Consider the following 57,671-nt stretch of genomic DNA (forward strand, 5'->3'; position numbering starts at 1 on the left):
CTGTCTCCACCCGAGACTCAGTGAAATTGAACTTGCCGTGAAGATGCGGTGTACCCGTGGCAAGACGGAAAGACCCCGTGAACCTTTACTATAGCTTGACAGTGAACATTGAGCCTTAATGTGTAGGATAGGTGGGAGACTAAGAAGTGTGTACGCCAGTATGCATGGAGTCGACCTTGAAATACCACCCTTTAATGTTTGATGTTCTAACCTATACTTCTGAATCGAGGTAAGGGACACTGTCTGGTGGGTAGTTTGACTGGGGCGGTCTCCTCCCAAAGAGTAACGGAGGAGCACGAAGGTTAGCTAATCCTGGTCGGACATCAGGAGGTTAGTGCAATGGCAAAAGCTAGCTTGACTGCGAGAGTGACGGCTCGAGCAGGTACGAAAGTAGGTCATAGTGATCCGGTGGTTCTGAATGGAAGGGCCATCGCTCAACGGATAAAAGGTACTCCGGGGATAACAGGCTGATACCGCCCAAGAGTTCATATCGACGGCGGTGTTTGGCACCTCGATGTCGGCTCATCACATCCTGGGGCTGAAGTAGGTCCCAAGGGTACGGCTGTTCGCCGTTTAAAGTGGTACGCGAGCTGGGTTTAGAACGTCGTGAGACAGTTCGGTCCCTATCTGCCATGGGCGTAGGAAAATTGAGAGGGTTTGCTTCTAGTACGAGAGGACCGAAGTGAACGCACCGCTGGTGTTCGGGTTGTGATGCCAATTGCATTGCTCGGTAGCTACGTGCGGAATAGATAAGTGCTGAAAGCATCTAAGCACGAAACTAGCCTCGAGATGAGTTTTCCCTGAAGAGATTCAGTAAGGTCCGTTTGAGACTAAGACGTAGATAGGTCAGGTGTGTAAGTGTAGTGATACATTGAGCTAACTGATACTAATGAACCGAGAGTCTTAACCTTACAACTCGGAGTTGTTTTGGGTTGCGCAAGTTGAGAGATTAAGAAATCATCGAAAGATGGTTAAAGATTAATAAAACAGTTTGTTCCGGATTGAGCGATTGATGTAAAGATGAGATAATGTACATCAATTGAAAAAGAGAAGACAGAATATGTCTGGCGGTAATAGCGCGGTGGTCCCACCTGACCCCATGCCGAACTCAGAAGTGAAACGCCGTAGTGCCGATGGTAGTGTGGGTATTACCCATGTGAGAGTAGGGTGCCGCCAGACTTTTAATTTATAAACACACCAAAAAATACGGTGGAGCGGTAGTTCAGTTGGTTAGAATACCTGCCTGTCACGCAGGGGGTCGCGGGTTCGAGCCCCGTCCGTTCCGCCACCTTATCTAGGGGCGTAGTTCAATTGGTAGAGCACCGGTCTCCAAAACCGGGTGTTGGGAGTTCGAGACTCTCCGCCCCTGCCATAAAAATAATAGATTTGTTCTAATTTTAGTCATTTATTCAATTTTATTTATATAAATAAAAAAATTTTGTTTACAGATTAACTTTGTCAATTATAATTCCCGCCCAACAACTTTTATAATCTAGAGGATATAACATGGCTGAAAGTTTTGTAAGTCAACAACGTTTTTTTGATAATAAGAATTATCCAAGAGGATTTTCTCGTCATGGCGATTTTACTATCAAAGAAGCACAGATCTTAGAAAAATATGGTTGTGCTTTTAGAGATCTCGATGCAGAAACTAAAAAGCCAACTACATCAGAAGAGAAATCTTTTGTTGCAGTTTGTAAAGGGAAAAAGGAACCAGTTACAGATTATGAAAAAACATGGATAAAGTACCTTTCTAAAATTAACAAACCAAAACGTTTTCACACGTTATCAGGTGGAAAACCTCAAGTTGACGTGAGTGATGACTTTGTCGATAGTGATGATTAATTTATTAGCCAATATTTTTGTGCATTTGAATTAATAATCTATCCATAGAACGATAACTCAGTGCTTCTGAAATATGTTTTCGTTCTATGTTCTTTGAACAATCTAAGTCGGCGATAGTCCGAGATACTTTTAATATTCTATGCCAAGCTCGAGCAGAAAGTCCTAATTTAATTAAAGCCTGTTCTAAGTACTCATTATCTTCATCAGTTAACAAACAATGAATTTGAATTTCTTTTGGTGATAATTGACTATTTAACTTTTTATTTCTTATCATTTGAATTTTTCTAGCATCCATAACTCTTTTTTTCACTTTATCAGTTGGTTCAGTTACACTAACTTTTTGACTTAGTGTACCTTTAGGTAGTAATGGTACTTCAATTGATATATCAAAACGATCTAAAAATGGACCAGAAAGTCGATTTAAGTAACGTATAATTTGTTGTGGTGTTGTCCTATTATGAGTTCCATGATAATGACCCGTAGGGCTAGGATTCATAGCGGCAATGAGTTGAAACTTTGCTGGAAATTTTATTTTTGCATTTGCCCTAGATATAACAATTTCTCCCGACTCAATGGGTTCTCTTAAGGCATCTAATACTTTACGGTTAAATTCTGGTAATTCATCTAAAAATAACACTCCATTATGTGCTAATGAAATTTCTCCTGGTTTAGGAATTGAGCCGCCACCAACTAAAGCTGCTGCTGATGCACTATGATGCGGGGCTCTAAATGGCCTTTTACGCCAATTTTGAATAGAACCATTAGTGCTAACAAGACTGGTGATTGCTGCACTTTCAAGTGCTTCATCATCTGATAATGATGGTAATAATGAAGTTAACCGAGTGGCTAGCATAGTTTTACCGGTCCCTGGTGGACCAATTAACAATAGATTATGTCCACCTGCAGCGGCAATTTCTAAGGCTCTTTTAGCATGTTCTTGACCAATTATATCTTGTAGGTTAATTATTTGCTCATCATCATCTTTGTATTCTCTGTATTCAACAGTAGGTAAATTAATTTCATTGTATAGATATTGGCATAGTTCTAATAAATTATGCGTAATTAACGTATTATTATGATGGATTAATGATATTTCAGATTGATTTTCTCTAGAAATAATCAATGTACGATTATTTTTTTTAGATGATATAGCAGCAGGAATAGCCCCTTTTACTGCCTTAATCTCCCCAGATAAGGCTAATTCACCTAAAAATTCATATTTAGTTAGATTATCGTTAGGTATTTGTTCGGTTGCTGCAAGAATAGCGATAGCTATAGGCAAATCAAAGCGACTACCTTCTTTAGGAAGATCTGCTGGAGATAAATTAACAGTTATTTTTTTTGCTGGAAATGTAAAGCCACTATTAATAATAGCGCTTCTAACTCGGTCTTTAGATTCTTTAACCGTTGCTTCTGGAAGACCAACCAGAACGAAACCTGGTAATCCATTACTAATATGTACTTCAACATTAATTTGAGGTGCTTGTATTCCAATAGAGGCTCTTGTATAAATAATTGCGAGAGACATAGTTTTGTCTTCATTAGTTTCTGATTTTTAGCACTTTATTAGTAATTAAATAATGTGAACAAACAGAAAACTAAAAATGCGTGTTCCCTCGCAATAAATTTTCTAATTTTACTGATATTTTAATTTTTAGTTCTTAAAAAGAATTTAGAAATAAATAATGATATAAAAAATAAACAAGTATTACTTAATACAACAGAAGGACCTGTTGGAGTATCATAAATTGATGAAAACAGAATCCCACCCAAAATAGATAGCATCCCAATTAATATTGCAAAAAATGCCATTGATTCTGGGTTTTTAGCATAATATTTTGCTGTAGCAGCAGGAATGATTAATAGTGCAGTAATAATTAAAGCTCCAACAAATTTCATAGCAATACCAATTGTTAATGCTAAAAGTATTGTAAGCATAAATTTTGTTAGTGGAACATTAATACCATGGCTAAATGCTAGTTCCTCACTAACAGTGATAAATAAAAATTGATTCCAACGCCATATCAACAGAATTCCAATTATTACTACACAAATTAAAATCTGATAAACATCAAACATTGTTATAGATAAAAGATCACCAAATAGATAACCCATCAAATCAATGCGTATACTATTCATTAAACTCATCACAACTAAACCAAGTGAAAGAGCGCTATGAGCTAAAATACCCAGTAATGTATCAACAGGTAGTTGTTTTTGAGATTCTAACCATAACAGCCCGATAGCTAATATCAGTGTCACTAAAACGATGGCATAGAATAGATTGATATCAAAAAGGAAGCCAAAGGCAACCCCTAATAATGCTGCATGGGATAACGTATCTCCAAAATAAGACATTCTTCGCCAAACAACAAATGTACCCAATGGACCTGTTAAACACGATAAGCATAAACCTGCAAGTAAAGAGGGTAAGAGTAACTCAATCATTATTTTGTTCCTCTTGAATCAGGTAATATAATTTTTCGATTATGATCATTGTGATGCTGGCAACAATCATTATTGTGATGGTGCTTATATAAAGCGATTTGTGATGCGCCGTGAGGTCCAAATAAAGAAACAAATTCTGGATCGTTTGAGACATTAGCCGGTGTTCCTGAACAACAGATATGATGGTTTAAACAAATTACTTCATCTGTTTTTGCCATAACTAAATGTAAATCATGTGAAACCATTACAACACCACAACTAAACTTCGTTTTAGCATCAATAATTAAATCATACAATAGCACTTGTCCATTTACATCTACACCTTGTGTAGGCTCATCTAAAATAAGTAGTTTTGGGCGTTTTGCTAATGCTTGAGCAAGTAGCACTCGCTGTAACTCCCCGCCTGATAATTGATGCATAGATCGGTCAATCAGGTATTGAGCTTTTACTAAAGATAATGTTTGGATGATATCATCATAACTTAATTGTTTATTTAGCTGCATAAACCGTTTGACGGTTATAGGTAAAGTTGGATTCAAATTTATTGATTGAGGAACATAACCGATAGTCAAATCAGAAGCACGTTCAATGGTGCCTGTTGTAGGTGAAATTAATCCTAAAATAACTTTGACGAGTGTTGATTTTCCTGCACCATTTGGACCTAGAATCGTAATAATTTGGCTTAAGTTAATCGTCAATGAAACATCATATAATATTTTTTGTTGATTTATTTTAACCGAAATATTATTTAGAGCCATTAATTGTGTCATGATATCGATAGTCCTTGCCGATCAATATGTTATGTTATATTATAACAATAATGTGGTTTTATTCCATCATATTTTATAAATATTGGATGACAAAGTGAAAAATTTAACTAAAAACATCAGACAAGTTCTACGTTTTCTTGCTCAACTTACGCTAATCGTTATTGGATTAACAAATAATGTTAATGCCACTGTAATTTCCTCAGTAAGGCCGATAGGTTTTATTACGGAAGCAATTGCATCAGGTGTAACAAATACAGATATACTATTGCCGGATGGCGCATCTCCTCATACTTATTCATTGAAACCCTCCGATTTGGCTAAAATTAAGAATGCTGATTTAATAATTTGGGTTGGTGAAGATATGGAAGTTTTTATGCCAACTGTTTTAAAAAATGTTGATGAACACAAGCAGATAGAATTAATGGATGTTTCCGAAATTAAGAGTTTGCTTAAAACCAATCATCACGATGAAGAAATACCTCATGATGATAATGACCATCATCATGGTGAATATGATGAACATATATGGCTTTCGCCAAAAATTGCTAAAATTATTGCAAAATCGATCCATGATAAGCTTATAAAACTGTATCCTAATAAAGTGCAGTTGCTTGATGCAAATCTGAACGAATTCATTACAAATCTATCAGAAACAGAACAAAACATTGCAAAAAAACTAATTAGCGTACAAAATAGAGGGTATTTTGTGTTTCATGATGCATATGGGTACTTTGAATCACAGTTCGGATTAAAAAATCTAGGAAGTTTTACCATAAACCCAGCAGTACAGCCTGGCGTTCAAACTGTCTATGCAATTCAAAAAAAGCTAGCGGAACATCAAGCAGTCTGTGTTTTTAGAGAGCCACAGTTTAGCCCTGCAGTTATAAAGAAGTTAGTAAATGGTACAAATGTTAAAATTGGTGAATTAAATCCATTAGGGACAGGTATCATTGTCGAAAAAGGTGCCTATTCACACTTTTTATTAACATTAACTCAGGAGCTGTTGGATTGTTTAGATAAAAAATAGTTTAGATTATAAGATAGTTAAGGTTAATTTTGGCACAGCAGATTAAATCCCCTAATATTGCAAAAAATAAATTCAAAATTCCCTATTTTTCAGTATTAGGAGCCCTTGTTGTTGTTATTTTTGTAACTATATTGTGGCGACCTTTAAATTTAGATCGTACAGTGTATGTCCCTCTGAATTCTCAAGCTCAAACTACAGTTACAGATACGCCTTCATCTTCACTTATTGTTGGTGATGGACGTATTGATATGCTTAGTGATAAATCTAAAACTGAAAATGTTACAGAGTCATCTGATGTTCCTGAAGATGATATAGCCAAAGATGAGTTAGATGATCTTGCTGAAGAAAAAGATAACACAGTGCAATATACCATTTCACGTGGTGATACATTACACGATATTTTGAATCGTTATAATGTAAATAAAAATGATATTGCACAGTTAACAGGTAAGTATAAACAACTAGCCAATTTGAGAATTGGTCAGCAGGTTAGTTGGACAACCGATGATAATCACAATTTGCTCACTTTTAACTGGACAATATCAACTAATAATGTTCGAATTTTTGAAAAGTCAGGCAATCAATTTATAGAAAGTACTGAAACAGTAGAAGGTGTCTCACAAAATAATGTTATTAAAGGTGAGCTGAAATCCAGTTTTGTAGCTGATGCGCGCAAAGCTGGTTTAACGAGTAATGAAATTGGAATTATTACACGTGCATTGCAGTGGCGTTTAGATTTTCGACGTTTAAAAGTAGGCGACAAATTCGTGGTATACTTATCTCGTGAAATGCATGGAAATCGTTTATCCAATAGTAAATTACTTGGTGTTCGCATTAAAAATGGGTCTAAAGATTATTATGCGATTCTAGCTGATGATGGTAAATACTATGATATTAATGCAGGTAGTTTATCTCAAAGTTTTTTCCGATATCCTTTAGCTAAAAAAGCTCGAGTGTCATCAGGTTTTAATCCTCGTCGGTTAAATCCAGTTACAAGAATAGTTACACCACATAATGGTGTTGATTTTGCAGTATCTAGAGGAACGCCAGTATTATCTGTAGGAAATGGAGAAGTTGTTATTGCAAAATACAGTGGCTCAGCAGGTAACTATGTTGCTATACGCCATGGTAGGCAATATATGACGTCATATATGCATTTAGACAAAATTTTAGTAAAACCAGGCCAACAAGTTAAACAGGGTGACAAAATTGGTTTATCTGGTAATACAGGGCGTTCTACTGGACCACATTTGCATTTTGAATTACATATCAATAATAAACCTGTTAATCCATTAACAGCAAGTTTACCGATTAATGAAGGTTTAACCGGTAAGTCTAAAAAAGCATTTATAGAAAAAGTTAAAAATATTCAGCCACAACTTAGTTTTTAATTGATTTTCTATATTTAACTATATTATTTAAACTAAAATATCTTATTGATAAGAAGCTCAATGCTTCATTAAAAGTTATGTTATTATAAGTTAATTTTATTTAATCTTAATATTGGGTGCAGTTTGAACAGACCAACTAAAAAGAAATCGACTAAAAAAGCTTCAAAAAAAAATAAGAAATCATTGTGGCGTCGACTTTGGTCGTTGCTTTTCAAATTATGTCTTATCTTTGTTGCTGTAACTGTCGTTTATGGGATTTACTTAGATCAACAAATTAAAGAGCGTATAGATGGTAATGTTTGGGAATTACCTGCGGCTGTTTATGGACAGATAGTCGACCTTGAACCAGATAGTGATTATAGTCTTAGCGATGTTGTTACTTTGCTAAAAGGTGCACAGTATCGTCAGCAAGATAGTAAAGCTACTCGACCAGGTGAATTTATTGTTCAAAATGGTGCTGTTGAAATTTACCGTCGTCCATTTACATTTCCTGATGGTGAAGAAAAAGCTTTTCGTGTCAAAATTACTTTCTATGAAAACAGGATAGATCGCATATCTAATTTAGACACAGGTCGTGATTTTGGCTTACTTAAGATTGATCCTAAATTAATAACGATGATGCATTCCCCAAATGGTGAACAACGGCTTTTTGTGCCTTTAAGAGAATTTTCTGACTCGTTAATAAAAACCTTAGTTGCAACTGAAGATAAACGTTTTTATGACCACCATGGTGTAAGTTTATATTCTATTGGTCGAGCCATATATGTTAATTTAACAACAGGCCGAACTGAAGGTGGAAGCACACTAACACAACAAACGGTTAAAAACCTCTTTTTAACTAATGAGAGAAGTATCAGTCGTAAAATACGTGAAGCCTATATGGCTATCATTTTAGATGCTCGATATAGTAAAGAGCGTATCTTAGAACTTTACTTAAATGAAGTCTATTTAGGTCAAGCTGGTAGTGAAGAAATTCATGGTTTCCCATTAGCAAGCCTGTACTATTTTGGTCGCCCAGTTAATGAATTGACATTAGATCAGCAAGCTGTATTAGTAGGTATGGTAAAAGGTGCTTCGTACTATAATCCTTGGACTCAACCGCAACAAGTAATTGAACGTCGTAATGTTGTATTAAAACTTGCTGAGCAACAAGGAATTATTGATGAGGAATTATATAATTTACTTAGCCAACGCCCACTTTCAGTTTTACCAAAAGGTGGAGTGATATCACCGCAACCAGCATTTATGCAAGTTGTTCGTAGTGAGCTTAGAAAACAGTTGGGTGACAAAGCAGACCACCTGTCAGGAATGAAAATTTTCACCACATTCGATCCAGTTGCTCAGGCTGCAGCAGAACAATCGGTTACGGATGAAATAGAAACATTACGTAAATCGACTAATAAAGAATTACAAACAGCAATGGTTATTGTGAGCCGTGAGACAGGTGAAATCCGTTCTATTATTGGTAGCGCTGAGCCACGTTACCCTGGTTATAACAGAGCGTGGTTAACTAGACGAGCAATTGGTTCACTGGCAAAACCGTCAACCTACTTAACTGCATTAGGTCAGCCAGAACGTTATCAGCTTAATACTTGGTTAAATGACAACCCATTATCAATCAAACTTGATAACGGCGGTTATTGGCAACCGAAGAATTTTGATCGGAAGTTTCGCGATAAAGTGATGTTAATTGATGCATTAGCCCTTTCACTTAACGTACCTACAGTTAACTTAGGTATGTCATTAGGTTTAGACGCAACTAAAACGACTTTACAAGCATTGGGGGTACCTGAAGATCGTATCCCTAATTTGCCTTCTCGCTTATTAGGTGCTCTAGAGTTAACACCATTAGAAACAGCACAAATGTTCCAAACTATTTCCAATAATGGCCAACGTGCACCGCTCACAATACTACGGTATGTATTAACTGATAAAGGTGAACTTGTTTATCAAAATTACCCGCAACAAATTCAAGCGGTTTCTCAGCAATCGGCTTATTTAACCACTTACGCTATGCAACAAGTCGTTGAATCAGGAACATCACGTTCATTGAAAGCTAAATATGGATCATTCAATTTAGCTGCCAAGACTGGAACAAGTAATGATTCGCGTGATAGTTGGTTTACTGGTATTGATGGAAAAAATGTTGCAGTCATTTGGATAGGGCTTGATGATCATTCACCTATGAAATTAACAGGCGCTACAGGTGCATTAAAAATATATAGTGAATACTTACAAAATAATCCACCGAAAAAATTACAACTTTCAGTACCACAAAATATCTTTATGGTACCTATTGATAGTAGTGGCCAATGGCAATGCGATGGAGGAGGAGTAAGGACTTTACCTGCATGGACGGTCAATCCGCAAAGTTTATGTGCTGTCAGTTCTCAAACTGAGACAAATCAATCGGCTCCTAGCTGGGTTACTGACATGTTCAATAATTAAATGAGATTATTAAATGCCTGAATTACCAGAAGTAGAAACTAGTCGGCGTGGTATTATACCTTATTTAAAAGGCCAAATTATCAAACAAGTTGTTGTTCGACAACCCAAGCTTCGTTGGCCTATTGATGTGGCTATTTCCGATGCTCAAGGTCAAATAATAATAGATATTACAAGACGTGCTAAATATTTATTATTACAGTTGACGCAAAATTGGATTGTAATTCATTTAGGTATGTCTGGTAGCTTACGCATAGTAAAATCAAACCAAAAACCAGATAAACATGATCATGTTGATTTGGTATTAGAAAATGGTGTGACATTACGTTATACCGACCCAAGGCGTTTTGGGTCGTGGCTTTGGACTAATTCTATTGATGATCTTAAACAATTTAAGCATTTAGGATTAGAACCTCTAAGCGAGGAGTTTTCAGCAAACTATCTTTTCGAAAAAGCGACTAATCGAAATATTCCTATAAAAAGCTGGATTATGGACAACCATATTGTGGTTGGTGTTGGTAATATTTATGCTTCAGAATCATTGTTTATGGCAAAAATTAATCCACACCGGAAAGTAAATAGTTTAACTTTAGAAGAATTTGAACGATTAGTCACAGCAATTAAACAAGTGCTCACCAAATCTATAGAACAAGGTGGTACTACACTTAAAGACTTTGTTCAATCTGATGGTAAACCGGGTTATTTTGTACAAAAGCTCCAAGTATATGGTAGAGAAGGCGAAAAGTGTTTAATTTGTAAATCTGACATAAAGTCTCATCGAATAGGCCAACGCAATACATTCTATTGTGAAAAATGCCAAAAATAGCAAATTTGGAAATATATTCTTATTCATCATTCTTTAATATCTTTAGCCTGATTATATTTAATTTAAATAAAAATTTTTGGCGACTACTTTTAACTCCACCCAAATCAGAATAGTATAGTAAATAAACGACATTAATTGCGAATATAAGAATATTAAATAATTTATATAGAAAAATCTTTTTTACTCAAATAGCTATGGACTTGTTACGCAATTTCGGCTATCTTTCACGCTGATATTTATATTTTGTAAAGAGTGATACCATTTAATAACATTTTATTAATTGTTAAAAGGTTTTATCTTTTTGTATTTAAATACGGTTGTTATACTTATTTTAACTTAAATATATTTCTTTTTGATTAAGGAATTTAAGATGATCAAATTTGCTTCTCGCTTTTTGATAGCTTGTTTTGTTTTTTTATATACAATGATAGCTACTGCTGAAGTTAGAATTATAATCACTGATGGCGTAAGTTCTGCTAAACCAATTGCGGTCATACCATTTAAATGGACAGGTAGTGGCGAACCTCCACAAGTTGTGGATAATATTATTGCTTCTGATTTACGCAATAGTGGTAAATTTAATCCAATTGATGTAGCAGCAATGCCGCAAAAACCAACTACCGCTTCTGAAGTCAATCCTAGTGTTTGGAGCAATATTGGTATTTCTGCCGTTGTCGTCGGAACAATCCAACCTGATGCATCAGGAAAATATCTTATCACCTATCAATTAGTTGATACAGTTGAACGTCCTGGCGCTGTCTTAGTTGAAAATCAGTTTCCTATTGAACAACGTTGGTTACGTTATGCAGCCCATACTGCAAGTGATGAAATCTTTGAAGCGTTAACTGGTATCAAGGGTGCTTTTAGAACACGTATTGCCTACGTCGTTAAAAATAGTAAGGGTCCTTACACACATGAATTACGTGTATCTGACTATGACGGATTTGATCAAGTCACCGTACACCGTTCAAAAGAACCATTAATGTCACCAACATGGTCACCTGATGGCAAAAAAATAGCCTATGTAACTTTTGAAAGTGGTCGTTCTGCATTAGTGTTAAAAACATTAGAAAGTGGTGCAGTTGAAACTATTGCATCTTTTCCACAGCATAATGGTGCACCAGCATTTTCACCAGATGGTAGCAAATTAGCTTTTGCCTTATCAAAAGGTGGTAGCTTAAATTTATATATGATGAATTTAAGAACTAAGAAAATTACACAAATTACCTCTAGCCGCAGTAATGACACTGAACCTTCATGGATGCCTGATAATGAAACTATAGTTTATACATCTGATCAGGCGGGACGTCCTCAACTATATTCAATTAACATTAATAGTGGAGCATCACAACGTATAACTTGGGATAATACGCAGAATCAAAATGCTCGCGTATCTCCTGATGGTAAGTTTATTGCTGTGATTTCTACTAATAATGGTGAGCAACATATTACTCGATATGATCTAGAAACGAATACTTATCAACGATTAACTGATACGTTTTTAGATGAAACACCGAGTATTGCTCCAAATGGCACTATGATTATCTACAGTTCATCGCAAGGTTTAGGTACAATTTTAAATCTTGTTTCAACTGATGGTAATTTTAAAGCAAGGTTACCAGCGACTGATGGACAAGTAAAATTCCCATCGTGGTCACCTTATTTATGAGGAACGACTAAATTTTAAGCAATAATATAATTATTAAAATTGTGTAAATGTGAAGGTCGTTATAATATATACTTCTAATCTTTCTAGTTGGTAACAGGTGTTACTTTGAAGTTGGTTAGAAGTATACAAAATATAAATAATAATTTATTTAAACACAAAGGAGTTAATTCAATGCAATTTTCTAAATTTCTTAAGGTAGCTGCAGTTGCTTTACCATTAATTGCTGTGACAGCATGTTCTTCAAACAGCAGCAGCAAAGCAGGTAACGGTTCTTTATCTAAAGAAGCTCTAGCTCAATTACAAAAATTACAACAAATCAATACAGTTTATTTTGATTATGATAAATACAATGTTAAATCAGAATATTCAACATTATTAAATGCACATTCAATCTTTATGCGTGCAAATTCATTCTTAAATGTTGTTATTGAAGGTCATGCCGATGAACGTGGTACTCCAGAATACAATATCGCGTTAGGTGAACGTCGTGCAGCAGCAGTTAAATCTTACTTACAAAGTAACGGTGTTTCTGGTGAACAACTTTCAATCGTTTCTTATGGTAAAGAAAAACCAGCAGTATTAGGTCACAACGAAGCAGCTTATGCTAAAAACCGTCGTGCAGTAATTACTTACGCTGGATATTAATCCCATCTTATGACGGCTGATTTATCAGCCGTTTTTTATGTTTAAGTTCACGTCGAGTTTATATAATATGTATAAAAAAATACTCACATTGTCCTTATTTTTATTATTTGCTGGATATGGTTGTGCTGCTGGTAGTTCTGATGTGGATAGAACAATACAAGCACAAGGACAGTTGATAATCCAGAATCAACAAAAAATTAATGATCTACAATCTGATGTAGATACACTTCGTGGTCAATTGGAAGAAACTAAGCATCAGCTTAACCAAACAATTGAACGCCAAAAAATGATATTACAGCAAATGACTAATGGGACAGGATTCTCATCAAATCCAAATGATGAAACCCAAGGTGACAGTTCTGATTCAACATCAAGTACTGATGCTGGGGCATCGCCATCATCATCTTCAGGTTTATCTGGATGGTCTACTTCAGGTGATGATAAAGCGGATTATAATTACGTCATGCAATATATTAATGATGACAAACAGAGTGATGACGTAATTATAGCCTTTCAAAATTATCTAAAAGCCTACCCAAAGACAAGTTACCGTGCAAATGTAAATTATTGGCTTGGTCAACTTTGTTATAAAAAAGGAAAAAAAGATAATGCATCATTTTATTACGCAACAGTAGTAAAAGATTTTCCATCTTCTCCAAAAGCAGCAGATAGCCTTTACAAAGTGGGTTTAATTTTACTTGATAAAGGTGATAAAAAGAATGCCAAAACTGTTTTTCAACAAGTCGTAAATAAATACCCTAAAGATAAAAAGACAGTTGATCTAGCAAATAAAAAAATAGCATCGTTATAATAAAGTGTATAAATAACCAGCTATTGAATAAAAATAGCAATAAAAGGGTTGCACCGCCTTATAATTATAAGTATTATAGCAACCCGAAATTGCTTGAAGCGTTAAGTAATAAAGCAGAAAGTAATTCTATCAAAATGGGTTGTTAGCTCAGTCGGTAGAGCAGCGGACTTTTAATCCGTTTGTCGAGCGTTCGAATCGCTCACGACCCACCACTTCCTCTCAAATTTTAAATTCACTTAATCAAACTTAGAAAGCTAATAAATTTATCGATTAATCAGCTTAGCCAATTTTAATAGACCGTAGTTAAAATAAGATAGATTCTTAAACAAATTAGCGCTATTCAATCTAAGTCGAACACTAATTTATTTGATAAAGAGTATTGGCGCTCAAGTAGTATGTATGGTACTTGAGGGCCTTTTATTAACTGCAAGTTATAAATTATACTCCTCAATGAATACTTTTAAGAGGAATAGTATTCCCTCTTTTATTAATCTAAACTTTCGCCGCTAGTTCAATAATTTTCATCGTGACTTCGAATGATTTCAAGAATGATGATAATGGTAAAAACTCAAAACAAGAATGGAAGTTATGTGCGCCAGTAAAATAGTTTGGCGTGGTAAGTCCTCTTGCTGATAGTGCTGAACCATCTGTTCCTCCACGCATGGCGATAGTATTTGGTTTAATACCTAATAATTCAAATGATTGGTAAATCAAATCAATACAACGACGATCATCACCTAAATAATTAGCAATATTGCTATAGATATCAGTAATTTGACATTCAATTTTTGCTTTAGGATATTTACGACTGATAAAACTAACCACATCTTGAATGTAAGTTTTACGAGCTTCATATCGAGTTAAATCAAAATCACGAATGCTCATTTTTAATGTAGTTGTGCTTTGGTTACCAATAATATCATTAAACCAAAAATATCCTTCTTTACCTTCGGTATGTTCAGGTGTTTCAAAGCTATCAAAACAGTTAATAATATCATTCGCGATGCGAATTGGATTGATTAAGACATTTTTTGCTGACATAGGATGAGCAGATACACCCTCAATTTCAAACGTAACCGAGCCAGCATTGAATGTTTCATAAACGACTTCACCCAATTCACAGCAGTCAATGGTATAAGCAAAATCAGGTTTAAAACGTTGCAGATCCAGTTTTTTGGCGCCATTTAACCCAACTTCTTCATCTGGCACGAAAGCAACATAAATATCACCATGTGGGCAATTTTGCTGTTGCAACTGATCTAACATGGTCATGACAACTGCAATTGCTGCTTTATTATCAGCGCCTAGAACACTGGTACCATCTGTAACGAGCAGCTCTTCATTGAGATACTTCTTCAACTCTGGATGTTCTGCCACCTTAAACCAAATATCTTTGTCTTTATTTAATAAGATATCTTCACCAGTAAAAGTCACCCTTTGTGGATTAATCTTCTCTGACAGTGCGACATCTACAGTATCAAGATGCGCAACAAAGCCAATTTTTGGCGCATTAGGTTGGTTACCGGTTAATTTGGCTGTCACAATACTATGTTCATCAAGGTGAACATCTTGTAACTTCAAATCAATTAACTCTTGTTCAAGTTGTTTTGCTAAATTAGTTTGTCCTGGAGTAGAGGGCACAACTGCCGAGCCAGCTTTGCTTTGGCTTGGAATACTTACATAACGTAAAAATCGTTTAACTAATTGTTCGGTAATATTCATGATTAAAATCCTTATCTGCGATTAACTAGTTATTGGAGGATAGACATAACCACTATCAAAACCGATAGGAAGACCTAAAAACCAAAACAGTAATAAATTTATTGTCAAAGCAATTAAGAGAGCAGCCGTATATGGGATCATCATCGAACTCAAAGTACCCACACCAGTGTTTTTACAATACTGCTGACAATAAGCAATGATCAAAGGATAAAAAGCAAACATAGGCGTGCTAACATTAACTGCTGAACTGATACGATAAGCTGCTTGGGTTAATTCTGGCGAGATCCCCACAGACATAAGCATCGGAACAAAAATCGGCGCTAAAATAGCCCATTTGGAAGAGGCTGAAGTGATTAACACATTAAGCAGACTAGTTAGAATTATTACGCCAAAAATAGTAACAACTGATGGCAAATGTAATGCTTTTAAAAACTCAGCTCCACCAATAGCAATTAAGGTACCAATTTGTGAGTTTGAAAATACATATAAAAATTGCGCACAAAAGAAAGCAAAAACAATAAATGGAATAAGTGACTTAGTAATATTTTCCATTGATTTGACGATATCTCGCGATGATTTAAATGCGCCAGTGATAAAGCCATGAATTAAGCCTGGTATTGCAAAAAATACAAATAACAACGGCACAATAATTTGCATGATTGGTGCTTTGTTACTCGTCATACTACCGTCGGGTGCGCGTAATAAAGAATCTTCTGGTAATAAAACCAATACTAAACCGACAGCAATAATTAAAAAAACAGCTGATGCAATTTTAAATGCTTTATTTTCAATTGGTGAAATCTCAGGAGAATCAGCAATGTTATCTAATTGAATATCATTGTTTAAAGGCATCGTGGCATTTAAGCGAGGCTCAACAATCTTATCTGTAACAAACCAGCAGGCTATCAATACAAAGAAAGTACCACCAAAACTTAAAAAGTAATTACAAAGAACATTGACTTGATATGTCGGGTCAATAATTTGAGCGGCGCTTTGTGTAAAGCCTTGCATTATTGGATCAATAATTGAAGGGGTATAGCTTGAACTAAAACCTCCAGCTAATCCTGCAAATGCAGCAGCAATCCCCGCTAATGGGTGACGCCCTGTTGCATAAAACATCATTGCTGACACAGGCATTAAAATTACATAAGCAGAGTCTGACGCGATATGACAAACCATACTGACAAAAATAACTGATGGAGTAACCAGTTTTTTAGGTGTGATAGCTAATAATTTTTTGAGCAGAACATGAATATAGCCACTGCTTTCAGCAATACCAATACCCAATGTAGCTACAATGGTAATTCCAAGAGGTGGAAATGAGACAAAATTTGATACAAGTTTTGTAAAAAAGGTAACTAATTGGTTGGGTGCTAACATATTCACTACTGCCAGTTTTTCTTGCGTTACTGGATTAATATAATTAAAGCTGACAAAAGAAAGTAATAATGAAGCAACCAGACAAATTATTAATGCATAAAAGAAAAGAGTTGTAACATCAGGAATTTTGTTTCCAATTCGTTCTATTGTATTTAAAAATCCACCAGTTTTTAATGGTGACGTATTTTTTATTTGATTCATGAAAAAAAGTGTAAATATTATTCGGGAAAACAATGTAACATAGTTTAATAATGTAAGTAAACAATGCGTTGGCGCGATTTTAATGACTTAAAAAACCCCGTTCCTCAACTTTTTTTACATTATTTTTACTTATGGGATTTACTAATTTTGAATTTTCTTTAATGTGCATAATATTTAATATTTCGCTAGTATAGAATTCCTGTTAACGATGACATCTAAATTTATTGTTTTTAATCAAAGTTAACAATAAGTATTGCTGCAAGATTGCATAAAACAAAAATAATGCTATATTGTCTGAATATTTAATCATAAAAAAAGAATAAATATTCAATCATCCTGATTGTGAGTAAGGCTCTAAAGGATATTATAATATAAGCAATGGGAGCTTAATTATGGTTTTCGATATTGATTTAATAAAAGATATTTATCAACATTACCCGCAAAAAATTGATCTTATTCGCCAGAAAATTGGAAAACCATTAACCTTGACGGAAAAAATCCTTTATGCCCATCTTGCTGAAGGTGAAGAGCTTAAAGCTTATAAAAGAGGGGAAGATTATGTAAATTTTTCCCCAGATCGTGTCGCTATGCAAGATGCAACGGCACAAATGGCACTATTACAATTAATGAATTCTGGTCGTAAACGAGTTGCGGTACCTTCAACAGTCCATTGTGATCACCTTATTCAAGCTTATAAAAATGCCCATGATGATCTCATCATTGCTGAAAGTAATAACCATGAAGTTTATCAATTTTTACGTGATGTTTCGAACAAATATGGCATCGGATTTTGGAAACCTGATGCAGGAATCATTCACCAAGTAGTGCTTGAAAATTATGCCTTTCCTGGTGGTATGATGATCGGTACCGATTCGCATACCCCTAATGCAGGTGGCCTATCCATGATTGCCATTGGTGTTGGTGGCGCTGATGCTGTTGACGTGATGGCGGGTATGCCGTGGGAACTAAAAATGCCAAAAATTATTGGTGTAAAGCTAATTGGAAAATTATCTGGCTGGTCATCACCAAAAGATGTCATTTTAAAACTAGCTGGTATTTTAACCGTTAAAGGTGGTACTAATTCAATTATTGAATATTTTGGAGAAGGTACTGAGTCGTTATCAGCTACTGGTAAAGCAACAATTTGTAATATGGGAGCTGAAGTCGGCGCAACAACCTCAATCTTCCCTTACAGTAAAAAATCTGCTGATTATCTTGCCATGACTGGTCGTCAAGAAGTAGTGGATTTAGCTAATACATTGGTAGATTGTTTCAATCCTGATAAAGAAATTTTAAAGCAACCTGAAAATTATTATGACCAAGTTATTGAAATTAATTTATCTACCTTAGAGCCTTATGTGAATGGTCCATTCACACCTGACTTAGCTTATCCTATTTCAGAGCTTGCTTCTGCCGTAAAAGAACACGATTATCCAGACAATATGGAAGTTGGACTTATTGGATCATGTACTAATTCTTCTTATGAAGATATGATGCGCGCAGCTTCAGTTATTGATAGTGCTAATAAATTAGGCTTAAAAGTAAATGCAAAATTAATTATCAATCCTGGCTCAGAGCAAGTTAAATATACTTCTAAACGTGATGGCATTTTAAGTCGTTTTGAACAAGCAGGTGCTGCTATTATGGCTAACGCATGTGGCCCTTGCATTGGGCAATGGCGTCGTGATGAAGTTGCCGATGAACACAAAAATTCGATTGTCACCTCGTTCAATCGTAATTTTGCTAAACGTAATGATGGTAGCCCAAACACTTATGCGTTTGTTTGTTCCCCAGAAATTGTAGTGGCATTATCAATTGCAGGTAAATTAAGCTTTAACCCACTTACTGACCATCTCATTAATGTTAAAGGTGAAAAAGTGAAACTTACTGAGCCACTCGGTGATGAGTTGCCAAAACAAGGATTTGCGGTTGATGATGCTGGATATATTGGGCCAATAGCTGATGGTAGTGCAGTTGAAGTTCGTATCGATCCTCATTCAGATCGACTACAACAGCTTTTACCTTTCACTCCTTGGGATGGTAAAGATATTATTTCGCAACCACTATTGATTAAAGCAACTGGTAAATGTACCACAGACCATATTTCAATGGCTGGTAAGTGGCTAAAATTTCGTGGTCATCTAGATAATATTTCAAATAATATGCTAATAGGTGCGGTTAATGCCTTTAATCAAAAAACGAACTGTGTGTTGGATGCTCAAACGGGAGATTATGTTGAAGTACCTGCATTAGCACGTAAATTAAAATCACAAGGAATCGGGTCAATAGTTGTTGCTGAAGAGAATTATGGTGAAGGTTCATCAAGAGAACATGCTGCAATGGAACCACGTTTTTTAAACGTTAAAGCCATTGTGGTTAAATCGTTTGCTCGTATTCATGAAACCAATCTAAAAAAACAAGGTATGCTTGCTTTAAACTTTGTCAATAAAGATGACTATGACAAAATTCGTGAAGATGATCAAATTAGCATTACTGGACTCAGTAATTTTGCTCCTGGAAAAAATCTAACATTAACCCTTCATCATCGTGATGGTAGTAAAGAGTCTTTCGCCGTTTCGCACACTTACAATCAAGCACAAATTGAATGGTTCAAGGCAGGTAGTGCATTGAATAAGTTAAAAGAAGAAGTTAAGTAAAATAAGAGGAATAGACAATATGAATCAGCAAGTTTCAATTGAAAATGGACAATTAGTTGTCCCAAATCATCCAACGATTCCTTTTATTGAAGGTGATGGTGTGGGTAAAGAGATTTGGCACGCTGCTCGAGCTATTTTTGATAAAGCAGTTGAAAAAGCTTATCAAGGTAAGCGTAGTATTCAATGGAAAGAAGTACTTGCTGGTGAGAAGTCGTTTAATTTAAATGGATCATGGCTACCTGAAGAAACCATGAGTGCCTTCAAAAATTATCTTATCGGTATCAAAGGACCATTAATGACACCTGTTGGCGGAGGGATTCGCTCACTAAATGTTGCATTGCGACAAGAATTAGATCTTTATGTTTGTTTGCGCCCTGTCCGTTGGTTCAAAGGTGTTGAATCACCAATAAAGCATCCTGAAAAAGTAAACATGACCATTTTTCGTGAAAATACCGAAGATATATACGCCGGTATTGAATGGCAACAAGGTTCTGATGATGCTGAAAAGTTTTATCATTTTTTATCTGAACAAATGAAAGTAACTAAAGTTAGGTTCCCTAAAACCTCAGCTTTTGGAGTGAAACCTGTCTCAATTGAGGGATCTGAACGCCTAATACGCTCAGCAATCAAGTATGCATTACAACATAAATTACCGTCTGTGACCCTTGTTCATAAAGGTAATATTATGAAATTTACCGAAGGTGGATTTAAGCAATGGGGTTATGAACTTGCGGAAAGAGAATTTGCTGACGCAGTTTTCACCATGAATCAATATGCAAAAATTCAGAAGGCCCAAAGTAAAGCAGCAGCAGAACAAGCATTACAAACCGCTAAAGCAAACTCTAAATTAATTATTAAAGATGTTATTTGTGATGCATTTTTACAAAATACATTATTAAAACCTGAGGACTATTCTGTTGTTGCAACATTAAATCTCAATGGTGATTATGTATCGGATCAGCTGGCTGCCATGGTTGGTGGTATTGGTATTGCGCCAGGTGCTAATATTAATTATTTAACCGGACATGCTATATTTGAAGCAACACATGGTACTGCACCTGATATAGCAGGTCAAAATCAAGCCAATCCATTATCGCTTATATTGTCAGGAGTGATGATGTTTGAATATTTAGGTTGGCATGAAGTAGGACAATTAATCACTAATGCGATGGAAAGTTTGTTTCAATTAGGTAAAGCAACAACTGATTTAGCACGCTTTATGCAAAATGGACAATCATTATCAACAACTCAATTTACTCAAGCAGTAATCGATAATTTATAATTCAAAGGGGATGGTTAATGAAAGAAAAGTTCTTGGTTTATAAATTATCGGAAACCATTAAAAATACTAGTAAAATTGAATCGCAGTTATTCGAACAATTTAATGTAAAACGTGGATTACGTAATGCAGATCATACTGGTGTATTAGTTGGATTAACCAAAATTGGTGATGTATTAGGCTATGAACGCTTAGAAGATGGTTCACTAAAACCAATTGCCGGTAAATTATTATACCGAGGAATTGATATTGAAGAGCTGGTTCATAATGCTCAACAAGAGCGACGAACTGGGTTTGAAGAAACTATCTACTTATTATTATCTGGTTACTTACCCGATAAAGAAGAATTACGAGATTTTTCACGTTTACTCTGTGAGTCGATGGCGTTAGAAAAACAAACTAAGATTGCCATAATGGAACTTGAAGGCCATGATGTGATGAACATTTTGGCTAGAACTGTTCTTGAAATGTATACTTATGATCCTGAACCTGATGATACCTCACGTGATAATTTAATGCGTCAATCCATCGATTTAATTGCTAAATTCCCAGCAATTATTGCTTATGCTTACAATATGTTAAGTCATAGTGCTAAAGGTAAATCACTGCATATCCGCCATCCACACGAAGATTTTTCAATTGCAGAAAATTTTCTCTATATGATGAAAGGATCCGGTCGATACACAGAACTTGATGTAAGAGTACTTGATTTAGCCATGATTATTCATGCTGAACATGGTGGCGGGAATAATTCAACTTTTACCGTTCGCGTAACGAGTTCTACGGGTACCGATACTTACTCATCTATTGCTGCAGGTATAGGATCATTGAAAGGCCCATTGCATGGTGGGGCTAATTTGCAAGTAGGAAAAATGCTTAAACATCTTTCCGAAGAGATTAAAAATTGGACTGATGCAGATGAAATTGATGCATATCTACAACGTATTTTAGATAAAGAAGTATTTGATCGAAAAGGGTTAATTTATGGTATTGGTCATGCGGTTTATACTGTATCAGACCCAAGAGCCATGTTGCTAAAAGAGATGGCCCATAAACTTGCTCAAGAAAAAGGCCGAGAAAAAGAATTTAACTTTCTAAACTTACTTGAGGAACGTGCGATTCATGCAATAGTTAATCGTAAAAATGCCAGAACTAAAAAACAAGTCTGTGCTAATGTCGATTTTTATTCAGGTTTTGTTTATGACATGATTGGGTTACCAAAAGAAGTTTACACGCCATTATTTGCTATGTCGCGAATCGTTGGATGGTGTGCTCATCGCATTGAAGAACTTAATTTTGATGATCGTCGAATTATACGTCCTGCCTATAAAAACATTGGCGAACTTATGCCTTTTATTCCTTTGAAAGATCGTTGATACATATACCGTCAGTATCATTCTGACGGTGATATTAAAATGGCTGTTTATTAAAAAATCATGGTGATTTAGAACAATAGTTTGTAGACTATGCTTCATTAACCGTTTTTGACTATGTACTTGGTACATAAATCGTATATGAATCTTTTAAAATCTTTAGCTACAGTTAGCTCAATGACAATGGTTTCACGCGTTTTGGGGTTTGTTCGTGATGCTATTATTGCCCGTTTTTTTGGAGCGGGAATGGCTACGGATGCATTTTTTGTTGCTTTTAAACTGCCCAATTTACTTCGACGAATTTTTGCTGAAGGGGCTTTTTCCCAAGCTTTTGTACCGATTTTAGCTGAATATAAAAATCAGCAAGGCATTGAGGCTTCACGTACTTTTGTGGCTTATATCGCAGGTTTATTAACACTGGTATTAGCTATCGTTACTTTAATTGGTGTTGTAACTGCACCATTTATTATAATGATAACTGCACCAGGTTTTATGCAAGAATCATCAGATAAATTTGAACTTGCAACAATTATGCTACGAATTACTTTTCCTTATATCTTTTTTATCTCACTTGCATCATTAGTGGGTGCTATACTTAATACTTGGAATCGTTTTTCTGTACCTGCATTTGTGCCAACATTGTTAAATATTAGCATGATTGCTTTTACCTTATTCTTAACCCCTTATTTTAATCCACCAGTGCTTGCATTAGCTGTTTCTGTTGTGGTGGGGGGAATTTTACAATTGCTATATCAGCTACCTTATTTGAAAAAGATTGGTATGTTGGTTTTGCCTCGTATTAGTTTTAAAGATAGTGGTGTTTGGCGAGTGTTAAAGCAGATGGGTCCCGCTATCTTAGCTGTATCAGTCGGTCAAATATCGTTAATTATTAATACAATATTTGCATCATTTTTGATTTCAGGTTCTGTTTCATGGATGTATTATGCTGATAGATTAATGGAATTTCCTGCAGGTGTACTAGGTGTTGCATTAGGAACTATTTTGTTACCATCTTTAGCCAAAAGTTTTGCCAAAGGTGACCACAAACAATATTCAGAGTTGTTAGATTGGGGACTTCGCCTCTGTTTTTTATTAGCTTTGCCAAGTACTGTGGCATTAGGTGTTATTTCTAAACCATTAATATCAACTCTTTTCGAGTATGGTCAATTTACTTTAAATGATACTTTGATGACTCAACGCGCATTAGTCGCTTATTCAATTGGTTTGCTTGGATTAATTTTGATTAAAGTATTAGCCCCCGCATTTTATTCCAGACAAGATATTAAAACACCGGTGAAAATTGCAATAATAACCCTTATTTTAACGCAATTGATGAATCTGGCTTTTATTGGACCTTTACAACATGCAGGCCTTTCATTATCAATTGGACTTGCAGCATGTTTTAATGCTGGTTTATTGTTTTGGCAACTTCGTAAGAAGAAACTCTACCAACCACAACCAGGTTGGTATCGATTTTTACTCAAGGTTATTATTGCTGTTTTATTGATGTCAGTAGCGTTGTGGTTTGGAGCTCAGTTATTACCCGATTGGTCTACAGGCTCAATGCTAACTAGAATTGGATATTTATTCTTGCTAGTTATTGTTGGTATTTGTATCTATTTTGGCTCGCTGGCCTTGATGGGCTTTAAAATAAAACATTTTATTAAAAGAATTGAATAAGTTGTGGTATTGATAACAAGGAAGTTAAATGCAAAAAGTATCTTTTTTTAAATTGCCGTTAACAGGATGTTTAGTTTATTTTTTATTTAGCACATTTTTGAATACATCTTTTTTATATTTGCAGCACAATGCTTCAATTCCAGATAATATGTTTTGGTATTTCTTTTTTGAATCAGATTTTTTATTTCGGTTTTTATTTGAAAAAAGTTTTATAGAAGCATTATGGGTTTTTGGTCTTTTAGCGGTCTTCTTTTATTCTTTCCATATTCATATTGTTAATAAAGCTAATATAGTTTCACTAATCATTTTAATGTTGATTTATTCAATTATTGCATCTTTCATTGCAATTAATACAAACGTTAAACCCCAAAATTATCACCTTTATTCAATATTATTTAGTTTAGCATTTGCTATTATTCGTTATTCACTCGAAGTCTTGCTTTTGTATTATTTAATTGACTTTTCTAAAATTTATTTTGTTAAAGATCAAAATGAATTTATTTTGACTAAAAAAAATTCCTCTGAAATTCACTTTATTCTTTTTTCTATTTTTAGTGGCTTTATATTGATTAAAGGTTTTAACCTTCTTTATGAACCTCTTTCAAAAAAATTTGATATTTCTAATTTTTTTACTGCTATTTATCTGAGTGCTTTATTATTGGGTCTTGTATTGAGCAAACGATGGTTTCATATTTTTTCTAATAAAGTTATCTATATAAAACTTTTTAAAAGTGTATCAATATCAAATATTTTAATTTTAGCCGTTGTTTATATTATCTTTACCATTATTTATGACAATCCAACCAAATACTATATTGATTTGTTTGATATATTATTTAAGTATATTCGTATATTATTTTTATTGATATTTCTTATTTTATGGATTTGCCTAGTACTTAATAAAATAACTAAATATTATTTTGGTAAGACAAATTTTAAGAGTGCCAAAACCAGTTAGATTAATTATTTAATTTAGTTTTCAAAAAATCACAGATTTCAATTTGTGATTTTAATTGTCTTATTTCAGGCAGTAATACCGATGCTTCTGGATAATGCTGTTTTAAATAAGCTAACCATTGTTTAATTCGAGCAGAATGATAAAGTGGCTTTACATCGTCAATAGCCGTCATCGAATAACTAAATAGTATTTTTATGACTTCTTGCCAGGTTAATGATGAATGTTTATAACGAATTTTATTAGCTAAATTAGGAATATTTAGTATCCCACGGCCAAGCATGATGTCATTTGTTTGGCTATGTTTTATGCAGTTGTAGGCATCTTCAATAGAAAAAATTTCGCCATTAGCAATAACTGGAATGGTTAGTTTTTGTTTTATCTTTCCAATTGTTGACCAATCAATTTTATCAGCTTTATATCCATCTATTTTTGTTCTACCATGAATGACAATTTCATTTGCTCCTGCATTTTCAATTGCTTTTGCAATTTCGTAACAGCGGGATTTATCTTCCCATCCTAATCGAATTTTAACTGATAATACGGGATTAGAACCTATTGCTGTTCTAACTTGATTCACAATGTTATATATCTGATTCGGATATTGTAATAAATAAGCACCACCATGGTTGCCTACTACTGTTTTAGCCGGACAGCCAAAATTAATATCTACACCATAAGAGCCTAACTCGATAGCTTTAACGGCATTTTCTGCTATCCATTCTGGTGATTGTCCCAGTAGCTGAATACGTACAGGCGTTCCTGATATTGTTTTGCCATCATTATGAAGTTCTGGGCATAGTCGGAAGAAAGTTCGATTAGATAATTTATGGTTGGTCACTCTTACAAATTCAGTTACACAATAATCAAACTTATTAATTTCAGTTAATATTTCTCGAACATGATAATCAAGCACTCCCTCCATTGGTGCTAAAATAATTCGATTTATTTGCATTTTATGGCCTGTGTAGTATGTTGATTTCCACAAATAATACAATTACTTTGTTTAGCAAATGTAACTTGGTTAAACTCCATCGTCATACCATCAACCATCAATACTCTCCCAACTAGAGGTTTCCCATACTTGGTAAGTACTTTGATGGACTCTAGTGCTTGAATTGAACCAAACATACCGACTAATGGCGCCATTATGCCTGCTTCAATACAAGTAAGCTGGTTTTGACCAAATAATTGACTTAAGCAATGATAACATGGTTGATCATCTTCATAATTAAATACAGTCAGTAAACCTTCCATTCGAATTGCAGCCCCTGAAACTAAAGGTTTTTTTTCTTGAAAACAGCAACGATTAATTTGTTCACGACTCGTTAAATTATCAGTGCAATCAATGACGATATCATGCTGTTTGATTACTGTCATTAATTCACTATCAACCAGCTTCTGATTAATGGTGTCAATAATCATATTTGGATTGATTTGGCTTAATTCTTGCTTAGCTATATGAACCTTATATTGATTTATGGATTTTGGCGTGTATAAAATTTGTCGATTCAAATTTGATTCGGATATGGTATCAAAATCAATTAAAGTCACTTTGCCTATGCCAGATGCAGCTAAATAGAGGGATGCAGCACAACCTAACCCGCCTAATCCAATAATTAAAACTGTACTGTTTTTTAAAACTTGCTGCTTATCAATATCAAAACCATGCAAAGCTATTTGCCTGTCATAACGAAACAATTCTTGGTCGGTAAGCGTTAACATATGAAGTTATAAAGATTGATGATGAAGTGGATAGTATAACAAAAACTTGGCACAAGATTGTGCCAAGTTTTTAACTTTATTTGTCAAAACCCGATAGGAATTTTAAATATTCTTCCTTAGACATTAACGGTTTGTAATTCGCCATTAATGTTTCGGCTGGTTTCGCATCATCATAGAGCAAGTCAATAATGGTACAAGCCATCATTTGAGCAGGGCGAATATAGGCCATATCTTCATCAAATACAGTATAGTCTTTTCCATGTAAAATACCTCTAACCGAACCAATCCAAGGGTGACTTACTGGCATAATATGAGATAGGTCGCCAGTATCTGTACTTCCAGTCATATGTGGTGCGATTGAAACGTTTTCTTCACCAATTAAATTTTCAGCATTTTGCTTTAAAAGGTCATTAAGTGTTGGGTTATTATGTAATGGTAGGTAGCCTGGTAAATCTTTAATTTCACAAGTTGCACCAACAGCCATTGCACCAGCTTTTAATGCTTGATTGATTCTTTCATTCGCATCAATCATTGCAGGAACATTACCTGCTCGTACATAGCTTTCCATTCTTACATCGCTTGGTACAACATTTACTAAGTCACCACCTTGGGTAATAATTGGATGGAAGCGAATATAATCTTTTTCTTGAAAGGTTTCGCGAATAGCATGAACACCCATCATCCCCATCATAGCTGCATTTAAAGCATTTACGCCAGCATGAGGGGCTGCTGCCGCATGAGCTGCCTCTCCCTTATACTTAATTAATTTTCCAATAAAACCATTACTTGTGGTTGAGATTTCAATAAAACCATCCTGACGTTCATTTGGGACGCTTGTTAAATGTATTTGTAATGCCATATCAACATCATCAAAATCACCTCGTGAAATCAATTCTGGTTTTCCGCCAATGTATTTGATTTTGCCTTCTTCAATTAATCGGTTTCGATAGGTAATTTCAACATATTCTTCTGCAGGGACAGCAAATGGTACCACATCACCGGCTAAAAATTGCATTGCACCTGAGTCAATTAGCCCCATAGTGACAGCCATCATATTAGCGATTTGCGCATTATGTCCACAACAGTGAGCCGCTCCTGAAGTTTCGTCTGCGGCAGGGTGGTCGGCACAAATAATTGCATCGAGCTCGCCAATAATGGCAATGCTATATTTACTTCCTTTCCCACCTTTTAATCGACCTTTAACACCAGTTAAGGCTAATTTATTTTTAAATGGAACACCTAATTTCTCTAAAGCGTCTTCTACTTTTTTAGCTGTTTTATGTTCTTTGTAACCAAGTTCTGGCTCTGACCAAATTGCTTCAGCAATCGACTTGATATCTGCTTTTCGATTTGCAATTGCATCGCAGACTTTTTTCTTTAGTTCTTCTTTAGTCATAAATAAAATCCTTATCCAAATTAGATAACGCCTTCCCAATGTAAAGTAATTTGAGCAATTAGGGCAGCAAAAATAAACGTACCAGAAAAAACAGCTAAAGATACGGGAATGATACGCCAAGATATATTTTTAAATAGCGCAAGATCTTTACCAATCGCTAATCCCGCATAAGCAAGTACTGGTGTACAAACAGCAAGTAATGAGACTTGATCTGTAATTGCAACCACTTCTTGATGATATGGGAATATCGGTGCTGATACAATAGCAGCAACAACGGATACCCATAGAATTACAGGAAGTTTATTTAATACAGGTAATTTACTTATTAATAATCCTGCAATAGATATGACAACTAACACAGCTAATGCTTGAAGCGATAGCATAAAATCAATTTTATATCCTACAGTGTTACCTGCTGCCATGATAACGGCTACTAAAATAAGTACAAAAATTGTTTCTAAAATTTTCATATTCGATTCCTTATTTATTGCGACGAAGGCGAGCTAAAGTGTTATACATGAAAGAAGCGAAAGGCAAAGAAAATAGTGTATAAATATATATGCCTACAATACCAGACATTAAGTTCGCTGTTGTTGCATAAGCATTGATATTTTCTGATAAGTCAGGATATAAATCACTTATCGGTGCCAATGAAGCAGCCATCATGCTCCCACTACCTACTCCAGCTCCCATTGCTAAAGCATAAGGGTGAAGAATATTCAATTGTGCTATTATGCTTGCAAGGATACTCATCCAAATTGCACCATAAAGAGTCCCACATACATACATAGCCATAACACCTCGTCCTTCAGGTGAATCTAGCCCATATTTATCTGCAACAATAGCTATATTAGGTTCGCGAGCAACAGAGTAGGTTGCACCAACTGCCTCTCTTTTCATACCTAATAACATAGCTAATGGTAATCCTAGTAAAATTGTTCCTGCGAAATGGCCTAATTCTTGAAAAATTAGGGCTAACTTGGCATCGTTTAAAATCATGTCAATTTTAGGACCTACAGCCACACCAAGCTTTGCAATAAGTAATATTAATGTAACCATCATCACTAAACTGGCATGCTGCATATTTTTATTAGTTAATATTTTTAGCTTTGGTAGGCTGATTACACCGCCAAAGATCATTGCATATAACATTGGATAAACGGCGATAATCCATATTGATTGTTTACCGATTAGTTCGCAAATAATTACTACTAACAGTGCAATTATATGCAATTTATAGTCTCGTAAAACTTCCATTCCTGCTCCTTATTTTAATTTTTATCTATATTTTATATTACGGTTGCCCCTAAAGTGTTTTGAAAGTGTTTTAAAGCCCATTGATGACCGATTGGATCAAAGCTAGCAACTGCATTTTGATGAATAATCAATTTGTAGCCTAAATTATAGGCATCAATCGCTGTGTGTAATATGCAAATATCTGTGCAGACACCAACTAAATGGATTTCAGTAATATGCCTTTCGCGTAAGCGTAGATCGAGATCCGTACCACAAAATGCCGAGTAGTGTCGTTTATTCATCCAATAAATATTATCTGAATTCTGATGTTTTTGATAAAGAGTATGTAAATTACCAAATAACTGTTGCCCAAAAGTTCCAATAATATTGTGAGGGGGAAAGAGTTTATTTTCTGGATGATATTTATCTGAAGGGTCATGAGAATCAATCGCAAAAACGATAAATTGATTATTTTGGATGAATGATTTAGTTAAATTTAATATTTCTGACTCAATTTGTTGCCCAACAGAACCTGTAGTCAAAGCGCCATCGTCAGCGATGAAATCATTAGTATAGTCAATTGAAATTAAAGCTTTCATATCATATGAGTAATATCCAAATAATACTAAAGCTTAGTAATAAATATCTGATAAGACAAGCTCTTAAATAAATCATTTTAAAAGCTTATCAAGATAAAACGATTTTATATTTATTATCTAATTGAATTTAAAATAGTTTGTAAAAAAATGTATAAAGTAAAATTATTATAATAAATCGAGTATAAATAAATTAAATAGTGATTATTTTCAAACATAGTCTTTATACCCTGATAAATTGCTCTATAATAATTATTATTTTTGACAACTGTACACAGGATATTTTTAATGAGAACAATTTATTGCGGACAGCTAAACGCAAGTTATATTAATCAAGAAGTCACACTATGTGGATGGGTCAATAAACGCCGAGATTTAGGTGGGATGATTTTTATTGATATGCGTGATCGTGAAGGAATTGTGCAAGTTTTTTTTGATCCTGATTATCAACAAGCATATCAATTAGCTGGCGAATTACGTAATGAATTTTGTATTCAAATTAAAGGAAAAGTAAGAGCACGACCAGAGGGCCAAATTAATAAAGATATGGTAACTGGTGAGGTTGAAATACTGGCGACTGAGCTTGTGATTTTTAATCGTAGTGATGTTTTACCGCTTGATTTCAACCAAAATAATAGTGAAGAACAGCGTTTAAAATACCGCTATATAGATTTACGCCGTCCAGAAATGGCGACTATATTTAAAACTCGCGCAAAAATTACGGCATTTGTCCGTTCATTTATGAATGAGCATGGTTTTTTAGATATCGAAACACCAATGTTAACCAAAGCAACACCAGAAGGTGCTCGAGATTATCTTGTTCCAAGTCGAGTTCATAATGGTGAGTTTTATGCGCTTCCTCAATCTCCACAACTGTTTAAACAGTTACTGATGATGTCTGGATTTGATCGTTATTATCAAATTGTTAAATGTTTTCGTGATGAAGATTTACGAGCCGATCGCCAACCAGAATTTACACAAATAGATGTTGAAACCTCGTTTATGACAGCTGAACAAGTGCGCGAAATCATGGAAAAAATGATACGTGAACTTTGGTTGCATGTTAAAAATGTTGATTTAGGCAAATTCCCAATTATGACTTTTGCTGAGGCAATGCGTCGTTATGGGAGTGATAAACCTGATTTACGTAATCCGCTTGAAATTATTGATGTGGCGGATTTGGTTAAAGATATCGATTTTAAAGTATTTTCAACACCAGCAAATGATCCTAAAGGAAGAGTGGCTTTATTATGCGTTCCAAATGGAGCCGAACTAACACGTAAACAATTAGATGATTATACGCAATTTATCTCAGTTTATGGTGCTAAAGGTATGGCTTGGATCAAAGTTAATGATCGTAGTAAAGGCCTTGAAGGTGTGCAAAGCCCAGTAGCTAAATTTTTTAATGAACCTCAAATGGAAGCATTACTTAATCGTGCCAATGCTAAAGATGGTGATATTTTATTATTTGGTGCGGATAGTTATAAAGTAGTGAGTGATGCATTAGGTGCATTGCGTTTGAAAGTTGGTAAAGATTTAGGTATTACCGATGAGAGTAAGTGGGCGGTACTTTGGGTTGTTGATTTCCCTATGTTTGAGGAAACTGACGAAGGCTTAAGTGCAATGCATCATCCATTTACATCACCAAAAGATTTTACCCCAGAGCAATTAATTAGCAATCCTGAAAATGCAGTAGCTAATGCATATGATATGGTAATCAATGGTTATGAAGTTGGCGGTGGTTCTGTACGTATTCATCGCAGTGAAATGCAGCAGGCTGTCTTTTCTATTTTAGGAATTGATGAACATGATCAGCGTGAAAAGTTCGGCTTTTTACTTGATGCATTAAAATATGGTACGCCACCTCATGCGGGTTTAGCATTTGGCCTAGATAGATTAACTATGCTGTTAACTGGAACAGATAATATTCGAGATGTTATTGCCTTCCCGAAAACGACTGCAGCAACATGTTTATTAACTGATGCGCCTAGTCCTGCAAATCCTACAGCTTTAATGGAATTAGGTATAGAAGTGAGCAAAAAATAGCGATATTTATATGCAAAAATATAAGAACCCTGAGTCAGTATTAGTCGTTATTTATTGTAAACGGACTTTGCGTGTTCTTATGTTGCAACGTAAGGATGATCCTAATTTTTGGCAATCAGTTACAGGTAGTATGGAAGATAAGGAATTACCTAGAGATACGGCAATTCGTGAAGTTTTTGAAGAAACCGGTATAGATATTAACGGAGAAAATCTTAAATTAATTGATGCAAAACATACGGTTGAGTTTGAAATTTTTCCTCAGTTTAGATATCGGTACGCACCAGAAGTAAAGATAAATAAAGAACATTGGTTTTATTTAGCTCTTAATGATGAAATAACGCCATTGCTTACTGAACATTTATCTTATCAATGGTTAACTATAAATAGTGCAGCCAATCTTACTATATCGCCAAATAATTGTGAGGCTATTAGTAAAATTGGCTCAATTGATAAAAATTAATACAAGAGATCCAAAATGAAACTTAGCCATTATGTTATTTCGTTATTCAGCTTGTTTTTTGTAATATCTATCAGTCATGCAGAAATGAATATAAAAAAATGCAAAGTAACTAAAGAAGAAGCTTTAATTTTTGATGAATATGATTCACAAATCGCTGAAAAAATTATTGATTACAAGTTACATAATCAACCTGAAAAAAGAGAAAATAGCATTATTAAAATTTTTACAAATGAAAATAGTGAAGATCGTAATTATTGGTTAGCATCGATACAAACTGATGACAAATCAGAATTTTATCTATTTTATCAAGTTGATAAAAACGAAATTATTGAAGTTGACCAAAAACAATTTGAAGCATTATTACCTAAAATCGTTGAATGTAATCAAACAAAACAACTTCCCATATATAGTGAGAACTTTGATGAAGATTAGTTAATCTTCATCAATTAGTATTTCAATAGCGAGAGTTAAAAGGAGTAATAATGTCGTTGTCTAATTTTCGTGATTTTTTAGATTACCTTGAGCAGCAAGGTGAATTAAAACGCATTACTTATCCAATTAACCCTCATCTTGAAATGACCGAGATTGCTGATAGAGTTTTACGCTCTCAGGGACCAGCTCTATTATTTGAAAACCCAATTGGCTATGACATTCCTGTACTTTGCAATCTTTTTGGAACAGCTAAACGAGTTGCTATGGGGATGGGGCGAGAAAAGACTACAGAGTTAAGAGAAATTGGTGAATTACTAGCTTTTTTGCGAGAACCAGAGCCACCCAAAGGTATTCGACAATTTTTTAATATATTACCTAAATATAAACAAGTTCTAAATATGCCGGTAAAACGGCGTTCCTCAGCGCCTTGTCAGGAATTAATATTTAAAAATGATGAGGTCGATTTAACTCAATTGCCTATTATGCATTGTTGGCCAGATGATGTAGCTCCACTTGTAACTTGGGGACTAACTATAACTAAAGGACCACATAAAGATCGTCAGAATGTAGGTGTTTACCGATTACAGCTACTAGGTAAAAATAAATTAATCATGCGTTGGTTGTCCCATCGAGGTGGGGCACTTGATTTTGCTGAATGGCAACAATCTTATCCAAATGAAAAATTTCCTATTAGTGTAGCTATTGGGGCTGATCCTGCAACAATATTAAGTGCAGTAACACCAGTACCTGATACCTTATCTGAATATGCTTTTGCTGGATTATTGCGTAATAGCCGAACAGAAGTGGTCAAATCATTATCAAATGAGTTAGACGTTCCTGCAACCGCCGAAATTATTTTAGAAGGTTATATTGATCCCCATGAGCAAGCTGTTGAAGGGCCTTATGGTGACCATACTGGTTATTACAATGAAGTCGAAAAATTTGCGGTTTTTACAGTTACACATTTAACCAGACGTAAAGATGCAATTTATCATTCTACATATACGGGTAGACCTCCAGATGAGCCGGCTGTAATGGGATTAGCATTAAATGAAGTATTTATCCCGATATTACAGAAACAATTTCCTGAAATTGTTGATTTTTATCTACCTCCTGAAGGTTGCTCTTATCGTATTGCCATTGTGACAATCAAAAAACAATACCCGGGCCATGCTAAAAGAGTGATGATGGGTGTATGGTCTTATTTAAGACAATTTATGTATACTAAATTTATTATTGTTTGTGATGACGATATTAATGCTAGAGATTGGAAAGATGTTATGTGGGCTATTTCGACAAGAATGGATCCACACCGAGATACAACATTTGTTGATAATACGCCAATTGATTATCTGGATTTTGCTTCACCTATTTCCGGTTTAGGCTCTAAAATGGGACTTGATGCAACTAACAAGTGGCCGGGTGAAACTAATCGTGAGTGGGGTAAAATTATTACTAAAGATGCTAAAGTAGTCGCTCATATTGATGAAATTTGGGACGAACTTGGATTGTGATAGCTTTTGTTAAATAATTAATTATATTTTTTTATAATAAGTCCGATTAAGCGATTTAATAATATTTACAATATTAGAATAACTTTAACTTTCAATTAAATAATAAAAAAAAGTATATTTAAAAAAACAAAACTATTCCCCTTTTAATCAATTATGTATAATTATTGCTAATATTATGACATTTAAAAAATTATGAAAAAACTTCAAATTATATTGGCTTTGGTGTTATCTATCTCTTGTGGAGCAGTTGCAAGCGAAGCTAAAACACAATCGGATACTGAGTTAAAAGTAAGTGACCCTAGTTCATTAATTCCTTCGTTGCTAATTGCTGCTGAAAAGGGTGATATGCAATCACAATATATGCTAGGAACAATTTATAAGCAGGGGTTAGGGGTTGAGGTTAATGATCTAAAGGCTTTTTTCTGGTTTAAGAAAGCCGCTGATCAAGGTTTAGCTAAAGCTCAAAATAATTTAGCTTATATGTACCAAAATGGTTTAGGGACTAAAGCTAATTTATCTGAGGCATTCAAATTGTTTAAATTGGCTGCCGATCAAAATTATGCTTTAGCTAAATATAATTTAGCTTTGATGTATAAAAATGGTGAAGGCGTAGAAAAAAAAACGTCTACCGCAATTGATTATTTTACCCAAGCTGGCGATCAAGGTATTTATGATGCTTATTTAAATTTAGGCATTATGTACTTTGCGGGTGATGGCGTTGATAAAGATCGCCTGGTAGCGGCCGATTGGTTTAGTAAAGCCGCAAAAGATAACAATCCAGAAGCACAATACTATTTAGGATTAATGTCCCAAACTGGTGACGGTTTAACCCAGGATAATGTTGCTGCCCTTTATTTTTATACTCAAGCGGCCGAACGCGGTTATGTACTAGCAATGTACAATTTAGGCATTATGTATGCAACCGGAACAGGAACAAGACCAGATAACACTCAAGCCGCATATTGGTTTACTCAAGCCGCTGAAGGTGGTAACGCTGATGCACAATATAATATAGCGGTTATGTATGATGTTGGCGGGGGAGTTCCTAACGATGAACAAAAAGCAATCGATTGGTATACCAAAGCAGCCAAGCAAGGAAGTGTTGATGCGCAATATAATTTAGGTATTAAATATTTAGAAGGTGAAGGCGTTAAAAAAAATGATAACCTAGCAGTTTATTGGTTTACTAAAGCTAGTGAGCAAGGGGATACCGACGCTAAGGCTTATTTAGAAGAGATAGCTAAAAAAAATAAAAAGGGCGAATAAGCCCTTTTTTCTTATCCTGAATTTCGCATTCCTGCCGCAATACCAGAAATGGTAATCATTAATCCCTGTTCAACTATAGTATTTTCGTTATCATTTTTACGAGAACGACTTAATAATTCTGCTTGTAATAAATTAAGTGGTTCAATATATGTATTACGTAATGCAACAGACTCCGCAATCCAAGGTAAGTCTGCCATCAAGCTAATATCATCAGTAATCGTTAATACGGTATTAATATCTTCGGTTAATAAATTTCTTAACTCCTCTCCTAATGGCCATAATGTAGGAGAAACTAGCCTTTGTTCATAGTACTCATGAATATTCGGCGCCGCTTTAGCGTAAACCATTTCCAACATACCTAATCGGGCATTAAAAAATGGCCAATTATGATACATATCTTTAAGTTGTTCTTTTTTGCCCTCATTGATAACTTGCCTAAGTGCGCTTCCTGCACCTAGCCATGATGGAACCATTAGGCGATTTTGAGTCCAAGCAAAAATCCACGGAATTGCTCGTAAACTTTCTATTCCTCCACCGGTACGTCGTTTTTGTGGTCGAGAGCCTAGAGGTAATCTTCCAAGTTCGGTTTCTGGTGTAACTGATCTAAAATAATCAACAAATTCAGCTTTTTCTCTTATGTAGCTACGATAACATTGGCATGAATAATCAGACATTTCATCCATAATATCACGCCAGACTTGCTTCGGTTCAGGAGGTGGTAATAAATTAGCTTGTAAAATAGCTGATGCATAAAGCATTAAGCTACTAAGTGCAACTTCAGGTAAACCAAGTTTGAACCGAATCATCTCACCTTGTTCTGTAACACGTAAGCCACCTTTTAATGATCCTGGTGGTTGTGACAGCAAAGCTGCATGAGCAGGAGCACCTCCCCGTCCGATTGAACCTCCACGACCATGAAATAACACCAAGTTAACATTATATTGTTCAAATAAATTAACTAATTCTTCTTGTGAACGATACTGTGCCCATGATGCTGCGAGAGTTCCTGCATCTTTTGCTGAATCAGAATAGCCAATCATAACCATCTGCTTGCCATTGATTTTTTCACGATACCAAGGAATATCTAAAAGCTTTTGCATAACAGATTTTGCATTATTTAAATCTTCTAAGGTTTCAAACAAAGGCGCAACAGGAATATTTTTTTGGCAATCAACAATTTTTAAAAGTAAGTAAACAGCTAGGACATCAGAAGGTGCTTTTGCCATCGAAATGACATAAGACGCAATCGATTCTTCACCTGCTTTTTTGATAACACGGCAAGTGTCTAATACTTCTTTAACCATTTCATCTGGTTGCCAATTATAGGGTAGTAATGGTCGATTAGATTGTAATTCGGTTAATAAAAATTCTTGTTTTTCTTCTTCTGACCATGAAGCATAGCTGCCTAAGTTTAACTCTTTAGTTAAGGCGTCTAACGCTTCAGTATGCACTGAACTATCTTGACGTATATCTAATCTAACTAATTGCAATCCAAAACTTTTAATACGTCTTAATGTATCTAATAGTGGGCCATGAGCAATAGTTGACATTCCGTTTTCAATTAATGATTCATAACATGTATAAAGTGGTGTCCATAATTGTTCATTCTTTATTAAAAGATCATTAGGTGCTAAAACTTGTTCATTATTTAATAATGCAACTATGTAGCTATGGGTTTTAGTTAAACGTGAACGTAACTGTTTCATTACAGCCCGATAAGGCTCTGATGCTGTTTTATTTTGTTCATCTAATAAGTCAATGACTGATTGGCTACATTCAGTCATTGATAATTCACGAACTAAAATTTGAATATCAGCTAAAAATAGTTCAATTGCTTTTAATCTAGCTTGCAACATCACCCTTCCTGTAACTTTAGCTGTTACATTTGGGTTGCCGTCTCGATCTCCCCCCATCCAAGAGGTAAATTTCACTGGAACATGTTCAACAGATAGTTCAGCATTGAATGCATCAACTAATTGGTCATTAAACTCACGTAAGAATAACGGGACGCCTTCCCATAAACTATCTTCAATTACAGAGAATCCCCATTTAGCTTCATCAAGAGGAGTAGGGCGTTTTTTACGAATTTCGTCGGTGTACCATGCTTGGCAAACAAGTTGTTTAAGGCGACGCATGATACGTTCTCTTTCATAATCCGCTAAATCGTTATGATCAAGTTGTGACAAACAATTATTAATAGCGGTATAAGTATTAATCATTGTTCGGCGATTGATTTCAGTTGGATGTGCAGTAAGCACTAACTCAATAGATAAATTATCAATAGCTTGTTCAATTGTTTTAGGCGCGAAATTTAAATTTTTAAGTGTTTTAAATAATTCGGTCATTTTTTTAGGGCTGCTCGATGCTTCCCCATGTGGTGAAATTCCATAATACTCAGCAGCAGTATTAACTAAGTTTAAAAATTGATTAAACGCACGTGCAACATGGAGTAAATCTTGATCATTAAGATTTTCAATCAATCTTAGTAATTCATTATGTGCTTGTTTGTTACCTTGTTGAGCTGATTTTGATAACTGCCTTATTTTTTCGACCAAATCGAAAGTTTCATTCCCTGTTGCTCGTTTAATTGCATCGCCCAATAATGTACCTAGCATATTGACGTTGCTTCGCATTGATGAGTATTGGCTATTCATTCTATTCTCTACTTTGTTTATATTTTGCCTAAGAGCCTTTAAGCTGTATGACCAAAAATTAAAGAAAAAGGTATAAATATAAGTTAATTGCTCAGGATATATACTTTATAACAATGTTGTATTGAATTTAAATAATAAAATCTTATAGTTTTTATTATTTCCATCGTTTTTATTATATTTGGTAAAAATAACATTCTGTTGACTATATAAAGATAATAAATTATTTAGAAAGAATTTTTTGTATTAACGAAACGTTAGTAAACTGTATATTGTCGTCGATTGGGTATATACTAATATCATTATGAATAAGTATTGGATTATCTAATGATCGTTGTTTTTTATATTGCATCGATAATAGCTATTATTGCTAGTTTAAAAGTGATTTTTTGTAGAAGGGTAGAGAAGGCAATTTTATATCTCGCTATTTCACTTTTTGCATCAGCATTAATATTTATTCTGTTACAAACATATATTTCAGCTGCTTTATATATCCTCTTTTTTATTTGCGGTGGCATAATCCTTTTTTGGGGTGTTTCTTTAAAGCTTAAAATTCGTAATGATAATGTTGAAAATAATAAACATGGTATAAGTCCTAAGATTTGGTTGGGGCCATTAGTTTTGGCATTCATATTGTTAGTTATTCTTATATATGGTGTAGTAAGCACTGACTATTCACAACTTAAAGAAACACATGAATTAATGCATCAAATGTCTATCTATGCTTATATTTTGATGACGGAGTTAGCTGCATTTTTGTTATTAGGTGCAGTAGTTATATCTTATCATTTTATGCATCGAATGTTTTCGGAGAAATAACGTGATACCACTTATGCATGGGCTAATTTTTGCTTCTATCTTGTTTGTAATCGGGCTGTTAGGTGTAATGATTAGACGAAATCTCTATTTTTTATTATTAAGCCTTATTATCATGAATAATGGAGCAATAGCAGCTTTGTTTGTCGCGAGTAGTTATTGGCAGCAATCAGATGGTGGCGTTTTAGCTATCTTAGCTGTAATTACTGTCTTAACTCAAATATGTGTCGGGCTTGCTTTACTTGTTAAATTAATTTATCGACGTAAAAACTTTAATATTGATTCATTGAGCGAAATGAAAGGATGAATTTACTTTATTTAACTATCATTGTTCCATTACTATCTTTTCTAATACAGGTTTGTTTTGGGCGACAAATACAATCCATTAATGTTAAGTTAATCGGAATTAGTACTATATTTATTGTTGGTTTAATAACAATATTTTCATGTATTGATTTTTCTACCAATACCGTCCCAGATATGACACTCGTTTATACAAGAAATCTATGGACTTGGTTTTCTGTCGGTGATTTTGAAGTTCCGATTTCCTTAACTTTGGATGGGTTATCGCTAACTTTTTTAGTGCTAATTTCTTTCTTTGGTTTATTGATCTCTATCTTTGCTGCCAGTTATCTAAAATCACGAGAAGATATTTATACTTTCTATGCATATAGTAATTTACTCATAACTAGCATGTTAACAGTTGTGCTTGTTGATAATTTGTTTGTGATGCTACTCGGTTGGGAAGGTGTGAGTATAAGCACTTACTTACTTATTGGTATTTATTACAAACAGGCTCGTAATGGTTATGCTGCAGTTAAAGCTTTTGTTATGATGCATTTAACTGACATATTTCTAATTATTGGTATATTTTTACTTTATCAAACAGTAGAAACATTAAAAATCAGCGAGATTTTATTTAAAGCACATAACGATTTAGCTATCGATTCAGATATTATCTTTTGGATCACCATTATGTTGTTCCTTGGCGCTATGAGTAAATCGGCTCTTTTTCCAATGCATACATGGTTCACAGAAACCACATTAGCACCAATGCCAGCTGTTGCTCTATTACAGTCTTCAACTGTCATATTGGCCGGAGTTTATCTTGTTTTAAGATTAAGCAATTTGTTTATGATGTCTAGTGATACACTTTATATAATGCTTTTATTTGCATCTTTAACTATTATATTTGCTAGTAGTATTGCTTTGGTTCAAAATGATATAAAACGAATTATAACCTATATTAATTTAGCTCAAATTAGTTACCTATTTTTTGCCTTTTCAACTCAAAGTTGGAATTTATCATTAAATTGTTTGATAAATTATTCTGTAACCAGTACATTATTAATACTAGCTTCAGCAATTTTATTAAAACAATGCCAAGGTGAAAGAGACATTAGCAAAATTGGTGGTTTATTAAAATCTAACCCAATATTATATGCTATTTTTCTAATTATAATGCTTTCACTTAGTGCATTCCCTTATATTTCTGCATCTTTTTATATTAAAGGCGATATTATTTGGAGATTAATGGCACAAGATAGCTTGATGGCTGGCACCATAGGTTTATTAGGTGTTTTATTATCAAGTTTGGGCATTTGGCGCATAATCTTTTTAGTTTTCCATCATACCCATAAAATGGATCATATTATAAAAATTAAAACGATAAATTATTTTCCAATTTTTATATTGTTAATATTTACTACTGCATTATTTATTTATTTCCCATTACCGATACAAGGAATAATTCCTATAGCCCATCTTGATACTCAGGAACAGTTACCATTTCGGATATTATTAAGTGCAGTGACTATATTGAGTTTAGTTATTGCTTATATTCTTTATGGGCATCTTAATAGTGAGGTTCATGAAATACTTAATACTCCGATGGTCAAATTTTTAGGAAGATTATGTAAAAGCAATTGGCGATTTGATTTTGTCTTGAACAATATCTTCGTAAAACCTTATATCTATTTAGCGGATTTCCTGAAAAAAGATCCGTTAGCGATATGGGACAACTGGATAATGTGGGGAATTAAAAAAATAAACTCATATATTGTTAGCCTAGAAAATGGACAGATACGATGGTATATGGTTTCAATGGTCATAGGTAGCATTATTATATTAATGTTATTGATTTTTATTTAATAAAGGTGTGAACTTTCATGTTGTTATGGCTTGTCTTCTTACCTGTAATTGGCGGATTCATTGGTTGGTTATGTCAAGTATTCTTACAAAGAATCGTAGTATCAACTGATGTACAATTGCGTTGGCAACGTTTACCAATTATGGTTGCTTTCACGACTATATTAATCACATTAATATTAGCCATAATTTTATGGGCGAATGCAATAAATGTAGAACCAGATACAAGTTGGAGTAAAGAGGTTAATTATGACTGGATCCCATTACTTGGTATCCATTTTCATCTTCTATTGGATGGTCTATCGTTGGTAGTAATTACTTCGACACTTTTCATTGTACTACTAGTTATTATTTATTCTAGCAAAGAAAACCTAAATAACCTTGGGTTGTTTTACTTATGTGTATTATTTATGACATCAGCCATTATGATGTTATTTGTCATTACTGATCTGTTTTTGATGTTTTTCTTCTGGGAAGCGGTAGCTATTCCGATTTATTTCTTAATTTCATTGTGGGGAAGGAGAGATTTAAATTCACAACGCTTCAATGGTGCTAATAAATTTTTAATCTACACACAAATAAGCAGTTTATTAATGCTAATATCTATTGTTTCATTAGCACTAATTAATTGGAATTTAACCGGTCAATGGACTTTTGACTATCAAATTTTAACTAAAACACCAATTTCAAGTAATACTGAATTTTTATTAATGTTAGGATTTCTAGCAGCTTTCCTTATACGCATTCCTTTAGTTCCTTTTCACAATTGGTTTATTGAAGCACATATTGAATCTTCAACAAGTGGTTCAATGATGATAAGTGGTTTATTACTTAATACGGCAACATTTGGTTTATTACGTTTTGTAATCCCCCTTTTTCCAAACGCGTCTTTGGCCATTATGCCTGTTATTTCAATACTAGCTATGTTTACTGTTTTTTATGCTGCTTTACTAGCATTTAACCAAACAGATATAAAAAAATTAATTGCTTATATCCATATCGCGTTAATGGGATTTGTTACTACAATTATTTATAGTGGATCTGTAATAGCATTTCAAGGCGTTGTTATTCAAATGATAGCCATAAATCTAGCTATCGTTGGCATGTTTATGATTAGCGGATTATTGGCTGAATGCTATTTAACTCGGAATATAAACCAATTTATTGGATTAAAAGAGCAAGTGAGATATCTGTCCTCTTTTACTTTATTTTTTATGTTAGCTGTATTAGGCATACCAGGTACAGCTAATTTTGTTGGTAATTATATGATGTTATTAGGTAGTTATACCTCTTATTCATATTATACAATTTTGTTGGTAATTGGGTTGCTGTTACTGTCAATTTCCTTAATTATTCGTATGCAACCTATTTTTTATGGAGTAGTTGATAAAGTAGATGTAACCAAACACTTTTTAAGTAAAAAAGATATTTTATTATTATCTAGTGTGTTGATAGTTCTAATTTTTATCGGGTTGTACCCTAAGATAGTGTTAGATATATCTTATTCTACTGTCAACCAAACACAGCAGTATATAACAGCAGAACGAGTGGGAGAGTAAAAATTTATGATAGCTTTATTGCCAATATTCATATTGAGCTTTGCCATAATTGTTTTGCTCATAGCGCTTTTTGTTTTTAAAGTAGGAACTAAAAAATGCGCTATTTTAGCTATATCAGGGTTGATATGCGCTTTAATTTGTTCATCAATTCTAGGCTTTAAAATTTCTCATAACACACCCGCAATAACTGATATTAGTAGTGACAATATGCAAATATCTGTACCTACTTCACAAGGTTCAACTGATACTGATTTATCAAGTGAGCAAACTATAGCCGTTGATGAAGTTCCAACGGAAACATCATCCCCTCAAAATGACCAGAACTCTGAACCTATGGTTCAACAAGATTTTGTAGGCCCACCTCAGAATGTTATTGATACTACACAAGCTGATGATAATACTGATAATAAATGGCGTGCTCATCAAGTTACAGCGTTATTTACCTGTGATGGCTATGGATTACTTTATACCAGTTTGATTTTGATTATTTCTATTGTAGTTGCTTCACTCGCTTATCAATGGTTTGTACAAGAACTGGTCGTACATGGTTTATTCTATGTAATTTTATTACTTATGGCATTAGGCGGCGTAACTTTAGTTTATGCAAGTCATTTAATGTCATTCTTCCTAGGCTTAGAATTACTTTCGATACCATTTATTGGATTGATCGGTTATCAATATATACAAACACATGCGTTAGAAGCTGCGATCAAATATATGATTCTATCTGCAATAGCTAGTTCATTTTTGTTAATGGGAATAGCCTTCTACTATGCAACAACTGGAGAGCTTACATTTAGTGGTTTAAGTTACCAGCTTTCAACCATGAATTATCAAAGTACATTATTATTAATTGGCATTTGTTTAATATTAGTGGGAATTGGTTTTAAGCTTTCATTGGTACCTTTTCAACTTTGGTTGCCTGACGTTTATCAAGGTGCGCCGACTGTAGTAGCATTATTATTATCAACAGTAGGAAAAGTGGCAGTATTTTGTGCTATTGCCAGATTATTTTTACTTGCGCCAATTGTTAATAATGAAACAATTCGTATTATTTTGGTGATTATGGCTTTTTGTTCAATACTATGGGGTAATTTATCTGCTTTAATGCAAAGTAGCTTAAAGCGTTTATTAGCTTATTCATCCGTAGCTCACTTTGGTTATTTATTACTTGCTTTAATTGCGGTGCAATATCAAGTATTGGCCTTAGAAACCATTGGTGTATATTTGATTGGTTACATTCTTGCCAATATCTGTATTTTGGGCGTGATCAGTTTAGAATCACATTCCAACGAGTTACAGGATCATGAAAACGAAGTCGATCTTTCAGGATTATTCTGGCGTCGTCCTGTTTTAGCATTAGCAATGGGTATAGGTTTACTCTCTTTAGCCGGTGCTCCACTGACAGCTGGTTTTGTTGGGCGTTTCCTTCTAATATTGTTGGGTGTAACGGCTGAATTATGGTGGTTAATTGCGGCAGTTGTAATTGGTAGTACACTAGGACTTTATTTTTATGCAAGACTTATTCTCAACCTTTATATCAAACCATCTAATGATGAACAGCTGAATTCGAACATCAGATTAAAATGGCAGGATATAAAAATGAGCGAATTGCTAATTGTTCTTGCAGCAGTTTTAACGATTGTATGTGGTGTCTATCCAAAATGGTTAGTTAACTTAGTTAGTATGGCTCAATATTTAACGACTTAATTATTTTTGTTACTTTCTTGAGATTGATTAAAAAGACATTGACAAGAAATAGTTAATTATCGACATATTTATTGTGTTATAATTCTGAACTTTAATATTTTTGTAATAATTAAGAGGACCGATATGGACTTTTTTATTTCTAATGCATATGCAGCCGATGGCGCTCAGCCTGGTGGTGATTATTTAATGCCAATTATGTTAGTGGTATTCGGGTTATTTTTCTATTTTATGATTATGCGCCCACAACAAAAACGCGCTAAAGCGCATCGTGAGTTAATGGCATCAATTTCTAAAGGTGATGAAGTATTAACTAATGGTGGACTTATTGGTCGAGTTTCAAAAGTTAACGACAATGGTTATATTGCGTTAGAGTTAAATGATACAACAGAAGTTGTTATCAAACGTGACTTTATCACATCTGTTTTACCAAAAGGAACAATGAAATCATTATAATAAATTTCATTGTATTAATTATCTAATTCCACAAGAGAAAATGTCGTGCTAAATCGCTATCCTTTGTGGAAGTACATTATGTTGGTCGTCGTAATTTGCGTCGGCCTGCTTTATGCGCTTCCAAATATTTATGGTGAAGATCCTGCTATACAAATTTCAGGTTCAAACGGTACCGAAATTAATGTTGCTATGCAAGATAAAGTTAAGCAACTTTTGGTGAAAAACAAGATTGAACCTAAATCACTCGTATATGAAAATAAATCTATTTTAATTCGATTAAGTGATAATGATACTCAGCTTAAAGCTAAAGAATTAATATCACAAGAATTAGGTGAAGATTATACTGTTGCGTTAAATCTAGCACCAGCAACACCATCGTGGTTAGCTGTGATTGGCGCCGAGCCAATGAAATTAGGCCTCGATTTGCGCGGCGGTGTTCATTTCTTAATGGAAGTAGATATGACTACTGCATTAAGTAAATTGACAGACCAGTCGATTGAAAATTTAAAAGCAGAGTTTAATAAAAACAATCTTGTATATAAAACAATCAGCAAAAATCCTAATCAACAAATAACAATGCAATTTGATAATGTTGAAGATCGAAATAAAGCTATTACTAAGATCAATGGATTACAAGATTATGAGTTAACTTCACAAGATGAAAACAGCATTGTCATTAGTGTTAGTCAACAGAGACTGCAACAAGCGAAAAATGATGCAGTTCAACAAAATACTACCATTTTACGTAATCGAGTTAATCAGTTAGGTGTGGCTGAACCAATTGTTCAACGCCAAGGCTCAGATCGTATTGTGGTTGAATTACCAGGTATCCAAGATACTGCATTGGCTAAACGCATTTTAGGCGCGACAGCTACCCTTGAATTTAGGCAAGTGAATGATGATAGCTCAATTGACTTAGCTGCAATTTTAAACGGCAATATGCGTGTTCCATATGGTTCTGAAATAAAATATATGGAAAACGGCCGACCAGTTTTACTTTATAAACGTGTAGTATTAACAGGTGATCATATTACCGATTCTTCATTTAGAGTAAACGAATATAGCCAACCAGAGGTTTCTATCACTCTTGATAGTGCTGGTGGTAAAACCATGCTTGGTTTCACGCAAAAAAATCTGAAAAAAGCAATGGCAACACTTTTTGTCGAGTATAAAGATACTGGAAAACGTGATGAAAATGATAAACCTATTCTTGAAAAACAAGAGAGAGTCATCAATGTCGCAACTATCCAAGGTATTTTTAGTGACCGATTCCAAGTAACAGGCATAAGTAGTATTGATGAAGCTAAGAATTTATCATTATTACTTAGAGCTGGTGCGTTGATTGCTCCGATTCAAATAATTGAAGAACGAACAGTAGGTCCTTCAATGGGGCAAGAAAATATCACACAAGGCTTAGAATCTTGTGTTTGGGGATTATTAATTTCTGTCATATTTATGCTGGTGGTTTATCGCCTATTTGGAGTATTTGCAAGTCTTGCACTGGTAGCGAACTTAATTTTGATTGTTGGCACCATGTCATTATTACCAGGTGCGACATTGAGTATGCCAGGTATTGCCGGTATAGTTTTAACCGTAGGTATGGCAGTCGATGCTAATGTATTGATTAACGAGCGAATAAAAGAAGAACTAAGTAACGGACGAGGTGTTCAACACGCAATTAGCGAAGGTTATGCGGGCGCTTGGAGTAGTATTTTTGATGCCAACATCACCACACTGATTACTGCGGTTATTCTTTATGCGGTTGGTACTGGCTCAATTAAAGGCTTCGCTATTACATTAGGTATCGGTATTGTAACATCGATGTTTACCTCGATCGTAGGGACTCGAGCATTGGCCAATCTTATTTATGGTGGTCGTCGTGTTGATAAGTTATCAATTTAGAGGTTTATTGTGATTGTTGATAAAAAAGAAAATCATGATGTTAGAGAGCTAAATCATGGCCGCAGAGTCCTCGACTTTTTAAAATTTGGTTTTATTGCTTTTGCCATCTCAATGATATTAGTTGTGGCGTCATTTGTAATAATTTTTGTTAAAGGATTTAATCTTGGACAAGATTTTACTGGTGGGACAACTGTTGAGTTAACCGTTACTAAAGCTATAAACCTTGATGACCTACGTAACAGTTTACGTGATGAGGGCTATCATGAACCAATCGTTCAATATTATGGTAGCAGTAAAGATATCATTATTCGACTACCAACTGCCAACCAAAGTGAAGGTAGTGTATCATCAACGATTGATAATGCATTAGGTATGAAAATTTCAAATTTAGTGCATAAAAATATTGATAGTAATGCTGAAATTAAACGAATTGAATTCGTTGGCCCAACAGTTGGTACTGAATTAGCTCAAGATGGAATATTAGCGATTTGTGCTGCTTTAATCTGTATTTTAATCTACATTGCGTTTCGATTTGAATGGCGATTTGGTACAGGTGCTGTTGTCGCATTAGCGCATGACGTTGTAATAACCGCAGGATATTTATCGTTATTTAATCGAGAGTTAGATTTGACTATTATCGCAGCGATGTTATCTATCATTGGTTATTCGCTTAATGATACCATCGTTGTATTTGACCGAATTCGTGAGAATTTTAGAAAAATTCGACGTGCGTCGCCATACGATGTGATCAACATCTCACTAACTCAAACATTACATCGAACCTTAATGACATCAGGTACAACCTTAGCTGTTGTTATTATTTTGTATATATTTGGCGGTTCAATGTTAAAAGGTTTTTCTGAAACATTAGGCGTAGGGATTGTGTTAGGCACGATATCATCGATCTATGTGGCCGCATATATGTCACTTAAATTGGGTGTTAAACGTGAGCACTTTATGCCACCAAAAGTTGAAGTTGAAGGTGCAGATCAAAACGCAATTATTCATTAACTACTTAAGCTCTGTCATAGTTTGACAGAGCTTTATTAGACTGTTTTTTAAGCGAATAATACCAAACTATTTGACACCCTCTAACTAGTTGCATATTATTAGCCACAGTTTTACCTATTTGGGGCCATAGCTCAGCTGGGAGAGCGCAACGCTGGCAGCGTTGAGGTCAGGGGTTCGATCCCCCTTGGCTCCACCAATTCCCCATTTCTTAAATCAAATTCTTTCAAATACATATATCTAGTGCTAAGATAGCAAAACTATTCACTATTGAGTACTCTATATGATTCAATACCATTCAAAAATATTAGCTAATGAATGTCGTGATATGAATGATATTCGAGCTGAAATCGACAGAATAGATCATTTGGTAATTCAATTATTAGCCGCTCGGTTTGAGTATGTTAAAGCTGCAAGCCAATTCAAAAAAAATGTCACTGATGTGCAGGCTCAAGCTCGTTTTAACAGTATGTTAGAGCAACGTATGCTTTGGGCTAATGAGTTGGGACTTGATGGTGAAGTGATTAAACAATTGTATGCTAACTTAGTTAAATATTTTATTAATGAAGAAATGAAACATTTTAATAAGGCAGATAAATAAGATGAATTATGAAAACAAACAGCATCTATTGGATGAGATAAATAAAACTGCTAAGCTATTTATTGATGAATTCAGCGAATTATCCGAACTAGATAAAGATAAGTTAATAGATGGAGTAGATCGAACTCCAAGTCAAATGATTGCTTATCAGTTAGGATGGTTGGATCTTGTTAAGTCTTGGGATGATCTTGAACTTGCTGGACAAACCCCAACATTACCAGCAGAAGGCTACAAATGGAATCAGTTAGGCACATTATATCAACACTTTTATAAGATTTATCAGGATTATTCATTACAAGAACTGATTAAATTATTTAATGAGAAAATTGTTATCTGGAATAATTGGATTAACTCATTAGATGATAGTACACTTTTCATAAAAGACACGCGTAATTGGACTAAACCTTTTCCTCCAGCATGGACTGTTGCACGATTTATCCATATTAATTCTGTTGCACCATTTAAATCCTTTAGAGCTAAAATTAGAAAATGGAAAAAATTAAATTCAAATCAGTAAAATCATAACATTTATTCCCAAAAAAATAAGGAACTGTATGGCTTTTTCAGAACAAGAAAAGAAACACCTTTTAGAACTAAAATACGTTGGCGATAAAATCATAGAAAGATTACAACAGATGGGATTCGATTCATTTGAAAAGTTGCGTAATACTTCTTTAGTTGAAATACTGAATAAAGGTGCCTTATTAACCGGATCATCATGTTGGAAAAACAGCCATCAGGCAAAAACCGCAATCCAAAATATTTTGGCTTTGGTCAATCAATGTTAATTGATTTTTTTGCTGTAACTATTAAATTTGTCTCTATATAGATGTGATAAACCCTAATTTTAAGTCATTATTTTTGACAATATGGTATCCACACGCGGCGACATCTAAATTGTGGTAAGGTAAAAGATGATAATCACTTGATTGATCGACTGGTTGGCACTTTCCCCAATATTGATAAAATGATTCGCACATTAAAAAGGATATCCCTATATTTATCAGCCAATTGTTTGAAATGTGAAGCTGAGTATCACCATTAATATTAGAATAATAAAAGAATATTGGCTAAATTGCTAAATTTTTATACTCAAAAACCCCGTTCCTCAACTTTTTTTAATTGGCTATCACATTTGTGTACTAAAAAATATTCGGTTAACGATAGCAGGATATATCTTAAACAAATATCGATAAATATTAATGGGATAATTAATATTAGCTATTAAGTTTATTAATTAGGTTTTGCTCATTTGATTGAAGTTTGGCAAAATAGCTAACTTACTATGTATTATTTTAAGTACTTTAGATAATTTAAAATTTTCAATTAAAGTAAAATCTCATATTGATAGGTTGAAGATAAAACAGGAACTAAATTAGGATGATTAGTCAAAGAAAAAAAATTATTAAGAGGTTATTCATCTCAAGCTGTTTGAGTGGATTATTCCTTTGTTCAATGACTGCTTATGCCGAAGACTCAAATCTCACGTTGCAAACCGAGACGGTAGAAGAGGTTAATTCCTCAACTGAGACTATAGAATCAATTGATAATGTTGAGCCTTCTCAACCTAATGAACATATTTATCACAAAACTATATTTTCATTGTTAGGTGAACCTAAATACCCTGAAAATTTTGAACATCTTAACTATGTCAATCCCAATGCTCCTAAAGGTGGAATTATTAAATTGTATGAAATAGGTACTTTTGATAATTTTAATCGTTTCGCAAGTCGTGGCGCACCTGAACATTATTCCGGCTCCTTATATGATTCTCTATTTACCACAACAGCTGATGATATTTCGAGTTTTTATCCACTAATTGCCACCTCAATCACTTATTCAGATAGTTATCGTTGGGCAGAGGTAGAAATTAATCCTAATGCGCGTTTTCAAGATGGTAAGCCAATAACCGCACATGATGTGGAATTTACTTTTCAAAAATTTATGACTGAAGGTGTTTCACAATATCGGGTTTACAACAAAGGGATAAATGTTAAAGCCATAGACGATTATCGCGTTCGTGTCGACTTACCTGAAGCCGACCGTGAAAAATTACTATCCTTTGTTGGTAATATGCATGTTATTCCTGAACATTATTGGAAAGATCGTAATTTTTCCGAGCCAGTAAGTACGCCTCCGATTGGTAGCGGACCTTATTATATTAGTGATTATAAAATGGGACAGTATGTCGTTTATAAGCGAAATCCTGATTATTGGGCAAAAGATTTACCAGTTAATAGAGGTCTAAATAATTTTGATGAAAAACGTATCGATTATTATATGGATACCAGTATAGCTTTAGAGGCTTTTAAAGCTGGGGAGTATGATTTTCGAGGTGAAGGACAACCGAAAAATTGGTTTACTCAATATCAAGGAAAATACTTTGATTCAAAAGATATCATTAAAAAAGAAAAAATCGTTGAAACAGCTGTAGATACTAAATGGTTAGCGTTTAATTTGCAGAAAGATTTTTTTAAAGATATAAAAGTTCGAAAAGCGATTACCTTAGCTTTTGATTTTGAATGGTTAAATCATGCATTTTATTATGATAGTTATAAAAGACCATCTAGCTTTTTTGAAAATACTATTTATGCCGCCAAAGGTAAACCGAGTGAACTTGAGCTTAAATGGTTAACTCCTTATAAAAATATTATTCCTGAACAAGCGTTTGATGAAGCTTTTACTATCCCTAAAAGTGATGGGCAAGGTTTTAATCGCAATAACTTATTAACAGCTGCTAAATTATTGGAAGAAGCAGGTTGGATCATTAAAGACGGTAAATTAATTAATCCTAAAACCCAACAACCTTTTGAATTTGAATTGTTAACTTACCTTGGTGACGACATCAAATATGCCATTCCTTTCCAGCAAAATTTAGCTCGTTTAGGCATTAAAATGAATATAATCTCACTTGATTACGCGCAGATCAATCGCAGAATGCGTGAACGTGATTATGATATGATGCCACGTAATTATAGTTCGATAGATTATCCATCCTCAAGTTTAATGATTTTTTGGGGAACCGAATATTTAAACTCTACATATAATGGCTCAGGCTTACATAATCAGGCAATTGATTCAATTATTAATGAAATAATTAAAAATGTTGGAAACCAAGAGGAATTAATTCCTCTTGGGCGAGCGTTAGATCGAATTTTGACTCAAGAATATCCGATGATTCCAATGTGGTATAACAGTAAAACTTTTTATGCATATTGGAATAAATTTGGCCAGCCAACCCAACAACCAACTTATGCAATAGGAATTGATAGCTGGTGGTATGATGAAGATAAAGCAGCTAGCTTATCAAAGAATAGAGAACACTAATATGCTGAATTATTTTATCCGTCGATTATTGCTAATTATTCCAACATTGCTAATCATTTTGACGATCAACTTTTTTATTGTACAAATTGCACCCGGCGGTCCTGTTGATCAAGCATTGTCTATGATTGAAAATGGACCAGAAGCAGGACAAACCTTGTTACCAGGCAGTGAAACTAGCCCAACAATATTAAAAGAAGAAAAAAAACAATCAAATTATCAGGGCGGGCGAGGTCTTGATCCTGAAATTGTGGCAATGATTGAAAAGCAATATGGTTTTGATAAACCGATCTGGGAACGCTACATTAATACATTGAAACAATTTATTCAGTTTGATTTTGGTAACAGCTTTTTCAAAAGTGAATCAGTGCTAAGTTTAATTGCAAAAAGTTTACCTGTTTCTATTTCATTGGGGTTATGGAGTACATTAATCGTTTATTTAATCTCAATTCCATTAGGGATTCGTAAAGCAGTTAAAGATGGTTCAATATTTGATTTTTGGACAAGTACTTTAATCATTATTGGTTATGCAATACCCGCTTTTTTATTAGCCGTGTTGCTAATAGTCCTTTTCGCTGGGGGGAGTTATTGGGATATTTTCCCGCTTCGAGGATTAATCTCAAATAATTTTGAACAATTAGATTTTTGGGGCAAAGTCAAAGATTATTGTTGGCATATTTGCTTACCAACTATTGCTATGGTGGTTAGTGGTTTTGCAACATTAACTATGCTAACTAAGAACTCATTCTTAGATGAAATTCGCAAACAATATGTTGTGACTGCCAGAGCTAAAGGTTTGAGTGAAAGGCAAATTATGTATAAACATGTTTTCCGCAATGCAACCTTACTTATCGTATCGGGTTTTCCAACCTCATTTGTCGGAATTTTATTTACTAGCTCAGTACTTATTGAAGCGATATTTTCACTTAAAGGATTAGGTTTATTAGGGTATGAGGCAATTATTCAACGTGACTATCCTGTTATTTTTGGCTCATTATATATATTTACATTAATTGGCCTACTCACTAAACTTTTATCAGATTTAACTTATATGTTAATTGATCCACGTATTGACTTTGAGGCTCGCAACTGATGACTATGCACTATTCAATTAATCAGCTACGTTGGCAACGATTTAAACGCAATCGACGTGGGTATTATTCGTTATGGCTATTTTCAATATTATTTATAATAAGTCTATTTTCTGATTTTATATTAAATGATCGCCCCATTTTCATAAAGTATCAAAATAACTATTACTCGCCAATATTTCATTTTTATCCGGAAACAGAGTTTGGTGGGCAGTTTCAAACGCAAACTAATTATTTAGATCCCGCAGTACAAAATAAGATTGAATCAGATGGTTGGATATTTTGGCCTCCATTCCGATATACCTATAATACTGTAATTCATGATACAGCTAGCACATTTCCAACACCACCATCTAAAACGCATTTGCTAGGCACAACTGATGCTGGATTTGATGTATTAGCCAATATTTTATACGGATTTAGAATATCGATGTTTTTTGCGGTATTTTTAACTTTCTTCACTTCCATTATTGGTGTACTAATCGGTGCAATCCAAGGTTATTATGGCGGAAAAGTCGACCTATTGGGACAACGATTCATTGAAATTTGGAGCGGATTACCAGAATTATTTGTAATTATTCTACTTGCAAGTATCTTACCACTCAATTTTTGGTGGTTATTAGCTATTACAGTATTATTTGGATGGATGGCTTTAGTTGGTATTGTGCGAGCCGAGTTTTTACGTACTCGTAACTTTGATTATATTCGAGCTGCCAAAGCAATGGGAGTGAGTGATAGTAAAATTATGTTTCGACATATGTTGCCCAATGCGATGGTTGCGACATTAACATATTTACCATTTATTCTTTGTGGTTCAATTTCAACTTTAACTGCATTGGATTTTTTAGGTTTTGGTTTGCCCATTGATTCACCATCCTTAGGTCGATTACTTCTACAAGGTAAAAACAATTTACAAGCACCTTGGCTCGGTATTAGTTCTTTTTTAGTTATTTCTATATTATTGTCACTTTTAATTTTTATTGGTGAAGGAATTAGAGATGCATTTGATCCAAACAAAGGAGTATATAAATGAGTTCTCCTTTATTATCGATTGTTGATTTAAGTATTGCGTTTAAAACTGGTCAAGACTTGCAAAGTCAAATTGTCGAAAATATTAGCTTTGATATCGGCGAACAAGAAACGGTTGCATTAGTTGGTGAATCTGGTTCTGGTAAAAGTGTGACTGCACTATCGATCTTAAAATTGTTACCCAAAGAGCAGGTGATCTATCCATCTGGCGATATTATTTTTGAGGATAAATCGTTATTACATGCGCCTGAAAAAGAGTTACGCAAAATTCGTGGTAATGAAATAAGTATGATATTCCAAGAACCAATGGTATCACTTAATCCATTACATACAGTGGAAAAACAACTTTACGAAGTATTATCATTACATCGTGGTATGCGACGTAATGTTGCTCGGGGGGAGATTTTACAATATTTAGATCGTGTTGGAATCAAAGAGCCTAAAACTAAACTTTCTGCTTATCCTCATCAATTGTCTGGCGGAGAAAGACAACGGGTCATGATTGCAATGGCAATTTTAACGCATCCTAAATTATTAATAGCCGATGAACCAACTACAGCCTTAGATGTTTCAGTTCAAGCACAAATTATTGATTTACTCAAAGAACTTAAAAAAGAACTTAATATGAGTATGCTATTTATTTCACATAATTTGGGGATTGTAAAAAAACTGGCAGATAAAGTGGCAGTAATGCAAAATGGGCAAATTGTTGAATTCAATAATAAACAACGCATCTTTTTGCGCCCTCAACAAGAATATACCCAAACATTATTAAATTCACAACCTAGTGGTGAACCCGTTCCTTTACCTGATACACCGGGTATATTGCTCAGTGTTAATCATCTGAATGTTGAAGTTATCGCGCAAAAACGATTATTTAGTAGTAAAAAGAAGAAAATTGTTGATAATATTGGCTTCACGGTGCACCAAGGTGAAACTGTGGGTATAGTTGGCGAGTCAGGATCAGGTAAAAGTACTACTGCACTAGCTATTTTGCGTTTAATTCAATCACAAGGTGATATTTTATTCGATAGCCATCCTATACAGAATTTATCCGCTAAAAAATTATTACCATTTCGCAGCCGAATCCAAGTGGTATTTCAAGACCCATACTCTTCACTTAATCCGCGCTTAAACGTTGAACAAATTATTAGTGAAGGCTTAATTACTCATAAGAAATTGAGTAAAACAGAACGTGAACAAGCCGTGATTGATATTATGCAAGAAGTTGGATTAGAGCCTGAAATGCGTTTTCGTTACCCTAATGAATTTTCTGGCGGACAACGACAACGAATTGCCATTGCTAGAGCTTTAATCTTACAACCAGAATTATTGATTTTAGATGAGCCAACTTCTTCATTAGATCATACTATTCAAAAGCAAATAATTAATTTGCTTAAATCATTGCAAGAAAAACACCATCTTAGCTATCTATTTATTAGTCATGATCTTGCCTTAGTTTATTCTTTCTGCCACCAAATTGTTGTGATGAAAGAGGGAAAAATTATTGAACAAGGCTCTCGTGAACAAATCTTCTATACGCCTGAAACTGACTATACAAAAGATTTGCTTTCATTTTTAGATAAACCACCTAGAAAAGCGACTAAAACCCTAATTCATGCTGATATTCTTGAAAAAACGCAGAAAGCTGAAACAGAAGAAAATATAGAAAAGGTTGAAAAGCATGATGGTGAAGAAGAAAAAAAGGTCAATTGGGAAGATGCATTGTTAATGCGCAAAAAATAAATTTATACGGCTTAGGTATAGGCCATAATTAAAAATTTAATTTAGTAAAAAAGATTAAACAGGTTAATTATGCAAAAACGAGTATTCCGATTTTTAACTGCTTCATGTTTATCATTTGTCTCAATAAATGTCATGGCATTAACGTGTTCTGATGATGTTGAGCAAAATAAAGTTGAGGCAAATAATTATATCTTCAAAATATTAGATTTTATTGATTCTAAAGCTAAAGGTATAAAACAAGAAGTTAGAACTTCAACAATCACATCAGATACAGGTGCGATCCGTTCAATTGCGAAACATAGTTTAAATTATGATTCCAATGGCTTAATTACTGAAAGTCATTACGACCTTTATTCTGATAAAAATGAAAAACTTTATTCTGAGCATCTACAAAAAACAGAATTTGGTTGGCAAAATGTTATTCAAGATATTGAAGATAAAACTAACAGTACGATTCAATTCAAAACAGATGAAAAAGGCCGTATTATTGCGTCGGAACAAATAAAGAAGGCTCCTGATTTTACATTTATTGAGAATGACAATTATCAGTTTGATAATAACAATTGTTTAGTTAATAAAAATGTTCAATGGCAGCTAAAAGAGTTGAATGCTAATGGAGATGTAGTTGGAACTGTTCAAAAAGGTGCTTCGGTATATTCATTTACTTACCAAAATCATCAATTAGCAAAAGTGTCAGCGCAATATAGCAATAAAACCCAAAATGAAAGTAATTTTTCTTACCAATTTGATGAAATTAACCGATTAATGGCCATTCATTCAGCTTATTCAATGGTGGGTAAAGATACAACAAATTATATAACCGATTTCTTAACTTTTAATGAGAAAAATGATTGGCTTAGTGCAAGTCAGTCTAAACAAAATAGAAAAAACAAACAGACTAATATTGTTCGACAAATTACCTATTATTAATCCAATTTAAATGGCGTTATCAAAAGTAATCGATAGCGCCAATAAATTAATATCAAAGTAGCTTTAGACTCTGACAAATAAAATATAAATTGCATGAGCAGTCCATGCGAATGCTAAACAGAAAGTTAGTAGCTTTTCTCGTTTGGGATGTATGTTGAAATGATGCAGCAAAGTTAGAATCTGTTGTAATCCACACCAAATTGGTAGCGAAATCATTAAGCATAAAAATAGTTTGCCTAATTCAGTGTTGGCTAATTTAAGAATTGATGAACGCGTTATTGCATCACCAAAAGGGATAATAAATGCAATGATACCCAATACCACGGGAGCAAAAATAGCAGCCCAAAGTCCACCTAAAGCAAATAGTCCTTTTGCCACTGTTGAATCAGAGCGTATTGGTTGATTTTCTTGTTTTTTCATTAATCAAACACCACTTATTTAATAATCAATAATAGTAAGTAATATGAAAGTAAAAGTGTTACACACCAAAAGCCAATAATAAGTAAATATACTTTACCCTTTTTATGCGAATCTTGCTTAAAAATAACTTTCGGTATTAATCTAAACCAATTAATTGAATGAAATAAAGCAAGTAATAAAGCAATAGAATTGATGACAACAACTAAAGGCTTTTGCAAGAAAAAGATAAAACGATAAAACTCGTCTTGCCCCATTGCGTTTGTGTACATACAAATAACCCCATACATCAATATTATACTTACCCAAATCATGGAAAAAGGGGTTAATTTATTAACAATTGAAAAAAATCGCGCCTGTTTTTTTGATAAATTAATATGTTCAGGCTGATTGTTAGTATTAATTAACTTAGTATTGGATTGATAATTTTCATTATTTTTTTTAATCATAACATTCTCAATGGAGGTAGTATTATCACGTTATTAATCTTT

Annotated in this window: 49 protein-coding genes, 4 tRNA genes and 2 rRNA genes; 40 read left to right on the top strand and 15 right to left on the bottom strand. The window is 34.2% G+C overall.

The window, feature by feature from the left end; genetic code table 11:
- From A9G07_RS10865 to A9G07_RS10885, 5 genes are all read left to right on the top strand, one after another.
- Positions 1-911: ribosomal RNA gene (locus tag A9G07_RS10865) — 23S ribosomal RNA — on the top strand; the annotation flags it as partial.
- Between the two features lie 152 nt (positions 912-1,063).
- Positions 1,064-1,179 (top strand): 5S ribosomal RNA (gene rrf, locus A9G07_RS10870).
- Positions 1,180-1,211: 32 nt separating this feature from the next.
- A tRNA-Asp gene (locus A9G07_RS10875) sits at positions 1,212-1,288 on the top strand.
- A gap of 8 nt (positions 1,289-1,296) precedes the next feature.
- Positions 1,297-1,372, top strand: a tRNA-Trp gene (locus tag A9G07_RS10880).
- Positions 1,373-1,506: 134 nt separating this feature from the next.
- A complete protein-coding gene (locus A9G07_RS10885; protein WP_065562455.1) occupies positions 1,507-1,845 on the top strand; it encodes a DUF413 domain-containing protein in 339 nt (112 codons plus the stop codon).
- A gap of 4 nt (positions 1,846-1,849) precedes the next feature.
- Here A9G07_RS10885 and A9G07_RS10890 read toward each other — a convergent pair whose 3' ends face one another.
- From A9G07_RS10890 to znuC, 3 genes are all read right to left on the bottom strand, one after another.
- Positions 1,850-3,373: a YifB family Mg chelatase-like AAA ATPase gene (locus tag A9G07_RS10890; protein ID WP_065735152.1), complete on the bottom strand. Its 1,524-nt coding sequence runs from the start codon at positions 3,371-3,373 to the stop codon at positions 1,850-1,852.
- Positions 3,374-3,492: 119 nt separating this feature from the next.
- Positions 3,493-4,293, bottom strand: coding sequence for a zinc ABC transporter permease subunit ZnuB (gene znuB / locus A9G07_RS10895; protein WP_065735153.1), 801 nt, complete (start codon positions 4,291-4,293; stop codon positions 3,493-3,495).
- Entirely contained in the window at positions 4,293-5,063 is a 771-nt protein-coding gene (gene znuC / locus A9G07_RS10900; protein WP_065735154.1) for a zinc ABC transporter ATP-binding protein ZnuC, read from the bottom strand. Before znuC ends, znuB begins: the two co-directional genes overlap by 1 nt.
- A 94-nt stretch (positions 5,064-5,157) precedes the next feature.
- Here znuC and znuA point away from each other — a divergent pair, with 94 nt between their 5' ends.
- The 8 genes from znuA to A9G07_RS10940 all read left to right on the top strand — a co-directional run bounded on the left by znuA (position 5,158) and on the right by A9G07_RS10940 (position 14,089).
- A complete protein-coding gene (znuA, locus tag A9G07_RS10905) occupies positions 5,158-6,090 on the top strand; it encodes a zinc ABC transporter substrate-binding protein ZnuA (protein ID WP_065735155.1) in 933 nt (310 codons plus the stop codon).
- Between the two features lie 29 nt (positions 6,091-6,119).
- On the top strand, positions 6,120-7,481 hold the full coding sequence (gene mepM / locus A9G07_RS10910) for a murein DD-endopeptidase MepM (RefSeq protein ID WP_065735156.1): 1,362 nt from the start codon (positions 6,120-6,122) through the stop codon (positions 7,479-7,481).
- Between the two features lie 123 nt (positions 7,482-7,604).
- On the top strand, positions 7,605-9,929 hold the full coding sequence (mrcB, locus tag A9G07_RS10915) for a bifunctional glycosyl transferase/transpeptidase (protein WP_065735157.1): 2,325 nt from the start codon (positions 7,605-7,607) through the stop codon (positions 9,927-9,929).
- A 13-nt stretch (positions 9,930-9,942) separates the two neighbouring features.
- Positions 9,943-10,752 (top strand): bifunctional DNA-formamidopyrimidine glycosylase/DNA-(apurinic or apyrimidinic site) lyase, encoded by an 810-nt coding sequence (gene mutM / locus A9G07_RS10920; protein WP_065735158.1) that lies wholly within the window; start codon positions 9,943-9,945, stop codon positions 10,750-10,752.
- A gap of 373 nt (positions 10,753-11,125) precedes the next feature.
- A complete protein-coding gene (tolB, locus tag A9G07_RS10925; protein ID WP_065735188.1) occupies positions 11,126-12,421 on the top strand; it encodes a Tol-Pal system beta propeller repeat protein TolB in 1,296 nt (431 codons plus the stop codon).
- Positions 12,422-12,592: 171 nt separating this feature from the next.
- Positions 12,593-13,066: a peptidoglycan-associated lipoprotein Pal gene (pal, locus tag A9G07_RS10930; RefSeq protein WP_065562447.1), complete on the top strand. Its 474-nt coding sequence runs from the start codon at positions 12,593-12,595 to the stop codon at positions 13,064-13,066.
- Positions 13,067-13,133: 67 nt separating this feature from the next.
- Positions 13,134-13,877, top strand: a complete 744-nt coding sequence (gene ybgF / locus A9G07_RS10935) for a tol-pal system protein YbgF (RefSeq protein WP_065735159.1) — start codon at positions 13,134-13,136, stop codon at positions 13,875-13,877.
- Between the two features lie 136 nt (positions 13,878-14,013).
- Positions 14,014-14,089, top strand: a tRNA-Lys gene (locus tag A9G07_RS10940).
- Positions 14,090-14,369: 280 nt separating this feature from the next.
- On the opposite strand, the gene pepT is transcribed toward A9G07_RS10940, so the two are convergent.
- Both pepT and A9G07_RS10950 read right to left on the bottom strand, forming a co-directional pair.
- Positions 14,370-15,599, bottom strand: a complete 1,230-nt coding sequence (pepT, locus tag A9G07_RS10945; protein ID WP_065735160.1) for a peptidase T — start codon at positions 15,597-15,599, stop codon at positions 14,370-14,372.
- A gap of 21 nt (positions 15,600-15,620) precedes the next feature.
- Positions 15,621-17,180, bottom strand: a complete 1,560-nt coding sequence (locus tag A9G07_RS10950) for an AbgT family transporter (RefSeq protein WP_065735161.1) — start codon at positions 17,178-17,180, stop codon at positions 15,621-15,623.
- Positions 17,181-17,572: 392 nt separating this feature from the next.
- Between A9G07_RS10950 and A9G07_RS10955 the strand changes: the two genes are divergently transcribed.
- The 5 genes from A9G07_RS10955 to A9G07_RS10975 all read left to right on the top strand — a co-directional run bounded on the left by A9G07_RS10955 (position 17,573) and on the right by A9G07_RS10975 (position 25,127).
- Positions 17,573-19,837, top strand: coding sequence for an aconitate hydratase (locus tag A9G07_RS10955; protein ID WP_065735162.1), 2,265 nt, complete (start codon positions 17,573-17,575; stop codon positions 19,835-19,837).
- Between the two features lie 19 nt (positions 19,838-19,856).
- Positions 19,857-21,119 (top strand): NADP-dependent isocitrate dehydrogenase, encoded by a 1,263-nt coding sequence (icd, locus tag A9G07_RS10960; RefSeq protein WP_065735163.1) that lies wholly within the window; start codon positions 19,857-19,859, stop codon positions 21,117-21,119.
- Positions 21,120-21,136: 17 nt separating this feature from the next.
- Positions 21,137-22,492: a citrate/2-methylcitrate synthase gene (locus A9G07_RS10965; protein WP_065735164.1), complete on the top strand. Its 1,356-nt coding sequence runs from the start codon at positions 21,137-21,139 to the stop codon at positions 22,490-22,492.
- 138 nt (positions 22,493-22,630) lie between these two features.
- Entirely contained in the window at positions 22,631-24,169 is a 1,539-nt protein-coding gene (gene murJ, locus A9G07_RS10970; protein WP_065735165.1) for a murein biosynthesis integral membrane protein MurJ, read from the top strand.
- 28 nt (positions 24,170-24,197) lie between these two features.
- Positions 24,198-25,127, top strand: a complete 930-nt coding sequence (locus A9G07_RS10975; protein ID WP_065735166.1) for a hypothetical protein — start codon at positions 24,198-24,200, stop codon at positions 25,125-25,127.
- Position 25,128: 1 nt separating this feature from the next.
- Here the strand turns inward: A9G07_RS10975 and dusC are convergent, their stop codons facing one another.
- The 6 genes from dusC to A9G07_RS11005 form a co-directional block, all read right to left on the bottom strand.
- Positions 25,129-26,079, bottom strand: coding sequence for a tRNA dihydrouridine(16) synthase DusC (dusC, locus tag A9G07_RS10980; protein ID WP_065735167.1), 951 nt, complete (start codon positions 26,077-26,079; stop codon positions 25,129-25,131).
- Positions 26,070-26,849 (bottom strand): molybdopterin-synthase adenylyltransferase MoeB, encoded by a 780-nt coding sequence (locus tag A9G07_RS10985; protein ID WP_065735168.1) that lies wholly within the window; start codon positions 26,847-26,849, stop codon positions 26,070-26,072. Before A9G07_RS10985 ends, dusC begins: the two co-directional genes overlap by 10 nt.
- A gap of 76 nt (positions 26,850-26,925) precedes the next feature.
- On the bottom strand, positions 26,926-28,245 hold the full coding sequence (locus A9G07_RS10990) for an amidohydrolase (RefSeq protein WP_065562435.1): 1,320 nt from the start codon (positions 28,243-28,245) through the stop codon (positions 26,926-26,928).
- Positions 28,246-28,265: 20 nt separating this feature from the next.
- The gene (locus A9G07_RS10995; RefSeq protein WP_065562434.1) at positions 28,266-28,715 is read right to left on the bottom strand and encodes a hypothetical protein; all 450 of its coding nucleotides are present in this window, start codon (positions 28,713-28,715) and stop codon (positions 28,266-28,268) included.
- A 10-nt stretch (positions 28,716-28,725) separates the two neighbouring features.
- Entirely contained in the window at positions 28,726-29,502 is a 777-nt protein-coding gene (locus A9G07_RS11000; protein ID WP_065562433.1) for a DUF3100 domain-containing protein, read from the bottom strand.
- Positions 29,503-29,534: 32 nt separating this feature from the next.
- Complete coding sequence (locus tag A9G07_RS11005; protein ID WP_065735169.1) at positions 29,535-30,080, bottom strand: cysteine hydrolase family protein; 546 nt, start codon at positions 30,078-30,080, stop codon at positions 29,535-29,537.
- 285 nt (positions 30,081-30,365) lie between these two features.
- On the opposite strand from A9G07_RS11005, the gene aspS reads away from it, so the two are divergent.
- The 5 genes from aspS to A9G07_RS11030 all read left to right on the top strand — a co-directional run bounded on the left by aspS (position 30,366) and on the right by A9G07_RS11030 (position 35,795).
- On the top strand, positions 30,366-32,123 hold the full coding sequence (gene aspS, locus A9G07_RS11010) for an aspartate--tRNA ligase (RefSeq protein WP_065735170.1): 1,758 nt from the start codon (positions 30,366-30,368) through the stop codon (positions 32,121-32,123).
- A gap of 10 nt (positions 32,124-32,133) precedes the next feature.
- On the top strand, positions 32,134-32,583 hold the full coding sequence (nudB, locus tag A9G07_RS11015) for a dihydroneopterin triphosphate diphosphatase (protein WP_065735171.1): 450 nt from the start codon (positions 32,134-32,136) through the stop codon (positions 32,581-32,583).
- A gap of 15 nt (positions 32,584-32,598) precedes the next feature.
- Positions 32,599-33,015 carry a hypothetical protein gene (locus tag A9G07_RS11020; protein WP_065735172.1) on the top strand — a complete coding sequence of 139 codons (417 nt, stop codon included), beginning with the start codon at positions 32,599-32,601 and terminating at the stop codon, positions 33,013-33,015.
- A gap of 50 nt (positions 33,016-33,065) precedes the next feature.
- On the top strand, positions 33,066-34,529 hold the full coding sequence (ubiD, locus tag A9G07_RS11025; RefSeq protein ID WP_065735173.1) for a 4-hydroxy-3-polyprenylbenzoate decarboxylase: 1,464 nt from the start codon (positions 33,066-33,068) through the stop codon (positions 34,527-34,529).
- 192 nt (positions 34,530-34,721) lie between these two features.
- Complete coding sequence (locus A9G07_RS11030) at positions 34,722-35,795, top strand: SEL1-like repeat protein (protein ID WP_065735174.1); 1,074 nt, start codon at positions 34,722-34,724, stop codon at positions 35,793-35,795.
- Positions 35,796-35,806: 11 nt separating this feature from the next.
- On the opposite strand, the gene ppc is transcribed toward A9G07_RS11030, so the two are convergent.
- A complete protein-coding gene (gene ppc, locus A9G07_RS11035; RefSeq protein WP_065735175.1) occupies positions 35,807-38,449 on the bottom strand; it encodes a phosphoenolpyruvate carboxylase in 2,643 nt (880 codons plus the stop codon).
- A 324-nt stretch (positions 38,450-38,773) separates the two neighbouring features.
- Between ppc and A9G07_RS11040 the strand changes: the two genes are divergently transcribed.
- The 12 genes from A9G07_RS11040 to A9G07_RS11095 all read left to right on the top strand — a co-directional run bounded on the left by A9G07_RS11040 (position 38,774) and on the right by A9G07_RS11095 (position 49,431).
- Positions 38,774-39,265, top strand: a complete 492-nt coding sequence (locus A9G07_RS11040; RefSeq protein ID WP_065562425.1) for an NADH-quinone oxidoreductase subunit J — start codon at positions 38,774-38,776, stop codon at positions 39,263-39,265.
- Between the two features lies 1 nt (position 39,266).
- Positions 39,267-39,569, top strand: coding sequence for an NADH-quinone oxidoreductase subunit NuoK (gene nuoK / locus A9G07_RS11045; RefSeq protein WP_065562424.1), 303 nt, complete (start codon positions 39,267-39,269; stop codon positions 39,567-39,569).
- Positions 39,566-41,413 carry an NADH-quinone oxidoreductase subunit 5 family protein gene (locus tag A9G07_RS11050; protein ID WP_065735176.1) on the top strand — a complete coding sequence of 616 codons (1,848 nt, stop codon included), beginning with the start codon at positions 39,566-39,568 and terminating at the stop codon, positions 41,411-41,413. The genes nuoK and A9G07_RS11050 overlap by 4 nt, the downstream gene beginning before the upstream one ends.
- Positions 41,414-41,430: 17 nt before the next feature.
- Positions 41,431-42,969: a complex I subunit 4 family protein gene (locus A9G07_RS11055; protein WP_065735177.1), complete on the top strand. Its 1,539-nt coding sequence runs from the start codon at positions 41,431-41,433 to the stop codon at positions 42,967-42,969.
- Positions 42,970-43,176: 207 nt separating this feature from the next.
- Positions 43,177-44,679 carry an NADH-quinone oxidoreductase subunit N gene (locus A9G07_RS11060; protein ID WP_176713976.1) on the top strand — a complete coding sequence of 501 codons (1,503 nt, stop codon included), beginning with the start codon at positions 43,177-43,179 and terminating at the stop codon, positions 44,677-44,679.
- Positions 44,680-44,802: 123 nt separating this feature from the next.
- Positions 44,803-45,132, top strand: coding sequence for a preprotein translocase subunit YajC (yajC, locus tag A9G07_RS11065; RefSeq protein ID WP_065735179.1), 330 nt, complete (start codon positions 44,803-44,805; stop codon positions 45,130-45,132).
- Between the two features lie 45 nt (positions 45,133-45,177).
- A complete protein-coding gene (gene secD, locus A9G07_RS11070) occupies positions 45,178-47,034 on the top strand; it encodes a protein translocase subunit SecD (RefSeq protein ID WP_081303426.1) in 1,857 nt (618 codons plus the stop codon).
- 12 nt (positions 47,035-47,046) lie between these two features.
- Entirely contained in the window at positions 47,047-48,045 is a 999-nt protein-coding gene (secF, locus tag A9G07_RS11075; RefSeq protein ID WP_065562478.1) for a protein translocase subunit SecF, read from the top strand.
- A 120-nt stretch (positions 48,046-48,165) separates the two neighbouring features.
- A tRNA-Ala gene (locus A9G07_RS11080) sits at positions 48,166-48,241 on the top strand.
- 84 nt (positions 48,242-48,325) lie between these two features.
- Positions 48,326-48,643 carry a chorismate mutase gene (locus tag A9G07_RS11085; protein ID WP_065735181.1) on the top strand — a complete coding sequence of 106 codons (318 nt, stop codon included), beginning with the start codon at positions 48,326-48,328 and terminating at the stop codon, positions 48,641-48,643.
- Position 48,644: 1 nt separating this feature from the next.
- On the top strand, positions 48,645-49,160 hold the full coding sequence (locus tag A9G07_RS11090) for a ClbS/DfsB family four-helix bundle protein (RefSeq protein ID WP_065735182.1): 516 nt from the start codon (positions 48,645-48,647) through the stop codon (positions 49,158-49,160).
- Positions 49,161-49,197: 37 nt separating this feature from the next.
- Complete coding sequence (locus tag A9G07_RS11095) at positions 49,198-49,431, top strand: Pathogenicity locus (RefSeq protein WP_065735183.1); 234 nt, start codon at positions 49,198-49,200, stop codon at positions 49,429-49,431.
- Positions 49,432-49,464: 33 nt separating this feature from the next.
- Here the strand turns inward: A9G07_RS11095 and A9G07_RS12050 are convergent, their stop codons facing one another.
- Entirely contained in the window at positions 49,465-49,623 is a 159-nt protein-coding gene (locus A9G07_RS12050) for an HD domain-containing protein (RefSeq protein WP_176701513.1), read from the bottom strand.
- Positions 49,624-50,023: 400 nt separating this feature from the next.
- Between A9G07_RS12050 and A9G07_RS11100 the strand changes: the two genes are divergently transcribed.
- The 5 genes from A9G07_RS11100 (at position 50,024) to A9G07_RS11120 (ending at position 56,763) form a co-directional block, all read left to right on the top strand.
- A complete protein-coding gene (locus tag A9G07_RS11100; protein WP_218060066.1) occupies positions 50,024-51,970 on the top strand; it encodes an extracellular solute-binding protein in 1,947 nt (648 codons plus the stop codon).
- 1 nt (position 51,971) lies between these two features.
- Positions 51,972-53,060, top strand: a complete 1,089-nt coding sequence (locus A9G07_RS11105; protein ID WP_065735184.1) for a microcin C ABC transporter permease YejB — start codon at positions 51,972-51,974, stop codon at positions 53,058-53,060.
- Positions 53,060-54,091, top strand: a complete 1,032-nt coding sequence (locus A9G07_RS11110) for an ABC transporter permease (protein ID WP_065735185.1) — start codon at positions 53,060-53,062, stop codon at positions 54,089-54,091. The genes A9G07_RS11105 and A9G07_RS11110 overlap by 1 nt, the downstream gene beginning before the upstream one ends.
- The gene (yejF, locus tag A9G07_RS11115; protein ID WP_065735186.1) at positions 54,088-55,833 is read left to right on the top strand and encodes a microcin C ABC transporter ATP-binding protein YejF; all 1,746 of its coding nucleotides are present in this window, start codon (positions 54,088-54,090) and stop codon (positions 55,831-55,833) included. The genes A9G07_RS11110 and yejF overlap by 4 nt, the downstream gene beginning before the upstream one ends.
- A 69-nt stretch (positions 55,834-55,902) precedes the next feature.
- Positions 55,903-56,763 carry a hypothetical protein gene (locus A9G07_RS11120; protein WP_065735187.1) on the top strand — a complete coding sequence of 287 codons (861 nt, stop codon included), beginning with the start codon at positions 55,903-55,905 and terminating at the stop codon, positions 56,761-56,763.
- Positions 56,764-56,826: 63 nt separating this feature from the next.
- Here A9G07_RS11120 and frdD read toward each other — a convergent pair whose 3' ends face one another.
- Positions 56,827-57,183 carry a fumarate reductase subunit FrdD gene (gene frdD / locus A9G07_RS11125; RefSeq protein WP_065562411.1) on the bottom strand — a complete coding sequence of 119 codons (357 nt, stop codon included), beginning with the start codon at positions 57,181-57,183 and terminating at the stop codon, positions 56,827-56,829.
- A 14-nt stretch (positions 57,184-57,197) separates the two neighbouring features.
- Positions 57,198-57,629 (bottom strand): hypothetical protein, encoded by a 432-nt coding sequence (locus A9G07_RS11130; RefSeq protein WP_065562410.1) that lies wholly within the window; start codon positions 57,627-57,629, stop codon positions 57,198-57,200.
- Between the last annotated feature and the right edge of the window lie 42 nt (positions 57,630-57,671).

The sequence above is a fragment of the Gilliamella sp. wkB72 genome, assembly GCF_001693745.1.
GTDB classification, from domain to species: Bacteria; Pseudomonadota; Gammaproteobacteria; order Enterobacterales; family Orbaceae; genus Gilliamella; species Gilliamella apicola_E.

What these genes read in the sequence shown, in the direction of transcription:
- yajC (WP_065735179.1), top strand. Translation starts at nt 44,803, where the DNA reads ATGGACTTTTTTATTTCTAATGCATATGCAGCCGATGGCGCTCAGCCT.
- A9G07_RS10990 (WP_065562435.1), bottom strand. Translation starts at nt 28,245, where the DNA reads ATGACTAAAGAAGAACTAAAGAAAAAAGTCTGCGATGCAATTGCAAAT.
- A9G07_RS11030 (WP_065735174.1), top strand. Translation starts at nt 34,722, where the DNA reads ATGAAAAAACTTCAAATTATATTGGCTTTGGTGTTATCTATCTCTTGT.
- A9G07_RS11120 (WP_065735187.1), top strand. Translation starts at nt 55,903, where the DNA reads ATGCAAAAACGAGTATTCCGATTTTTAACTGCTTCATGTTTATCATTT.
- A9G07_RS10950 (WP_065735161.1), bottom strand. Translation starts at nt 17,180, where the DNA reads ATGAATCAAATAAAAAATACGTCACCATTAAAAACTGGTGGATTTTTA.
- A9G07_RS11085 (WP_065735181.1), top strand. Translation starts at nt 48,326, where the DNA reads ATGATTCAATACCATTCAAAAATATTAGCTAATGAATGTCGTGATATG.
- A9G07_RS11040 (WP_065562425.1), top strand. Translation starts at nt 38,774, where the DNA reads ATGATCGTTGTTTTTTATATTGCATCGATAATAGCTATTATTGCTAGT.
- icd (WP_065735163.1), top strand. Translation starts at nt 19,857, where the DNA reads ATGAATCAGCAAGTTTCAATTGAAAATGGACAATTAGTTGTCCCAAAT.
- A9G07_RS10995 (WP_065562434.1), bottom strand. Translation starts at nt 28,715, where the DNA reads ATGAAAATTTTAGAAACAATTTTTGTACTTATTTTAGTAGCCGTTATC.
- A9G07_RS11095 (WP_065735183.1), top strand. Translation starts at nt 49,198, where the DNA reads ATGGCTTTTTCAGAACAAGAAAAGAAACACCTTTTAGAACTAAAATAC.
- A9G07_RS11020 (WP_065735172.1), top strand. Translation starts at nt 32,599, where the DNA reads ATGAAACTTAGCCATTATGTTATTTCGTTATTCAGCTTGTTTTTTGTA.
- A9G07_RS11060 (WP_176713976.1), top strand. Translation starts at nt 43,177, where the DNA reads ATGCAAATATCTGTACCTACTTCACAAGGTTCAACTGATACTGATTTA.
- znuC (WP_065735154.1), bottom strand. Translation starts at nt 5,063, where the DNA reads ATGACACAATTAATGGCTCTAAATAATATTTCGGTTAAAATAAATCAA.
- A9G07_RS10975 (WP_065735166.1), top strand. Translation starts at nt 24,198, where the DNA reads ATGCAAAAAGTATCTTTTTTTAAATTGCCGTTAACAGGATGTTTAGTT.
- pal (WP_065562447.1), top strand. Translation starts at nt 12,593, where the DNA reads ATGCAATTTTCTAAATTTCTTAAGGTAGCTGCAGTTGCTTTACCATTA.
- A9G07_RS11005 (WP_065735169.1), bottom strand. Translation starts at nt 30,080, where the DNA reads ATGAAAGCTTTAATTTCAATTGACTATACTAATGATTTCATCGCTGAC.
- A9G07_RS10965 (WP_065735164.1), top strand. Translation starts at nt 21,137, where the DNA reads ATGAAAGAAAAGTTCTTGGTTTATAAATTATCGGAAACCATTAAAAAT.
- A9G07_RS10985 (WP_065735168.1), bottom strand. Translation starts at nt 26,849, where the DNA reads ATGTTAACGCTTACCGACCAAGAATTGTTTCGTTATGACAGGCAAATA.
- A9G07_RS11100 (WP_218060066.1), top strand. Translation starts at nt 50,024, where the DNA reads ATGATTAGTCAAAGAAAAAAAATTATTAAGAGGTTATTCATCTCAAGC.
- A9G07_RS11055 (WP_065735177.1), top strand. Translation starts at nt 41,431, where the DNA reads ATGTTGTTATGGCTTGTCTTCTTACCTGTAATTGGCGGATTCATTGGT.
- frdD (WP_065562411.1), bottom strand. Translation starts at nt 57,183, where the DNA reads ATGAAAAAACAAGAAAATCAACCAATACGCTCTGATTCAACAGTGGCA.
- znuB (WP_065735153.1), bottom strand. Translation starts at nt 4,293, where the DNA reads ATGATTGAGTTACTCTTACCCTCTTTACTTGCAGGTTTATGCTTATCG.
- A9G07_RS12050 (WP_176701513.1), bottom strand. Translation starts at nt 49,623, where the DNA reads ATGTGCGAATCATTTTATCAATATTGGGGAAAGTGCCAACCAGTCGAT.
- A9G07_RS11050 (WP_065735176.1), top strand. Translation starts at nt 39,566, where the DNA reads ATGAATTTACTTTATTTAACTATCATTGTTCCATTACTATCTTTTCTA.
- ybgF (WP_065735159.1), top strand. Translation starts at nt 13,134, where the DNA reads ATGTATAAAAAAATACTCACATTGTCCTTATTTTTATTATTTGCTGGA.
- dusC (WP_065735167.1), bottom strand. Translation starts at nt 26,079, where the DNA reads ATGCAAATAAATCGAATTATTTTAGCACCAATGGAGGGAGTGCTTGAT.
- ubiD (WP_065735173.1), top strand. Translation starts at nt 33,066, where the DNA reads ATGTCGTTGTCTAATTTTCGTGATTTTTTAGATTACCTTGAGCAGCAA.
- A9G07_RS10955 (WP_065735162.1), top strand. Translation starts at nt 17,573, where the DNA reads ATGGTTTTCGATATTGATTTAATAAAAGATATTTATCAACATTACCCG.
- A9G07_RS11090 (WP_065735182.1), top strand. Translation starts at nt 48,645, where the DNA reads ATGAATTATGAAAACAAACAGCATCTATTGGATGAGATAAATAAAACT.
- A9G07_RS11110 (WP_065735185.1), top strand. Translation starts at nt 53,060, where the DNA reads ATGACTATGCACTATTCAATTAATCAGCTACGTTGGCAACGATTTAAA.
- A9G07_RS11105 (WP_065735184.1), top strand. Translation starts at nt 51,972, where the DNA reads ATGCTGAATTATTTTATCCGTCGATTATTGCTAATTATTCCAACATTG.
- A9G07_RS10885 (WP_065562455.1), top strand. Translation starts at nt 1,507, where the DNA reads ATGGCTGAAAGTTTTGTAAGTCAACAACGTTTTTTTGATAATAAGAAT.
- mutM (WP_065735158.1), top strand. Translation starts at nt 9,943, where the DNA reads ATGCCTGAATTACCAGAAGTAGAAACTAGTCGGCGTGGTATTATACCT.
- aspS (WP_065735170.1), top strand. Translation starts at nt 30,366, where the DNA reads ATGAGAACAATTTATTGCGGACAGCTAAACGCAAGTTATATTAATCAA.
- A9G07_RS11000 (WP_065562433.1), bottom strand. Translation starts at nt 29,502, where the DNA reads ATGGAAGTTTTACGAGACTATAAATTGCATATAATTGCACTGTTAGTA.
- A9G07_RS10890 (WP_065735152.1), bottom strand. Translation starts at nt 3,373, where the DNA reads ATGTCTCTCGCAATTATTTATACAAGAGCCTCTATTGGAATACAAGCA.
- ppc (WP_065735175.1), bottom strand. Translation starts at nt 38,449, where the DNA reads ATGAATAGCCAATACTCATCAATGCGAAGCAACGTCAATATGCTAGGT.
- yejF (WP_065735186.1), top strand. Translation starts at nt 54,088, where the DNA reads ATGAGTTCTCCTTTATTATCGATTGTTGATTTAAGTATTGCGTTTAAA.
- murJ (WP_065735165.1), top strand. Translation starts at nt 22,631, where the DNA reads ATGAATCTTTTAAAATCTTTAGCTACAGTTAGCTCAATGACAATGGTT.
- nudB (WP_065735171.1), top strand. Translation starts at nt 32,134, where the DNA reads ATGCAAAAATATAAGAACCCTGAGTCAGTATTAGTCGTTATTTATTGT.
- A9G07_RS11130 (WP_065562410.1), bottom strand. Translation starts at nt 57,629, where the DNA reads ATGATTAAAAAAAATAATGAAAATTATCAATCCAATACTAAGTTAATT.
- pepT (WP_065735160.1), bottom strand. Translation starts at nt 15,599, where the DNA reads ATGAATATTACCGAACAATTAGTTAAACGATTTTTACGTTATGTAAGT.